The organism is Luteimonas sp. Soil_C_16, assembly GCF_057657295.1.
Map to the genome: position 1 here is coordinate 112,487 of NZ_JBDGIS010000003.1, position 56,972 is coordinate 169,458.

General features: G+C 67.1%; 48 protein-coding genes and 3 tRNA genes (2 of these 51 running past the window's edge). 30 read left to right on the forward strand and 21 right to left on the reverse strand.

Annotation, left to right across the window (positions count from 1 at the left end; genetic code table 11):
- The 19 genes from nuoF to asnB all read left to right on the forward strand — a co-directional run.
- Positions 1-380, forward strand: the end of a protein-coding gene (gene nuoF, locus AC3A5T_RS06895; protein WP_465073739.1) for an NADH-quinone oxidoreductase subunit NuoF. 988 nt of this gene lie to the left of the window's left edge; only the last 380 of its 1,368 coding nucleotides appear in the window; its start codon lies off the left edge, out of view; the stop codon is at positions 378-380.
- Positions 377-2,620, forward strand: a complete 2,244-nt coding sequence (gene nuoG, locus AC3A5T_RS06900) for an NADH-quinone oxidoreductase subunit NuoG (RefSeq protein ID WP_487627949.1) — start codon at positions 377-379, stop codon at positions 2,618-2,620. Before nuoF ends, nuoG begins: the two co-directional genes overlap by 4 nt.
- Positions 2,617-3,717 carry an NADH-quinone oxidoreductase subunit NuoH gene (nuoH, locus tag AC3A5T_RS06905; protein WP_332078692.1) on the forward strand — a complete coding sequence of 367 codons (1,101 nt, stop codon included), beginning with the start codon at positions 2,617-2,619 and terminating at the stop codon, positions 3,715-3,717. Before nuoG ends, nuoH begins: the two co-directional genes overlap by 4 nt.
- Positions 3,717-4,205, forward strand: coding sequence for an NADH-quinone oxidoreductase subunit NuoI (gene nuoI / locus AC3A5T_RS06910; protein WP_487627950.1), 489 nt, complete (start codon positions 3,717-3,719; stop codon positions 4,203-4,205). Before nuoH ends, nuoI begins: the two co-directional genes overlap by 1 nt.
- Before the next feature lie 3 nt (positions 4,206-4,208).
- Positions 4,209-4,850: an NADH-quinone oxidoreductase subunit J gene (locus AC3A5T_RS06915; protein ID WP_487627951.1), complete on the forward strand. Its 642-nt coding sequence runs from the start codon at positions 4,209-4,211 to the stop codon at positions 4,848-4,850.
- Positions 4,847-5,173 (forward strand): NADH-quinone oxidoreductase subunit NuoK, encoded by a 327-nt coding sequence (gene nuoK / locus AC3A5T_RS06920; protein WP_055247260.1) that lies wholly within the window; start codon positions 4,847-4,849, stop codon positions 5,171-5,173. Before AC3A5T_RS06915 ends, nuoK begins: the two co-directional genes overlap by 4 nt.
- A 31-nt stretch (positions 5,174-5,204) precedes the next feature.
- On the forward strand, positions 5,205-7,349 hold the full coding sequence (nuoL, locus tag AC3A5T_RS06925; RefSeq protein WP_487627952.1) for an NADH-quinone oxidoreductase subunit L: 2,145 nt from the start codon (positions 5,205-5,207) through the stop codon (positions 7,347-7,349).
- Positions 7,350-7,362: 13 nt separating this feature from the next.
- Positions 7,363-8,877, forward strand: a complete 1,515-nt coding sequence (locus tag AC3A5T_RS06930) for an NADH-quinone oxidoreductase subunit M (RefSeq protein WP_487627953.1) — start codon at positions 7,363-7,365, stop codon at positions 8,875-8,877.
- Positions 8,878-8,893: 16 nt separating this feature from the next.
- Positions 8,894-10,357 (forward strand): NADH-quinone oxidoreductase subunit NuoN, encoded by a 1,464-nt coding sequence (gene nuoN / locus AC3A5T_RS06935; protein WP_487628190.1) that lies wholly within the window; start codon positions 8,894-8,896, stop codon positions 10,355-10,357.
- 121 nt (positions 10,358-10,478) lie between these two features.
- Positions 10,479-10,555, forward strand: a tRNA-Met gene (locus tag AC3A5T_RS06940).
- Positions 10,556-10,818: 263 nt separating this feature from the next.
- A complete protein-coding gene (locus AC3A5T_RS06945) occupies positions 10,819-11,415 on the forward strand; it encodes a ribosome maturation factor RimP (RefSeq protein ID WP_487627954.1) in 597 nt (198 codons plus the stop codon).
- Positions 11,416-11,423: 8 nt separating this feature from the next.
- Complete coding sequence (nusA, locus tag AC3A5T_RS06950) at positions 11,424-12,935, forward strand: transcription termination factor NusA (protein WP_332078698.1); 1,512 nt, start codon at positions 11,424-11,426, stop codon at positions 12,933-12,935.
- A 154-nt stretch (positions 12,936-13,089) separates the two neighbouring features.
- Positions 13,090-15,702, forward strand: coding sequence for a translation initiation factor IF-2 (gene infB / locus AC3A5T_RS06955; RefSeq protein WP_487627955.1), 2,613 nt, complete (start codon positions 13,090-13,092; stop codon positions 15,700-15,702).
- A gap of 126 nt (positions 15,703-15,828) precedes the next feature.
- Entirely contained in the window at positions 15,829-16,188 is a 360-nt protein-coding gene (rbfA, locus tag AC3A5T_RS06960; protein WP_232136869.1) for a 30S ribosome-binding factor RbfA, read from the forward strand.
- On the forward strand, positions 16,163-17,209 hold the full coding sequence (truB, locus tag AC3A5T_RS06965) for a tRNA pseudouridine(55) synthase TruB (protein WP_487627956.1): 1,047 nt from the start codon (positions 16,163-16,165) through the stop codon (positions 17,207-17,209). Before rbfA ends, truB begins: the two co-directional genes overlap by 26 nt.
- 154 nt (positions 17,210-17,363) lie before the next feature.
- Positions 17,364-17,630 carry a 30S ribosomal protein S15 gene (gene rpsO / locus AC3A5T_RS06970; protein WP_332078701.1) on the forward strand — a complete coding sequence of 89 codons (267 nt, stop codon included), beginning with the start codon at positions 17,364-17,366 and terminating at the stop codon, positions 17,628-17,630.
- Positions 17,631-17,750: 120 nt separating this feature from the next.
- Complete coding sequence (gene pnp / locus AC3A5T_RS06975; RefSeq protein ID WP_487627957.1) at positions 17,751-19,859, forward strand: polyribonucleotide nucleotidyltransferase; 2,109 nt, start codon at positions 17,751-17,753, stop codon at positions 19,857-19,859.
- A 315-nt stretch (positions 19,860-20,174) separates the two neighbouring features.
- A complete protein-coding gene (gene dctA, locus AC3A5T_RS06980; RefSeq protein WP_487627958.1) occupies positions 20,175-21,584 on the forward strand; it encodes a C4-dicarboxylate transporter DctA in 1,410 nt (469 codons plus the stop codon).
- A gap of 312 nt (positions 21,585-21,896) precedes the next feature.
- The gene (gene asnB, locus AC3A5T_RS06985; protein WP_487627959.1) at positions 21,897-23,606 is read left to right on the forward strand and encodes an asparagine synthase B; all 1,710 of its coding nucleotides are present in this window, start codon (positions 21,897-21,899) and stop codon (positions 23,604-23,606) included.
- Between the two features lie 50 nt (positions 23,607-23,656).
- On the opposite strand, the gene AC3A5T_RS06990 is transcribed toward asnB, so the two are convergent.
- Positions 23,657-24,205, reverse strand: a complete 549-nt coding sequence (locus AC3A5T_RS06990) for a cytochrome b (protein WP_487627960.1) — start codon at positions 24,203-24,205, stop codon at positions 23,657-23,659.
- Positions 24,206-24,393: 188 nt separating this feature from the next.
- Here AC3A5T_RS06990 and fabV point away from each other — a divergent pair, with 188 nt between their 5' ends.
- Positions 24,394-25,605 carry an enoyl-ACP reductase FabV gene (fabV, locus tag AC3A5T_RS06995; protein ID WP_487627961.1) on the forward strand — a complete coding sequence of 404 codons (1,212 nt, stop codon included), beginning with the start codon at positions 24,394-24,396 and terminating at the stop codon, positions 25,603-25,605.
- A gap of 8 nt (positions 25,606-25,613) precedes the next feature.
- Positions 25,614-25,871 carry a hypothetical protein gene (locus AC3A5T_RS07000; RefSeq protein ID WP_487627962.1) on the forward strand — a complete coding sequence of 86 codons (258 nt, stop codon included), beginning with the start codon at positions 25,614-25,616 and terminating at the stop codon, positions 25,869-25,871.
- A 688-nt stretch (positions 25,872-26,559) separates the two neighbouring features.
- On the opposite strand, the gene AC3A5T_RS07005 is transcribed toward AC3A5T_RS07000, so the two are convergent.
- The 3 genes from AC3A5T_RS07005 to AC3A5T_RS07015 form a co-directional block, all read right to left on the reverse strand.
- Positions 26,560-26,886: a DUF6966 domain-containing protein gene (locus AC3A5T_RS07005; RefSeq protein ID WP_487627963.1), complete on the reverse strand. Its 327-nt coding sequence runs from the start codon at positions 26,884-26,886 to the stop codon at positions 26,560-26,562.
- Between the two features lie 49 nt (positions 26,887-26,935).
- On the reverse strand, positions 26,936-29,518 hold the full coding sequence (locus AC3A5T_RS07010; protein WP_487627964.1) for a penicillin acylase family protein: 2,583 nt from the start codon (positions 29,516-29,518) through the stop codon (positions 26,936-26,938).
- 85 nt (positions 29,519-29,603) lie between these two features.
- Complete coding sequence (locus AC3A5T_RS07015) at positions 29,604-30,962, reverse strand: Hsp70 family protein (protein WP_487627965.1); 1,359 nt, start codon at positions 30,960-30,962, stop codon at positions 29,604-29,606.
- Between the two features lie 188 nt (positions 30,963-31,150).
- Between AC3A5T_RS07015 and bfr the strand changes: the two genes are divergently transcribed.
- Positions 31,151-31,648: a bacterioferritin gene (gene bfr / locus AC3A5T_RS07020; RefSeq protein ID WP_487627966.1), complete on the forward strand. Its 498-nt coding sequence runs from the start codon at positions 31,151-31,153 to the stop codon at positions 31,646-31,648.
- Between the two features lie 263 nt (positions 31,649-31,911).
- On the opposite strand, the gene AC3A5T_RS07025 is transcribed toward bfr, so the two are convergent.
- Positions 31,912-32,571: a thiopurine S-methyltransferase gene (locus tag AC3A5T_RS07025; RefSeq protein WP_487627967.1), complete on the reverse strand. Its 660-nt coding sequence runs from the start codon at positions 32,569-32,571 to the stop codon at positions 31,912-31,914.
- Between the two features lie 85 nt (positions 32,572-32,656).
- Positions 32,657-34,900 (reverse strand): DNA topoisomerase IV subunit A, encoded by a 2,244-nt coding sequence (gene parC / locus AC3A5T_RS07030; protein ID WP_487627968.1) that lies wholly within the window; start codon positions 34,898-34,900, stop codon positions 32,657-32,659.
- Positions 34,901-35,106: 206 nt separating this feature from the next.
- On the opposite strand from parC, the gene AC3A5T_RS07035 reads away from it, so the two are divergent.
- Positions 35,107-35,319, forward strand: coding sequence for a hypothetical protein (locus tag AC3A5T_RS07035; RefSeq protein WP_487627969.1), 213 nt, complete (start codon positions 35,107-35,109; stop codon positions 35,317-35,319).
- A 167-nt stretch (positions 35,320-35,486) separates the two neighbouring features.
- On the opposite strand, the gene AC3A5T_RS07040 is transcribed toward AC3A5T_RS07035, so the two are convergent.
- The 3 genes from AC3A5T_RS07040 to AC3A5T_RS07050 form a co-directional block, all read right to left on the reverse strand.
- Positions 35,487-35,573: transfer RNA gene (locus AC3A5T_RS07040), tRNA-Leu, on the reverse strand.
- An 81-nt stretch (positions 35,574-35,654) separates the two neighbouring features.
- On the reverse strand, positions 35,655-36,077 hold the full coding sequence (locus AC3A5T_RS07045; RefSeq protein ID WP_487627970.1) for a CopD family protein: 423 nt from the start codon (positions 36,075-36,077) through the stop codon (positions 35,655-35,657).
- 177 nt (positions 36,078-36,254) lie between these two features.
- Positions 36,255-36,341: transfer RNA gene (locus AC3A5T_RS07050), tRNA-Leu, on the reverse strand.
- A 112-nt stretch (positions 36,342-36,453) separates the two neighbouring features.
- On the opposite strand from AC3A5T_RS07050, the gene rnr reads away from it, so the two are divergent.
- The 3 genes from rnr (at position 36,454) to AC3A5T_RS07065 (ending at position 40,134) form a co-directional block, all read left to right on the forward strand.
- Positions 36,454-38,919: a ribonuclease R gene (gene rnr, locus AC3A5T_RS07055; RefSeq protein ID WP_487627971.1), complete on the forward strand. Its 2,466-nt coding sequence runs from the start codon at positions 36,454-36,456 to the stop codon at positions 38,917-38,919.
- Positions 38,920-39,026: 107 nt separating this feature from the next.
- A complete protein-coding gene (rlmB, locus tag AC3A5T_RS07060) occupies positions 39,027-39,791 on the forward strand; it encodes a 23S rRNA (guanosine(2251)-2'-O)-methyltransferase RlmB (RefSeq protein ID WP_332076776.1) in 765 nt (254 codons plus the stop codon).
- A gap of 67 nt (positions 39,792-39,858) precedes the next feature.
- A complete protein-coding gene (locus AC3A5T_RS07065; protein ID WP_487627972.1) occupies positions 39,859-40,134 on the forward strand; it encodes a CBU_0592 family membrane protein in 276 nt (91 codons plus the stop codon).
- A gap of 282 nt (positions 40,135-40,416) precedes the next feature.
- Here the strand turns inward: AC3A5T_RS07065 and AC3A5T_RS07070 are convergent, their stop codons facing one another.
- Complete coding sequence (locus AC3A5T_RS07070; protein ID WP_487627973.1) at positions 40,417-40,785, reverse strand: hypothetical protein; 369 nt, start codon at positions 40,783-40,785, stop codon at positions 40,417-40,419.
- Between the two features lie 387 nt (positions 40,786-41,172).
- On the opposite strand from AC3A5T_RS07070, the gene sugE reads away from it, so the two are divergent.
- Positions 41,173-41,487 carry a quaternary ammonium compound efflux SMR transporter SugE gene (gene sugE / locus AC3A5T_RS07075; protein WP_487627974.1) on the forward strand — a complete coding sequence of 105 codons (315 nt, stop codon included), beginning with the start codon at positions 41,173-41,175 and terminating at the stop codon, positions 41,485-41,487.
- A gap of 210 nt (positions 41,488-41,697) precedes the next feature.
- On the forward strand, positions 41,698-42,828 hold the full coding sequence (locus AC3A5T_RS07080; protein WP_487627975.1) for a metallophosphoesterase: 1,131 nt from the start codon (positions 41,698-41,700) through the stop codon (positions 42,826-42,828).
- Positions 42,829-42,841: 13 nt separating this feature from the next.
- On the opposite strand, the gene rnt is transcribed toward AC3A5T_RS07080, so the two are convergent.
- The 7 genes from rnt to pstS (AC3A5T_RS07115) all read right to left on the reverse strand — a co-directional run bounded on the left by rnt (position 42,842) and on the right by pstS (AC3A5T_RS07115) (position 50,417).
- Positions 42,842-43,516 carry a ribonuclease T gene (gene rnt, locus AC3A5T_RS07085; protein WP_487627976.1) on the reverse strand — a complete coding sequence of 225 codons (675 nt, stop codon included), beginning with the start codon at positions 43,514-43,516 and terminating at the stop codon, positions 42,842-42,844.
- Positions 43,517-43,798: 282 nt separating this feature from the next.
- A complete protein-coding gene (gene phoU / locus AC3A5T_RS07090) occupies positions 43,799-44,503 on the reverse strand; it encodes a phosphate signaling complex protein PhoU (protein WP_332076782.1) in 705 nt (234 codons plus the stop codon).
- A gap of 112 nt (positions 44,504-44,615) precedes the next feature.
- On the reverse strand, positions 44,616-45,470 hold the full coding sequence (pstB, locus tag AC3A5T_RS07095) for a phosphate ABC transporter ATP-binding protein PstB (RefSeq protein ID WP_487627977.1): 855 nt from the start codon (positions 45,468-45,470) through the stop codon (positions 44,616-44,618).
- Positions 45,463-46,353 carry a phosphate ABC transporter permease PstA gene (gene pstA / locus AC3A5T_RS07100; RefSeq protein WP_332076783.1) on the reverse strand — a complete coding sequence of 297 codons (891 nt, stop codon included), beginning with the start codon at positions 46,351-46,353 and terminating at the stop codon, positions 45,463-45,465. Before pstA ends, pstB begins: the two co-directional genes overlap by 8 nt.
- Positions 46,353-47,327 (reverse strand): phosphate ABC transporter permease subunit PstC, encoded by a 975-nt coding sequence (pstC, locus tag AC3A5T_RS07105; protein WP_332076784.1) that lies wholly within the window; start codon positions 47,325-47,327, stop codon positions 46,353-46,355. Before pstC ends, pstA begins: the two co-directional genes overlap by 1 nt.
- A 167-nt stretch (positions 47,328-47,494) precedes the next feature.
- Entirely contained in the window at positions 47,495-48,589 is a 1,095-nt protein-coding gene (gene pstS, locus AC3A5T_RS07110) for a phosphate ABC transporter substrate-binding protein PstS (RefSeq protein ID WP_332076785.1), read from the reverse strand.
- Positions 48,590-49,382: 793 nt separating this feature from the next.
- Complete coding sequence (gene pstS, locus AC3A5T_RS07115; protein ID WP_332076786.1) at positions 49,383-50,417, reverse strand: phosphate ABC transporter substrate-binding protein PstS; 1,035 nt, start codon at positions 50,415-50,417, stop codon at positions 49,383-49,385.
- A 291-nt stretch (positions 50,418-50,708) separates the two neighbouring features.
- Between pstS (AC3A5T_RS07115) and AC3A5T_RS07120 the strand changes: the two genes are divergently transcribed.
- Complete coding sequence (locus tag AC3A5T_RS07120; protein ID WP_332076788.1) at positions 50,709-52,013, forward strand: porin; 1,305 nt, start codon at positions 50,709-50,711, stop codon at positions 52,011-52,013.
- 280 nt (positions 52,014-52,293) lie between these two features.
- Here the strand turns inward: AC3A5T_RS07120 and AC3A5T_RS07125 are convergent, their stop codons facing one another.
- Complete coding sequence (locus AC3A5T_RS07125) at positions 52,294-53,526, reverse strand: dipeptidase (protein WP_487627978.1); 1,233 nt, start codon at positions 53,524-53,526, stop codon at positions 52,294-52,296.
- A gap of 260 nt (positions 53,527-53,786) precedes the next feature.
- Between AC3A5T_RS07125 and AC3A5T_RS07130 the strand changes: the two genes are divergently transcribed.
- The gene (locus AC3A5T_RS07130) at positions 53,787-55,373 is read left to right on the forward strand and encodes a M28 family metallopeptidase (protein WP_487628191.1); all 1,587 of its coding nucleotides are present in this window, start codon (positions 53,787-53,789) and stop codon (positions 55,371-55,373) included.
- A 155-nt stretch (positions 55,374-55,528) separates the two neighbouring features.
- Here the strand turns inward: AC3A5T_RS07130 and nth are convergent, their stop codons facing one another.
- The 3 genes in view from nth to AC3A5T_RS07145 are tightly spaced (at most 14 nt apart) and all read right to left on the reverse strand, a layout consistent with a single transcriptional unit that may run on beyond the window.
- On the reverse strand, positions 55,529-56,221 hold the full coding sequence (gene nth, locus AC3A5T_RS07135; protein ID WP_487627979.1) for an endonuclease III: 693 nt from the start codon (positions 56,219-56,221) through the stop codon (positions 55,529-55,531).
- The gene (locus tag AC3A5T_RS07140; protein ID WP_332076791.1) at positions 56,218-56,610 is read right to left on the reverse strand and encodes a hypothetical protein; all 393 of its coding nucleotides are present in this window, start codon (positions 56,608-56,610) and stop codon (positions 56,218-56,220) included. Before AC3A5T_RS07140 ends, nth begins: the two co-directional genes overlap by 4 nt.
- A 14-nt stretch (positions 56,611-56,624) precedes the next feature.
- A protein-coding gene (locus AC3A5T_RS07145) for an enoyl-CoA hydratase-related protein (RefSeq protein WP_487627980.1) crosses the window boundary here: on the reverse strand, positions 56,625-56,972 show its 3' portion. The gene runs 435 nt beyond the window's last position; only the last 348 of its 783 coding nucleotides appear in the window; its start codon lies beyond the right edge, outside the window; the stop codon is at positions 56,625-56,627.

Below are 56,972 nucleotides of genomic sequence, written 5' to 3' on the forward strand. Positions count from 1 at the left end.
CCGGCCTCGGCTCGGGCGCGGTCATCGTCATGGACGACACGACTTGCATGGTGCGCGCGTGCCGACGCATCGCGCGCTTCTACTACAAGGAGAGCTGCGGCCAGTGCACGCCGTGCCGCGAAGGCACCGGCTGGATGTACCGCATGCTGTGCCGCATCGCCGACCACACGGCGACGGTCGAAGACCTGCAGATGCTGCGGGCCGCGGCCGGCCAGATCGAGGGACACACCATCTGCGCGTTCGGTGAAGCGGCCGCATGGCCGGTGCAGGGCTTCCTGCGCCATTTCTGGGACGAATTCGAGTACGCGATCGTGAACAAGCGCTTCCTCGTCGACGACCAGCGCAACGGCACCGTGGTGCCCAAGGCGGTCGCCGCATGAGCGCGCAACCCGTGAATCCGAACCTGCCGCCCGACCACGTCACCGTCTTCATCGACGGCGTCGAACTGGCCGCGCCCAAGGGCTCGATGATCATCCATGCCGCCGACAAGGCCGGCATTCCGATCCCGCGTTTCTGCTATCACGACAAGCTCGAGATCGCCGCGAACTGCCGCATGTGCCTGGTCGACACCGAAGTCGGCGGCCGCGGTGCGCCCAAGCCGTCCCCGGCCTGCGCCACGCCGGTGATGGACGGCCTGAAGGTCTTCACGCGCAACGAGAAGGCGCTCAAAGCCCAGCGCAACGTGATGGAGTTCCTGCTGATCAACCATCCGCTCGACTGCCCGATCTGCGATCAGGGCGGCGAGTGCGAACTGCAGGATCTGTCGCTCGGTTACGGCCGTTCGGTGAGCCGCTTCGCCGAGCGCAAGCGCGTCGTCGCCGACGAGGACCTCGGTCCGCTGGTCGCGACCGAGATGACCCGCTGCATCCAGTGCACGCGCTGCGTGCGCTTCACCGCCGAGATCGCCGGCACCTACGAGCTGGGTGGCATGCAGCGCGGCGAGAACCTGCAGATCGGCACCTACGACGGCAAGCCGCTGACGACCGAACTCTCGGGCAACGTCATCGACGTGTGCCCGGTCGGCGCGCTGACCAACAAGGTGTTCCGTTTCCGTGCGCGTCCTTGGGAACTGATCGCGCGCGAATCGCTCGGCGGTCACGACGCGCTGGGCAGCAACCTGTTCCATCACCTGCGCCGCGGCGACGTGATGCGCACCGTGCCGCGCGACAACGAAGCGGTCAACGAGTGCTGGATCTCCGATCGCGACCGTTACTCGCACCAGGGCCTGACGGCCGATGACCGCGCGGTGCATCCGCTGGTCAAGGACGGGGGCGAGTGGCGCGAGGCCTCGTGGGACGAGGCGCTCGAGCGCGCGATGACGATCCTGCGTGAGAACGCGGCCGACGAGCTCGGCGTGCTGGTGCATCCGTCGACCTCTAACGAGGAAGGCGCGCTGCTGGCACGTCTGGCCGAGGCCCTGGGCACCGGCAACCTCGATCACCGCATCGCCCAGCGTGACCTGTCCGATGGCGCCGTTGCGGAAGCCTTCGCGATGCCGGTCGCCGAACTCGAGCAGGCCGATGTCGTGCTGCTGGTCGGCAGCAATCTGCGCCATGAAGTGCCGCTGCTGCATCACCGCGTGCGCCAGGCGTGGAAGCGCGGCGCCAAGGTGTACGTGGTCAATCCGGTCGATTTCGAGTTCACCTTCGACATCGAGGACAAGGCCATCGTGGCGCCGTCGAAGATCGCCGAAACGCTGCAGGTTGCCGAACTCGGCGACGCACTGAGCGGCGCGAAGCATGCGGCGATCATCGTCGGTGCGCAGGCGGAAGCCAGCGCGCACGCGGCCGATATCCGCAAGGCCGCGGCTGCGCTCGCCGTGGAGACCGGCGCGTCGCTGTGCCGCATTCCGCACGGCGCCAACGCGCTGGGTCTGTCGCGTGCCGGCGTGCTGCCGACCTCGCGCGATGCGAACGCGATGCTGGCCGAGCGCCGCGGCGCGTACGTCATCTACGGCATCGAGCCGGGTCTGGACTTCGCCGACCAGGCGCAGGCCTTGCAGGCACTGGGCGCGGCGCAGGTCGTGTCCTTCAGCCACTTTGCCTGCCAGTCAACGCGCAGCGTCGCCGACGTGATCCTGCCGATCGGCGCGCTCGCCGAAATCGACGCAACGCTGACCAATCTCGAAGGCCGCGACCAGCAGGCCACCTCGGCCGGCAAGCTGCCGGGCGACGCACGTGCCGGCTGGCGCGTGCTGCGCGCCCTCGGTGGCGCGCTCGAAGCGCCGGGCTTCGAGTTCACCGATCTCGCCGGTCTGCGTGCGGGCCTGCAGGGCAAGGCGGTCTCGGTGGCTGCATCCGCGGCGCCGGTCGTCGACGGTGACGGCTTCGAACTGGCCGTCAGCCAGGCGATCTACCGCGTCGACGGTCTGACCCGTCGCGCTGCCGCGCTGCAGTCGCATCCGTTGACCGTCGGCCCGCGCATCGTGCTGCATCCCGACGACGCGGCCGCAAGCCAGGTCGCCGACGGCGGCATGGCCAAGGTTTCGAATGCGGTCGGCACCGCGACGCTGCAGGTGGCGATCGACGATCGCGTCGCACCGGGCGCGGCGTGGGTGGAATCGGGCTATGGCGCCACGGCGGCGCTGTCGGCCGGCAAGGTCAAGGTGGTGGCGGCATGAGTGCGACCCAAACCGGCGTGACCAACACCGCATCGCTGCTGGGCGATCTGTCGGCGCCGCTGTACGACTGGCTGATGTCGCTGGGCGCGATCGGGCTGATCCTGTGGATCGTGCTCAAGATCCTGTTGATCGCGATGCCGGTGATCATCGCCGTCGCGTTCTACGTGGTCTGGGAGCGCAAGCTGCTGGGCTGGATGCATCAGCGCCATGGTCCGATGTACGTGGGCATGGGCATCTTCCAGGCCTTCGCCGACGTCTTCAAACTGCTGTTCAAGGAAGTCATCCAGCCGACCAACGCGCAGCGCGTGCTGTTCGTGCTGGCGCCGCTGATCACGCTCGCGCCGGCGTTCGCGGCCTGGGCCGTGGTGCCGTTCGATGCGCAGCTGGTGCTGTCGAACGCCAACGCCGGTCTGCTGTATCTGCTGGCGATGACGAGCTTGGGCATCTACGGCATCATCCTCGCCGGCTGGGCCTCCAACTCGAAGTACGCGTTCCTCGGTGCGATGCGCGCCTCGGCGCAGATGATCAGCTACGAGATCGCGATGGGCTTCGCGCTCGTCGGCGTGATGGTCGGCGCGGGCAGCTTGAACCTGTCCGAGATCGTCATGGCGCAAGCCGGCGGCAAGGGCCTGTTCGACTGGTTCTGGCTGCCGATGCTGCCGCTGTTCGTCATCTACTTCATCTCCGGCGTGGCCGAGACCAACCGCGCGCCGTTCGATGTCGTCGAAGGCGAGTCGGAAATCGTCGCCGGTCACATGGTCGAGTATTCGGGGTCGGCGTTCGCGCTGTTCTTCCTCGCCGAATACGCGAACATGATCCTGATCAGCTTCCTGGTCGCGATCTTCTTCCTCGGCGGCTGGCTGTCCCCGTTCCAGGGCCTGGGCATTCCGCTGCTGTCGGTCGACGGCTGGTGGTGGCTGTTCGCGAAGGTGTTCTTCTTCGCCAGCTGCTTCATCTGGTTCCGCGCCTCGTTCCCGCGCTACCGCTACGACCAGATCATGCGGCTGGGCTGGAAGGTCTTCATTCCGATCAGCATCGGCTGGATCGTGGTCACCGCGCTGATGGCGTACTTCGGAATCTTCGAGGCAGGGCAGTAATGGCCAAGTTCGTTGCATGGTTCAAGGGCCTGTTGCTGCTCGAGTTGCTCGGCGGCATGGCACTGACCTTCCGGTATCTGTTCCGCGACAAGTACACGCTGATGTACCCGATGGAGAAGACCCCGCAGTCGCCGCGTTTCCGCGGGCTGCACGCGCTGCGTCGGTATCCCAACGGCGAGGAGCGCTGCATCGCGTGCAAGCTGTGCGAGGCCGTCTGCCCCGCGCTGGCGATCACGATCGATTCCGAGCAGCGCGAGGACGGCACCCGCCGCACCACGCGCTACGACATCGATCTGTTCAAGTGCATCTACTGCGGCTTCTGCGAGGAATCGTGCCCGGTGGACTCGATCGTCGAGACCCATCTGCACGAGTACCACTTCGAGAACCGCGGCGAGAACATCGTGACCAAGCCGCAGCTGCTGGCGATCGGCGACCGTCTCGAGAGCGAGATCGCAGAACGTCGCGCCGCCGACTCCGCGTACAGGTAAGTCATGAATTTCGACCTGATTGCATTCCTCGTCTTCGCCGCGATCACCGTGATGTCCGCGGTGGCGGTGATCAGTGCCCGCAACCCGGTGCACGCGGCGCTGTTCCTGGTGCTGACGTTCTTCTCCACCGCCTGCACCTGGCTGCTGGTCGGCGCCGAGTTCCTCGGCCTCGCGCTGGTGCTGGTCTACGTCGGCGCGGTGATGGTGCTGTTCCTGTTCGTGGTGATGATGCTCGACGTGGACGTCGCGCCGATGCGCGAAGGCTACGTGCGCTATCTGCCGGTCGGCCTGATCGTCGCGGTGGTGATGCTGGTCGAGATCGTCACCCTGATCGGCGTGCGCGCGAAGATGGCGCCGTTCGCCGTCGATGCGGTCGACGAGGCGGGCGTGTCGAACACGGTGTGGATCGCACGCCGGCTGTTCACCGACTTCCTGCTGCCGTTCGAAGTCGCCGCGGTCATCCTGACCGTCGCGGTCATCGCCGCGGTGATGCTCACCCTGCGCCGCCGTCCCGGCACCAAACACCAGAACCCGGGCGAGCAGGCCCGCGTGCGGGCGTCGGATCGCATGCGCGTGGTCAAGATGGACGCGGTGCGTCCGGTCGTCGAGCCCACACCGGGCCAAGGCGAGGGAGAAGCGAAATGACCGAGCTGTTCGGAACCGGCCTCGCGCTGGGCCATTACCTCTCGCTGGGCGCGGTGCTGTTCTGCATCTCCGTCGCCGGCATCTTCCTCAACCGGAAGAACGTGATCATCCTGCTGATGTCGATCGAGCTGATGCTGCTCGCGGTCAACATCAACTTCATCGCGTTCTCGCGCGAGTTCGGCGACGCGGCCGGGCAGATCTTCGTGTTCTTCATTCTCACCGTGGCTGCGGCCGAGGCCGCGATCGGTCTCGCGATCCTGGTCACGCTGTTCCGCAACCGGCGCACGATCAATGTCGCCGAACTCGACACGTTGAAGGGCTGATCCGGGCATGGAGAACGCTGTTTCCGAGATCATGATTTCCCAGACCACGCTGGTCGCGATCGTGCTCGCGCCGCTGCTGGGCTCGATCATCGCGGGCCTGTTCGGCCGCCAGGTCGGCCGCACCGGTGCGCACACGGTGACCATCGCCGGCGTCGCGATCAGCTGCGCGCTGTCGATCTACACGCTGTGGCAGCTGATGCAGGGCGCGCCGACCTTCAACGAGAACGTCTACACGTTCTTCGAGGTCGGCAACTATTCCGCGCACGTCGGCTTCCTGATCGACAACCTCACCGCGATGATGATGGTCGTGGTGACCTTCGTGTCGCTGCTGGTGCACGTCTACACCATCGGCTACATGTCCGAGGATCCGGGCTACCAGCGCTTCTTCAGCTATATCTCGCTGTTCACCTTCTCGATGCTGATGCTGGTGATGGGCAACAACTTCCTGCAGCTGTTCTTCGGCTGGGAAGCGGTGGGCCTGGTGTCGTACCTGCTGATCGGGTTCTGGTTCAAGAAGCCGACCGCGGTGTTCGCCAACATGAAGGCGTTCCTGGTCAACCGCGTCGGCGACTTCGGCTTCCTGCTCGGTATCGCCGGCGTGCTGTACTGGTTCGGCAGCCTGGATTACGCGACCGTTTTCGCTGCGGCTGACACCACGATCGGCGGCGGCCAGACGATCGAAGTGATCACCGGTTTCGAGTGGTCGGTCGCGACTCTGGTCTGCATCTGTCTCTTCATCGGCGCGATGGGCAAATCGGCCCAGGTGCCGTTGCACGTGTGGCTGCCCGACTCGATGGAAGGCCCGACCCCGATCTCGGCGCTGATCCACGCCGCGACCATGGTCACCGCCGGCATCTTCATGGTGGCGCGCATGTCGCCGCTGTTCGAGCTGTCGGAAACCGCGCTGCAGTTCATCCTCTTCATCGGTGCGACCACGGCCTTCTTCACCGGCCTGATCGGCATCGTGCAGAACGACATCAAGCGCGTCGTCGCGTATTCGACGCTGTCGCAGCTGGGCTACATGACCGTCGCGCTCGGCGTGTCGGCGTACTCGGCCGCGGTGTTCCACCTGATGACGCATGCATTCTTCAAGGCGCTGCTGTTCCTGGCGGCGGGCTCGGTGATCATCGGCATGCACCACGAGCAGGACATGCGCAAGATGGGCGGCCTGCGCAAGTACATGCCGATCACGTTCTGGACCAGCGTCATCGGCACGCTGGCCCTGGTGGGCACGCCGTTCTTCAGCGGCTTCTACTCCAAGGACACGATCATCGAGGCGGCCAAGCACGCCAGCGACGGTGGCGGCTGGGTGTTCCAGTACGCGTACTGGTCGGTGCTGCTGGGTGCGTTCGTGACCTCGTTCTACAGCTTCCGCCTGCTGTACATGACGTACTTCGGCAAGGAGCGTTTCCGCGACGCGCATGCGTCCGACGCCCACGCCACGCACGACGCGCACGGGCACGAAACGCATCACGAGCCGCTGCACGACGACGGCCACGGCCATGCGGTCGCCGCGACCGGTCACGCCGACCACGCGCACGACGACCATGGTCACCACGGTCCGCACGAGCCGCACGAGTCGCCGTGGGTGGTGACGCTGCCGCTGATCCTGCTGGCCATCCCGTCGATCCTGATCGGTTACTTCACCGCGGGTCCGATGCTGTTCGGCACCGACTGGACCGGCCATCACGAGGTGCGCGGGTTCTTCGACGGCGTGATCCACGTGCTGGCGTCGAACGACGTGCTGGCCGCGCTGAAGGAAGAGCTGTGGCACGGCCCCGCTGGGTTCGCGCTGCACGGCTTCATGGCGCCGGCGTTCTGGCTGGTCGTCGCGGGCTTCGTGCTGGCGACCGTCATGTACTGGTGGAAGCCCGAGCTGGCGGCGAAGGCCGCGCACGTGTTCCGCCTGCCCATCCGCGTGCTCGAGAACAAGTACGGCATGGACGACCTGTGGATCGGCGGTTTCGCCGGTGGCGGTGTCGGGCTGGGCAAGCTGTCGCGGGTGTTCGACACCAAGGTGATCGACGGCGTCTTCGTCAACGGTCCGGCGCGCGTCGTCGGCCTGGTCTCGGGCGTCGTCCGCCGGCTGCAGTCCGGCGCTCTCTACCACTACGCATTCGCGATGATCGTCGGCCTGATCGTGCTTCTGGCCATCCTCATCAAGTACTGGCGCTGACGGAATACGATACGTGTCGAACTGGCCTCTTCTCAGTCTCCTGATCTGGCTGCCGATCCTCGGCGGTGCGTGCGTGCTCGCTCTGGGCGAACGCCGCCCCGACGCGGCGCGCTGGGTATCGCTGGCGTTCGCGCTGCTCGTCTTCGTTCTCAGCATTCCGCTGTTCACCGGCTTCGACTACGCCAACGCGGGTCTGCAGTTCCTCGAGCGGCGCGAGTGGATCCCGTCGCTCGACATCGAGTACCACCTCGGCGCCGACGGCATCTCGGTCGCGCTGATCATCCTGACCACGCTGACCACCGCGCTGGTGCTGATCGGCGCCTGGGGCTCGGTGACCAAGCGTGTCTCGCAGTACTTCGCGGCGATGCTGATCCTCGAAGGCATGATGGTCGGCGTGTTCGCAGCCGTGGACGCGATGCTGTTCTACGTGTTCTTCGAAGCCATGCTGATCCCGATGTTCATCATCATCGGTGTCTGGGGCGGCGCGAACCGCGTGTACGCGTCGGTGAAGTTCTTCCTGTACACGTTCCTCGGCTCGGTCTTCATGCTGGTCGCGCTGATCTACCTGTACCTCCAGGCCGGCAGCTGGCAGCTGCCCGATCTGTACGCACTGCGCCTGTCGTCGACGGAGCAGATGTGGATCTTCTTCGCGTTCCTCGCCGCGTTCGCGGTGAAGGTGCCGATGTTCCCGGTGCACACCTGGTTGCCGGACGCGCACGTCGAGGCGCCGACCGGCGGCTCGGTGATCCTGGCGGCGATCATGCTGAAGATCGGCGGCTACGGCTTCCTGCGCTTCAACCTGCCGATCACGCCGGACGCCGGCCACGAATGGGCGTGGCTCGTCATCGGCCTGTCGCTGATCGCGATCGTCTACGTGGGTCTGGTGGCGCTGGTCCAGCAGGACATGAAGAAGCTGGTCGCGTATTCGTCCGTGTCGCACATGGGCTTCGTGACGCTGGGTGTGTTCATCGCGTTCGCGCTGATGCGCGACGTGCAGGGTGGCTCGGACGCCGCGCGTCTCGGCCTGCAGGGCGCGATGGTGCAGATGGTCTCGCACGGCTTCATCTCCGGCGCGATGTTCTCCTGCATCGGCATCCTCTACGACCGCATGCACACCCGGAACATCAAGGATTACGGCGGCGTCGCCAACGTGATGCCGTGGTTCGCCGCGTTCTACGTGCTGTTCGCGATGGCCAACTCCGGCCTGCCGGGCACTTCGGGCTTCGTCGGCGAGTTCATGGTCATCCTGGCCGCGTTCCAGAGCCATCCGCTGATCGCGTTCTTCGCGGCGATGACGCTGATCATCGGTGCGGCCTACACCCTGTGGCTGGTCAAGCGCGTGCTCTACGGCGAAGTGTCGAATGCGCACGTCGCGGCGCTCAAGGACATCAACGCCCGCGAAGCGCTGGTGCTCGGCGTGTTCGCGGCCGGCACGCTGCTGATCGGCGTGTATCCCAAGCCGCTGACCGACCTGATGGAGCCGTCCATCGCGCAACTGGCGAACCTGATCGCCGCAAGCAAGCTTTAAGGACACCGTTGCGATGATTTCTGCCCCGATGACGCCTCCCATCCGCACGCTGGCCGAGCTGGGCCCGATCGTGCCCGAGCTCGTGATCGTGCTGGGTGCGTTCGCCCTGCTGATGCTCGACCTGTTCATCGACCCGCGCCGCCGGATCATCACCCACGTGCTGGCCGTCGCGACGATGCTCGCCGCCGCCGCGCTGATCGTGTTCGGCGTCGGTGGCCACGGCAGCATCCTCGCCGACATGTTCGTGCGTGATGGCGGCGCCGACGTGCTCAAGGTCGCCGGTCTCGTGGTCGGCGCCGCGGCGCTGGGCTACGCCTGGACATGGCTGCGCGAGCGCGATCTGTACCAGGGCGAGATCCCGGTGCTGTTCCTGTTCACCACCGCCGGCATGATGCTGCTGGTGTCGGCCAACAACCTGACGATGGTCTACGTCGGTCTGGAGCTGCTGGCGCTGTGTTCCTACGCGCTGGTCGCCTGCGACCGCGACAGCAAGCTCGCGTCCGAAGCGGCGATGAAGTACTTCGTTCTCGGTGCACTGGCGTCGGGCATGCTGCTGTTCGGCATGTCGCTAATCTACGGCGCCACCGGCACGCTGTCGCTGCCCGCGATCAACGACGCGATCGGCGACCTGTCGGGCGACGGCCGCGTGCTGATGCTGACTGGGATGGTGTTCCTGATCGTCGGTATCGCGTTCAAGTTCGGCGCCGCGCCGTTCCACATGTGGCTGCCCGACACCTACCACGGTGCGCCGACGCCGATCGTGGCCTTCATCAGCTCGGTGCCGAAGATCGCCGCGTTCGGCATGGCCTGGCGCCTGCTCGACACCGCGCTCGGCCCGATGCACGACCAGGCGCAGATCCTGCTGTCGATCCTCGCCGCGCTGTCGCTGGTGGTCGGCAACCTGTTCGCGCTGGCGCAGACCAATCTCAAGCGCATGCTCGCTTACTCGACGATCTCGCACGTCGGCTTCCTGTTCCTCGGCCTCGCCGGTGGCGGGGAAGTGGGCTATGCCTCGGCGATGTTCTACGTCGTCAGCTACGCGGTGATGTCGGCGGCCGCGTTCGGCGCGATCGTCATGCTGTCGCGCAACGGGTTCGAAGCCGATCGCATCGACGACTACAAGGGCCTGAACCAGCGCAGCCCGTGGATGGCCGGCCTCGTGCTGTGCGTCATGGCCTCGCTCGCCGGCGTGCCGCCGTTCCTCGGCTTCTGGGCCAAGCTCGCCGTGCTGCAGGGCGCCCTGCAGGGCGATCTGCTGTGGCTGGCCATCGTCGGCATCGTGTTCGCCGTCATCGGCGCGTTCTATTACCTGCGCGTGATCAAGGTGATGTACTTCGACGCCCCCGAGGCCGCGCCGATGGCCCAGCGTCCCGGCACGCCGATGCGCGTGGTGTTCGCGCTGAACGTGCTGGCGCTGCTGGTGGTCGTACCGTTCTTCAGTCCGCTGATGGCGTGGTGCCAGCAGGCATTCGCCGCCTGAGTCTGTTAAGATGCGCGCCCGGTCGTTGCGAACGCAGCGATCGGGGGGAAGTTCGAGGGACGCGGAATCGTTCGAAACTTCTTGCACTATCGAAGAGAAATCTTCATAATTCCGCTTCTGATGCGGGGTGGAGCAGTCTGGCAGCTCGTCGGGCTCATAACCCGAAGGTCGCAGGTTCAAATCCTGCCCCCGCTACCACATTCAACGCAGTAAAGAAGGCGCACCTCCGGGTGCATCCGACGCGAAGAATCTGGGCTTTGCCGAAGCAACTGCTTCGCTTCGGCGCCGACATCCAGTGGTATCGGACAAGGGGCCCATCGGGCCCTTTGTCGTTTTCCGCGATCGGAAAACCGCAGGCGCCCGGGGCAACGCGGTGCGCTTCACGACAGCGACGATCGTGCGATACCGGATACGCAACGGACGAGGGATCAGTGGCGGACAAAGCGACACAACTGACGCAATTGCTGGCACCGACGGTCGAGGCCCTCGGGCTCGAACTGCTGGGCATCGAATACCTGACGGCGCCGGGTGGCGCGCTCGTGCGCATCTACATCGACGTGCCGGCCAGCGCCGAAGTCGGCCAGGCCGATCCGGAAGGCGAGGGCGGCCAGGGCGTGACGATCGAACACTGTGAGGCGGTCAGCCGCGAAGTGTCGGCGCAGCTCGACGTCGAGGATCCGATCAGCGGCAACTACACCCTCGAGGTGTCGTCGCCCGGTATCGACCGTCCGCTGTTCAACGTCGCGCAGTTCGCGCAGTTCCAGGGCGAGACCGCGAAGGTCGGCCTGAAGCTGCCGCAGGACGGGCGCCGCCGCCTGACCGGTCGCATCACCGCGGTCGAAGGCGACACCGTGACGTTCGATGTCGACGGCAACACGTTCACCGTGCAGGCCGACAACATCGAGAAGGCCCGCGTGGTGCCCGACTGGGCCGCGCTGGGCCTCGCCGCGTCGAAGGACAAGAAGGACAACGGCCGCGCCACCGGCGCGACCCGCAAGGCCAACCACACACCACGTGACAACAAGCGGTCGGCGGATCCGTCGACCGGTGCGGAGTGAATGAAAAGATGAGCAAGGAACTGTTGCTGGTCGTCGACGCGGTCGCGAGCGAGAAGGGCGTCCCGGAATCCGTGATTCTCGAGGCCATCGAAGCCGCGCTGGCGACTGCCGCCAAGAAGCGCTACATGGACCAGGACGTGCTGACGCGCGTCGCGATCGATTCGAAGGACGGCAGCTACGAGACCTTCCGCCGCTGGGAAGTGGTGGCCGACGACGTCGTCATGGAGTCGCCGGACCGCCAGCTGCGTCTGATGGACGCGATCGAAGAAGCCGAAGGCGTCGAGGTCGGCGACTACATCGAAGAGCAGATCGAGAACGTCGACTTCGGCCGCATCGCCGCCCAGGCCGCCAAGCAGGTCATCGTGCAGCGCGTGCGCGAAGCCGAGCGCCAGCAGGTCGTCGATGCGTGGAAGGATCGCGTGGGCGAGCTGGTCACCGGCGTGGTCAAGCGCGTCGAACGCGGCAACGTCTACGTCGATCTCGGCGGCAATGCCGAAGCGCTGATTCCCAAGGACAAGGCGATTCCGCGCGACGTCGTGCGCGCCGGCGATCGCGTGCGCGGTTTCCTGTTCGACGTGCGCAGCGAGCCCCGCGGCCCGCAGCTGTTCATCAGCCGCGCCGCGCCGGAATTCATGATGGAGCTGTTCAAGCTCGAGGTGCCGGAAGTCGGCCAGGGTCTGGTCGAGATCAAGGCCTGTGCACGTGATCCGGGCGACCGCGCCAAGATCGCCGTGCTGGCCTACGACACCCGCACCGATCCCATCGGCGCCTGCATCGGCATGCGCGGTTCGCGCGTGCAGGCGGTGTCGAACGAGTTGAACGGCGAGCGCGTCGACATCGTGCTGTGGTCGGACAACCCGGCGCAGTTCGTCATCAACGCGATGGCCCCGGCCGAAGTGCAGTCGATCGTCGTCGACGAAGACAAGCACTCGATGGATCTGGCGGTCGCCGAGGACAAGCTCGCCCAGGCGATCGGCAAGGGCGGCCAGAATGTGCGCCTCGCCAGCCGCCTGTCGGGCTGGCAGCTCAATGTGATGACCCAGGACCAGGTCACCGCGAAGTCGGACGCCGAGCAGGCATCGGCGCGCGCCCTGTTCCAGGAGAAGCTGGAAGTCGACGAGGAAATCGCCGGCATCCTGGTCGCCGAGGGGTTCAGCACGGTCGAGGAGATCGCCTACGTGCCGGTCGGCGAGCTGCTGGCGGTGGAAGGCTTCGACGAGGACATCGTCGAGGAACTGCGCGGCCGTGCGCGCGACTCGCTGCTCAACGACGCGCTCGCGGTCGAAGAGGGCGTGGACGAGAATGCGCCGGCGGACGATCTGCTCGCGCTCGAAGGCATGGACGAGGCGACGGCGTATGCGCTGGCCGCCAACGGCATCCGCACCAGCGAGGACCTGTCGGACCTGGGCGCGGACGAAGTGGTCGAGTTCGGCATCGAGGACCTCGACGAGGCCCGCGCCGCCGCGCTGATCCTCGCCGCCCGTGCCGAAGAGATCGCGCGCCTGGAAAGGGAAGGCTGACGGGTCGCGCCGCGCCGGTGCCCAGTACCGGCGCAGAACGCGGCCGCCAGCCACGGATGACGATCCAGTTCGGAACGAATCCCATGCAGCGGTAGAATGACAAATCCACTGCGCCCCGCACTTCGCGGCGGCGCGCAAGGAACCGGAATCACGAATGTCGCAACAAACCACCATCCGCAAGCTGGCCGCACTGGTGAACACGCCGGTCGAGAAACTGCTTGAACAGCTGTCCGAAGCGGGCATGCCGTTCAGCGATCCCGACCAGAGCGTGACCAGTGCCGAGAAGCTCAAGCTGCTCGGTTTCCTCAAGCGCGCGCACGGCAAGGGTGAAGACCCGGCCGAGGAAGCCGCTGCGCCGAAGAAGATCACGCTCAGCCGCAGCCGCAAGCAGGAACTGACGGTCGGTGGCGGCAAGAACCGCCAGACGGTCGACGTCGTCGTGCGCAAGAAGGTCACGCTGAGCCCGAACGCGGGTGGTGCGGTCGATCCGGACGCCGAGCGCGCCGAGATCCTGCGCAAGCTCGAAGAGTCGCGCGCGAAGAACCTGTCCGAGCAGCAGCGCCTGGCCGAGGACGACAAGCGTCGCGCCGACGAAGCCGAAGCGCGCAAGCGCGAAGCGGAAGCCGAGGCCGAGCGTCTGCGCCAGGTCGCAGCCGCCGCTGCCGCCGTGCCGCCGGAAGACGCCGCCGAAGCGACGCGTCGCCCGCCGGCTGCGCACGGTCACGGCCACAAGCCGCCGGCGCCGCCGCGCGCCGACGACCGCAACGCGCCCGCCGGTGCCAAGCACAAGGGCAACCGCGGTTCGCACGCGATGGTCAGTGGCGTCGAGGACGACGACAAGACCGCGCGCTTCGCCGGCCAGTTGCACCTCAGCGCCTCCGATCGCGCCCGTCGCAGCACCAGCAACACGCGTGGCAAGCCGCAGCGTGGCGGTCCGCAGCGTCGTGGCAGTGCCCCGTCGCGCAGCGGCGGTGGCCCGCACGGCTTCGAGCGCCCGACCGCGCCGATGCAGCGCGAAGTGGCGATCGGCGATGCGATCACCGTGGCCGATCTCGCGCAGAAGCTCGCGATGAAGGGCGGCGACGTGGTCAAGGCGCTGTTCAAGATGGGCGTCATGGCGACCATCACCCAGTCGATCGACCACGACACCGCGGCGCTGGCCGTCGAAGAACTCGGCCACATTCCGGTGCGCGCCGATGCCGACGACGCCGAGAGCGAGCTGATCGCACACGTGGGCGAAGCGCAGGGCGACCAGGTCGCGCGTCCGCCGGTCGTCACGATCATGGGTCACGTCGATCACGGCAAGACCTCGCTGCTCGATTACATCCGTCGTACCAAGATCGCCTCGGGCGAAGCGGGTGGCATCACCCAGCACATCGGCGCGTACCACGTTGAAACCGACAAGGGCGTCATCAGCTTCCTCGACACCCCGGGCCACGCGGCGTTCACGTCGATGCGTGCGCGCGGCGCCAAGCTCACCGACATCGTGATCCTGGTGGTCGCGGCCGACGACGGCGTCATGCCGCAGACGGTCGAGGCGATCAAGCACGCGAAGGCGGCGAAGGTGCCGCTGATCGTGGCGATCAACAAGATCGACAAGTCGGGCGCGGATCCGTCGCGGGTCAAGAACGAACTGCTCGAGCACGAGATCGTGGCCGAGGACTTCGGCGGCGACACGCAGATGGTGGAGCTGTCGGCCAAGACCGGCGACGGCGTCGACGATCTGCTCGATGCGATCTCGCTGCAGTCCGAAATCCTCGAACTGCGCGCCGTGGCCGAAGGCCGCGCGAGCGGTACGGTCATCGAATCCTCGCTCGACAAGGGCCGCGGCCCGGTCGCGACGGTGCTGGTGCAGAACGGCCTGCTGTCGCGTGGCGATTACCTCGTCTGCGGCGTGCAGTACGGCCGCGTGCGTGCGCTGTTCGACGAAACCGGCAACCAGGTGCCGACGGCCGGTCCGTCGATCCCGGTGCAGGTGCTGGGTCTGTCGGGCGTGCCGGATGCGGGCGACGATTTCGTCGTCGTCGCCGACGAGCGTCTGGCCAAGGACGTGGCCTCGCAGCGCGACACCAAGCGCCGCGAAACGCGCCTGGTGCAGGCTGCGGGCAACCGCATGGAAGACATCATGGCGCAGATGGGCCAGGCCGAGCAGCAGCTGTCGCTCAACCTGGTCATCAAGGCGGACGTGCAGGGTTCGGTCGAAGCGCTCAAGCAGTCGCTGGTCGCGCTGTCCAACGAACAGATCCGCATCAACGTCATCGTGTCCGGCGTCGGCGGCATCACCGAATCGGACGCCAACTCGGCGGCCGCGGCGAAGGCCACGATCATCGGCTTCAACGTCCGTGCCGACGCATCGGCGCGCAAGGTGATCGAGAACAGCGCGCTGGATCTGCGCTACTTCTCGGTGATCTACGACGTGATCGACCAGGTCAAGCAGGTCGCCTCGGGCATCCTGGGCATGGAGATCCGCGAAGAGATCATCGGTACCGCCGAAGTGCGCGACGTGTTCCGCAGCTCCAAGTTCGGTGCGGTCGCCGGCTCGATGGTCATCGAGGGTGTGGTCAAGCGCAACAAGCCGATCCGCGTGCTGCGCGACAACACGGTCATCTTCGAGGGCGAGCTGGAATCGCTGCGCCGCTTCAAGGAGAACGTCGACGAAGTGCGCAACGGCACCGAGTGCGGCATCGGCGTCAAGGCCTACAACGACGTCAAGCCGGGCGACCAGATCGAGTGCTTCGAGCGCATCGAGGTCCAGCGCACCCTGTAAGGGCGCGCCGGATGCAATGCCGGCGGCCGGGCTCCGTACATGCGGACCCGGCCGTCGTCGTCTCAGGCGGTTCCGTCCGCCGTCTTCCAGACTTTCTTCCGTCCCATCGCAACAGGTGTTCCATCCGTGCCCACGAAATCCTTCCACCGTACCGACCGCGTCTCCGCCCAGCTCCGTCGCGAGCTCGGAACGCTCGTGCGCGAGGCAGTGTCCGAACACGGCTTGCCGTCGGTCAGCGTGTCCGACGTCGAGGTCACCCGCGACATGGCCCACGCCAAGGTCTTCGTGACCGCGCTGCAGTCCGAGCGCGCCGACGAGGCGATGAAGGGCCTCAAGGCCGTCGCGCACGAGATCCGCTTCCGCCTCGCGCGCGCGGTGAAGCTGCGCCACGTGCCGGAATTGCATTTCCACTACGACGATTCGGTCGATCGCGGCGAGCGCATCGACAATCTGCTGCGCGATGTCGGCGAACCTTCCGCCGACTGACGCCGGCGCCCCGCCTGCGACGTCGCCGCGCCCACGCGGCAAGCGTCGGCAGCAGGACCGTCCGCGCACCCAGTTCCGCAAGCTCGACGGCATCCTGCTGCTCGACAAGCCGCGCGGCATGAGTTCCAACCAGGCGCTGCAGCGCGTGCGGCACCTGTTCCGCGCCGAGAAGGGCGGCCATACCGGCAGCCTCGATCCCCTGGCGACCGGCCTGCTGCCGGTCTGCTTCGGCGAGGCGACCAAGATCGCCGGCGGCCTGCTCGGCGCACGCAAGGCCTACACCACCGTCGCCCGGCTCGGGCAGGTCACCGACACCGACGATGCCGACGGCGAAGTCCTGCGCGAGCGCTCGGTGCCGTCGCTGACCATCGAAACCCTCGATGCCGCGCTCGGCCAGCTGGTGGGTCGCATCCAGCAGCGCCCGCCGATCTACTCCGCGCTCAAGCGCGGCGGCGAGCCGCTGTACGCCAAGGCGCGTCGCGGCGAGACGGTCGAGGTCGACGTGCGCCCGGTCGACGTGCACGCCTTCGAACTCCAGTCGGCGGCCGATCTGCTCGACGGCGTGCTCGAACCCGACGGCATGCCGCAGCTGCGTCTGCACGTCGAATGCGGCTCGGGCACCTACGTGCGCAGTCTGGTCCGCGATCTGGGCGAGCTGCTGGGCTGTGGCGCGCACGTGGCCGAGCTGCGCCGGCTCTGGGTCGATCCGTTCCGCGATCCGCGCATGTGGACGCTGGAGGACCTGCAGGCGCTGGCCACGCGCGGCGAATCGCAGCTCGAAGCCTGTCTGCTGGAGATCGAGGCCGGCATGCTGGCGTGGCCGAAAGTCCACGTCGACGCGCGCCAGGCTGCGCGCCTGCAGAACGGCCAGGACGTGCCGGTCGCGCATGCACCGGTGGGCGAGGTGGCCATCATCGGGCCGACCGGTCGCGCCGAAGGTCTGGGGCAGATGGCCGACGATGGCCGCCTGAAACCGCAACGCATGTTCCGCCGCGCAGACGCGAACGACACCGGGGCCTGAATGGCCGCCTTGTCCGGCTGTCCGCCCGGCGGTACAATTTCGCCGCCTTTTTCAAGGCACACTGCAGCATCCATCCATAGGCGGTCCGGGCGGTACGCGACGGTCATACGACCGGTCGCTGTCTTCTGCGGGACCCGCGTCCAGAGAACATGAAATGACCAGCACCATCGACAACGGCAAGATCATCGAAGAACACAAGCGCGGCGACAACGACACCGGTTCCCCGGAAGTCCAGGTCGCTCTGCTGACTGCACGCATCGTGCACCTGACCGAGCACTTCAAGACGCACAAGAAGGATCACCACAGCCGCCGCGGCCTGCTGATGATGGTCAACCGTCGTCGCAGCCTGCTCGACTATCTGCACCGCAAGGATGCAGGTCGTTACAAGGCCCTGATCGAGAAGCTCGGTCTGCGTCGCTAAGACTGGTACCCACCGCGGCGCAGAAATGCGCCGCGGTTCTTTTTAGGGCGTGGGCAGCGTCCGCCCGCCGGGGCATGGGTCCCGGACGGTTCATCGCAAGAGACATCAAGGAATTCCAACGTGGCAAAAGTGACAAAGAGCTTCCAGTACGGCAACCAGACGGTGACGCTCGAGACCGGCGAGATTGCGCGCCAGGCCGGCGGCGCCGTGATGGTGTCCTGCGATGGCACCCAGGTGCTGGTCGCCGCGGTCGCCAACAAGACCGCGCGCGAAGGCCAGGATTTCTTCCCGCTGACCGTCGACTACCAAGAGAAGTTCTACGCCGGCGGCCGCATTCCGGGTGGCTTCTTCAAGCGTGAAGGTCGCGCCACGGAGAAGGAGACGCTGATCTCGCGTCTGATCGACCGTCCGATCCGTCCGCTGTTCCCCGATGGCTTCCGCAACGAAGTCCAGATCATCGCCACCGTGATGTCGATGAACCCGGACGTCGACGGCGACATCCTCGCGCTGATCGGCGCCTCGGCTGCGCTTTCGCTCTCGGGCGCGCCGTTCGACGGCCCGATCGGTGCCGCCAAGGTTGGTTACAAGGACGGCCAGTACCTGCTGAACCCGACCGTGTCGGAGCTGAAGGATTCGGACCTCGAACTCGTCGTCGCCGGTACCGCGAACGCCGTGCTGATGGTCGAGTCGGAAGCGAAGGAACTCTCGGAAGACGTGATGCTCGGCGCCGTGATGTTCGGCCACCAGCAGATGCAGGTCGCCATCGCCACGATCAACGAGCTCGTCGCCGAAGCCGGCAAGCCGAAGTGGGAATGGTCGGCGCCGGCCGCCAACGAGGGCCTGATCTCGACCCTGCGTACCGCGATCGGCGAGCAGCTCGCCAGCGCGTTCCAGGTGCGCGACAAGCTCGAGCGCAAGGACGCGATCTCCAAGGTCAAGAAGGCGATCCTCGAGGCCGTGCAGCCGCACGCCGAAGCCAACGCCTGGTCGAACAGCGAGCTGTCGAAGGAATTCGGCGAGCAGGAATACCAGACGATGCGCGACTCGGTCCTCAAGACCAAGGTCCGTATCGACGGTCGTGCGCTCGACACCGTGCGTCCGATCGCGTCGAAGGTCAGCATCCTCCCGCGCGTGCACGGCTCCTCGCTGTTCACCCGTGGCGAGACGCAGGCGATCGTCGCCGTGACCCTCGGCACCGCGCGCGATGGCCAGATCATCGATGCCGTCGCCGGCGAGTACAAAGAGCACTTCCTGTTCCATTACAACTTCCCCCCGTATTCGGTGGGCGAAGCCGGCCGCATGATGGGTCCGAAGCGTCGCGAGATCGGCCACGGCCGTCTGGCCAAGCGCGGCGTGCTCGCCGTGATGCCGACGATGGAGGAATTCCCGTACACCATCCGCGTCGTGTCGGAGATCACCGAGTCGAACGGTTCCTCGTCGATGGCGTCGGTCTGCGGTTCGTCGCTGGCGCTGATGGACGCGGGCGTGCCGATCAAGGCACCGGTCGCCGGCATCGCGATGGGCCTGGTCAAGGAAGGCGACGACTACGTCGTGCTGTCGGACATCCTGGGTGACGAAGATCACCTCGGCGACATGGACTTCAAGGTCGCCGGCACCACGAACGGCATCTCGGCGCTGCAGATGGACATCAAGATCCAGGGCATCACCGAAGAGATCATGAAGGTCGCACTGGCCCAGGCGAAGCAGGGCCGTCTGCACATCCTCCAGGAGATGAGCAGCGCGCTGACCACGGCACGTACCGAACTCAGCGAGTTCGCGCCGCGCCTGATCACGATCAAGATCCATCCCGACAAGATCCGCGAAGTCATCGGCAAGGGCGGTTCGGTCATCCAGGGCATCACCAAGGAAACCGGCACCCAGATCGACATCCAGGACGACGGCACGATCACGATCGCCTCGGTCGACGCCGCTGCCGGTCGCGCCGCGAAGGAACGCATCGAGCAGATCACGTCGGACGTCGAGCCGGGCCGCATCTACGAGGGCAAGGTCGTCAAGCTGATGGACTTCGGTGCATTCGTGACGATCTCCCCCGGCAAGGACGGCCTGGTCCACGTGTCGCAGATCTCCAACGAGCGTGTCGAGAAGGTCGGCGACGTGCTCAAGGAAGGCGACGTGGTCAAGGTCAAGGTGCTGGAAGTCGACAAGCAGGGCCGCATCCGCCTGTCGATGAAGGCCGTCGCCGAAGGCGAAGGCACGCCGGCCGAGTAATCGCCAGCGTTGCATGCAAGTTGAAAACGGGCCGCGCAAGCGGCCCGTTTTCGTTGGGGAATCCGGTCGGTGTCGACCACGCGCCTCGCGCTCGCATCGAAGCCGGGCCGCGCACGTCGGATGCGGTTTCCACCTCCGCCGACCTCTCGATGCAGGTGCGACGGATGCATTTTTCGATTGCTGCTCAAACAGCCGCAATCCCTGCAAATCCCCGCAAAAGAACGCCCTTCGACGGCGTTCCCGTACGAAACTGACTGCGCCACCTAGTCCCATGGTGTGAGTTTGCAATCGTTGTTCATCTGGCAGGCTTGCGGCATGCAGACCGATACCTCGACCCAGACCGCTGTCAAAGCCCCGACCCCCGGGCCCGCGCCGAAGCGCAAGAAGTTGTGGCACCACCTGTACTTCTGGGTACTGGTGGGCATCGCCGCGGGCATTGTCATCGGCCTCGCCGCGCCGCAGGTCGGCGCGCAGATGAAATGGCTGGCCGATCTCTTCATCAAGCTGGTCAAGGTCGTCATCGCGCCGACCATCTTCGCGACCGTCGCGGTGGGCATCGCCGGACTCGGCAACCTCGCCAAGGCCGGCGGCCTGGCGCTCAAGACCGTCATCTACTTCAACGTCACCACCGTCTTCGCGCTGGGCATCGGCCTGGTCGTCATCAATCTGCTGGGCCCGGGCCGCATGCTCGGCCTCGACATCGCCACCTTCGACGCGTCCGCTGCCGACGGCACGCTGCAGAGCGCGGGCGCCGCGGCGGGCGAGGGCATCACCGGCTTCCTGCTGCATCTGGTGCCCAGCTCGTTCATGGGCGCGTTCGTCGAGGGCCAGCTGATCCAGGTGCTGGTGATGGCGATCCTCGTCGCCTGCGCGATCACGATGCTCGGCGAACGCGGCAAGCCGGCGGTCGCCGCGCTCGATACCATCGCCCAGGTGATGTTCGGCGTCATCAAGATCGTCATGTGGTTCGCGCCGCTGGGCGCGATGGGCGGCATGGCCTTCACCATCGGCGAGTACGGCAGCGCGATCCTCGGCTCGCTCGGCTACTTCATGGTCAGCTTCTGGATGACCTGCCTGCTGTTCCTGTTCCTGGTGCTCGGGCCGATCTGCTGGTGGTCGGGCTTCAGCATCTTCAAGTACATCCGCATGATCCGCGACGAGCTGCTGATCGTGCTCGGCACCTCGTCGTCGGAAACGGTGCTGCCGCGCATGCTGAGCAAGCTCGAGGCCGCCGGCGTGCCGAAGTCGGTCGTCGGTCTGACGATTCCCACCGGTTATTCCTTCAACCTCGACGGCACCGCGATCTACATGACGATGGGCGCGATCTTCATCGCCCAGGCCTTCGGCATCGAAGTGCCCCTGGGCACGCAGATCGCGCTGCTGGTCTTCATGCTGATCTCGTCGAACGGTGCGGCCGGTGTGTCGGGCGCGGGCCTGGTGACGCTGGCGGCGTCGCTGGCGGCGTTCGAGAGCGTGATTCCACTCGCGGGTATCGCGCTGATCGTCGGCATCGACCGTTTCATGTCGGAGGGCCGTGCGCTGACCAACCTCACCGGCAACGGCATCGGCACGCTGGTGATCGCGCGCTGGACCGGCCAGCTCGATCGCGAGCGTCTGCAGGAGGTGCTCGACAATCCCTCGCTGGTCGATCCCGACCGCCTGCTGGCGGAGAAGAACGCGGCCGCCGCTGCGCAGCCGCCGATCGACGCCCTCCCGGCCAAGTGAAGTCGATGGCCGCGTTTCGATGCGGCCCGCGTTGAACGATCAGGTGCAGCCGTTGCGCACGCAACGGTTGCACCGCTTCCGCAGAGCCTTTAGGTTGCACCCCATGCCCCGCATCGCCGCCAACAATCGCAACCGCAACGCTCTGCGCACGAATAATCGTGCGCGGCCGATGCGGGTGTGGGAGCTGGCGCAGCAGTAACGCAAGACGCGCAGGCACCGGAACACGAACCCGCATCGGCCGCGATGCGGGTTTTTTTGTGTCCGCATCCGGCTCCACCGACATCGCAATCCACGACATCCAGGAGCTCCACCATGTGTTCGATCTTCGGCATCTTCGGCCTGCAACCCGGCGACGACGCAACCGCGCTGCGCCGGCAGGCGCTCGAGTGTTCGCAGCGCCAGCGTCACCGCGGCCCCGACTGGAGCGGCGTGCACGTCGACGATCGCGCGATCCTCGTGCACGAACGCCTCGCCATCGTCGATCCGGCGGGTGGCTCGCAGCCGCTGCTGTCCGAGGACGGCGCGCTGGTGCTCGCGGTCAACGGCGAGATCTACAACCACCAGACGCTGAAGACCGAACTGCGCGTGCCGTACGCGTTCCAGACCGCGTCCGATTGCGAAGTGGTCAGCGCGCTGTACCGGGAGCACGAGGCCGACGGCAGCGGTCCGTCCGTGTTCCTCGAGCGGCTCAACGGCATCTTCGCGTTCGCATTGTGGGACCGCGACAGCGGCCGCGCGATCATCGCCCGCGATCCGATCGGCGTGGTGCCGCTGTACTGGGGTCACGACCGCGAAGGCCGCCTGCGCGTGGCGTCGGAAATGAAGGCGCTGGCCGATACCTGCGCCGATGTCGCGCAATTCCCGCCCGGCCACTGGTACGACAGCGCGACCGGCGTGCTCATGCAGTACTACAAGCGACCGTGGCGCGACTTCGATGCGGTGGAAGGCGTGGACGTCTCGCTGGACGATGTGCGCGAAGCGTTCGAGGCCGCCGTGCATCGTCAGCTGATGACCGATGTGCCCTACGGCGTGCTGCTGTCGGGTGGTCTGGATTCCTCGCTGGTCGCCGCCGTGGCCGCACGCTACGCACGGCATCGCGTCGAGGATGGCGACCGCAGCGAAGCCTGGTGGCCGCGCCTGCACTCGTTCGCGATCGGTCTCAAGGGCTCGCCCGATCTCGCCGCGGCGGCGATCGCCGCCGAGTCGCTGGGCACCGTGCATCACGGCTTCGAATACACGTTCGAGGAAGGCCTCGACGCGATTCCCGACGTGATCCGCCACGTCGAGACCTTCGACGTGACCACGATCCGCGCGTCGACGCCGATGTTCCTGCTCGCCCGCCGGATCAAGGCGATGGGCGTGAAGATGGTGCTGTCGGGCGAGGGCAGCGACGAGATCTTCGGCGGCTATCTGTACTTCCACAAGGCGCCGGACGCGCGGCAGTTCCACGAGGAACTGGTGCGCAAGCTCGACGCGCTGCACAACTACGACTGCCTGCGCGCGAACAAGTCGATGATGGCCTGGGGTGTGGAACCGCGCGTGCCGTTCCTCGACCGCGCGTTCCTCGATGTGGCAATGCGCTTCGACGCCGCGCACAAGATGATCCTTCGCGGCAGCGACGGGTATCAGCGCATGGAGAAGGGCGTGCTGCGCGCCGCGTTCGACGGCCATCTGCCCGACGAGATCCTGTGGCGCCAGAAGGAGCAGTTCAGCGACGGCGTCGGTTACGGCTGGATCGACGGCCTCAAGGCGCATGCCGAGGCGCAGGTCAGCGATCGCGAACTCGCGGCCGCGGCGAGCCGCTTCCCGTACAACCCGCCGCAGACGAAGGAGGCGTACTTCTACCGGAGCGTGTTCGAACGCGTGTTTCCGTCACCGGCGGCGGCCGCCACCGTGCCGGGCGGCAAGTCGATCGCCTGTTCGTCGCCTGCGGCGATCGAGTGGGATGCTGCGTTCGCGAATGCCGCCGATCCATCGGGGCGTGCGGTGGCCGGCGTGCATAACGCGGCGGTGGCGGCCTGAGTATTGCCCCCGCCTCCGCGATGCGGGGGCTGGGGCAGATTCCTGCGGGCTCAGAGCTTGCCGGCCATCCGCGCCAGCGTCGTATCGCGCCAGAAGAAGTGATGCAGCGCGACCATTGCGATATGGCCGGCGACCACCGCCAGCAGCGTCCAGGCGATGACGCCGTGCGACAGATTCGCCGGCGCCATCAGCCAGTCGAGTTTTTCGCCGGTGGCGGGCAACAGGCGAATGCCCCACGGCGCGAAGCCGCGGCCGCTGCCGTATTCGCGCAGCAGCGCGACGGTTGGCACGTAGAACATCAATGCATAGAGCAGGGCATGGCCTGCGAGCGCGAGACGGCCGACCCCTGTCGCCGGATGCGGCGGACGATTGCGCCATTGCGACAGGCCCCAGGCGCCGCGCAGCAGGATCGCCAGCATCAGCAGCGTGCCGACCGGCTTGTGGCTGCCGACGAGGAAGGCGGTGAGCGGATGGCGACCGAGCAGCAGCTTCACGCCCATGCCGGTGAACTGCCACGCGAACAGCGCGCCCATGCCCCAGTGCAGCACCCGCGTGACCAGGCCGTAGCGCAGCGGTGAATCGGTCCAGCGAGACGGCATGGGTGCATCCGGTGCGAAGTCAGGTGCACAGTTCAGCCGCGCGCCCGCGTGCTGTCAATCGCGCGCGCGAAGTCGCGTGCAGGATTCGCGCGCGCGACCGTGCCGCTTCACCATCGACCCCCGTACGGGACCGCGGCGACCCCAGCCCGTAAACTGGGCGCCACGTTTCCAGACACACGGGCGACACAGTGATCATCCATCCCAAGGTCCGCGGCTTCATCTGCACCACCACGCACCCGACCGGCTGCGACCACAACGTGCGCGACCAGATCGCGGCCACGCGCGCGCGCGGTGTGCGCGACGACGGTCCGAAGAAGGTACTGGTGATCGGCGCATCCAGCGGCTACGGCCTCGCCGCGCGCATCAGCGCGGCGTTCGGTTTCGGCGCCGACACGCTCGGTGTGTTCTTCGAAAAGCCCGGCACCGACAAGAAGCCCGGCACGGCCGGCTGGTACAACTCGGCCGCGTTCGATCGCTACGCCAAGGAGGCCGGCCTCTACAGCCGTTCGATCAACGGCGATGCCTTCTCCGATGCCGCGCGTGCACAGGCGATCGATCTGATCAGGAACGAGATGGGCGGCCAGGTCGATCTGGTCGTCTATTCGCTGGCCTCGCCGGTGCGCAAGCTGCCCGACACCGGCGAAGTGAAGCGCTCCGCGCTCAAGCCGATCGGCGAGGCCTACACCTCGACCGCGATCGACACCAACAAGGACCAGATCATCGAGGCGTCGATCGAGCCTGCAACCGAGCAGGAAATCGCCGACACCGTGACCGTGATGGGCGGTCAGGACTGGCAGCTGTGGATCGACGCACTGCGCGAAGCCGGCGTGCTGGCCGATGGCGCGAAGACGGTCGCCTTCAGCTACATCGGCACCGAGATCACTTGGCCGATCTACTGGCACGGTGCGCTGGGCAAGGCGAAGGCCGATCTCGACGCGACCGCGCGTCGCCTCGATGCACAGCTCGCCGAAACCGGCGGCAGCGCGAACGTCGCGGTGCTCAAGTCGGTCGTCACGCAGGCCAGCGCCGCGATTCCGGTGCTGCCGCTGTACATCGCCATCGCCTTCAAGGTCATGAAGGAAAAGGGTCTGCACGAAGGCACGCTCGACCAGCTCGACCGCCTGTTCCGCGAGCGCATGTACCGCGCCGACGGCGCGCCGGCCGAACTCGACGACGAAGCGCGCCTGCGTCTGGACGACTGGGAGCTGCGCGACGACGTGCAGGCGCAGTGCAAGGCGCTGTGGCCGCAGATCACGACGGAGAACCTGTTTGCGTTGACGGATTACGCGGGCTACAAGCACGAGTTCCTCAAGCTGTTCGGTTTCGAGCGCAGCGATGTGGATTACGACGCCGAGGTGGATCCGGTGGCGGAGTTCGATGTGATCGAATTGCGGGACTGATCGCAACCGTGCTCTCGGAAAAGCCCCGCTCATGCGGGGCTTTTTTTGTGGGTCTGCGCTATCGCGACGAAACAGGGTGTGTGTGTCGGCAATCCATTGGATGCGCTGTTACCGGGGGGCATGCGCTGGAGATTGTTGGCTTCGCTCGTGCTTTCGTCTTTGCCGTCGCCGTCGCCGTCGCCGTTGCCGTTGCCGTTGCCGTTGCCATTGCCATTGCCATTGCCGTTGCCATTGCTGTTGCTGTTGCCTTTAGCTTTGGTTTTTGATTTGAATCGAGCCGTAAAGAGAGCCGAGCACCGGAGCCTGGCGTGGCCGAAGAGCAGCCCATGTCTGAGCGCAGCGAGTTTGGGCTGCGTGCCGCGTCAGGCGAGGAGCACAGGGGACCGACGCGGCTTCATCGCGTCGGCTCGCGTCCGGCGAAGGGACCTTTTGGTTCCTTTTGGGTCCGTCCAAAAGGGACTCGCACGCGCAGCGGGCGAAAGCCCTGCAATTGCGTTTCGCTTTCCAGCCTTGGCACTGGATCTCGATGCGCCACCAGACGAAGTGCTCGCAAGGCGAAGATCAAGTACAGGGCTTCCGCGCTGTCGCGCGGCTTACTTTTGTCTTGGCAAAAGTAAGCAAAACCGTCTTCGCCGGACGCGATCCGCCGCGATACAGCCGCGGCGGTCCCCTGCGCTTCTCGGTCGACGGGGCACGCAGCCCAAACTCGCTGCGCTCAGACACGGGCTGCTCTTCGACCCCGCCGCCCTGCGATGCTCGGCTCGCTTTACGGCTCGATCCAGATCAAAAGCCTCGAGCCAAAGCCAAAGCCGAAGCCAGAGCTAAGGCCAAAGCCAAGGCCAAAGCCAGAACCAGAACCAGAGCCAGAGCCAAAGTTCGGGTCAAAGCTCGTGCAACACACAGCCAGCAATCGATTCACATCAATTGCGAAGCTGCGCCCGCTGGAGCAATGCGTCAGACGTCGATGCGCCGGAGTTCGAGAGCGGCGTCGTACACAGCGCCGCTGGCCGCATCCAACGCTTCCATGCCACGAACGACCTGTCCGTTCCGCCACGGCGCGTAATCGTTGAAGCTGCCCATGCCACCGAAGACATGCATCACCGACCCGGACAGCGCGTTGAGTGCCTCCTGATCCAGCGCGCTGTTCGCGAGCAGGTCGGCGCGGGACAGGCAGGACTCGAAATGAAGTGTCCACGGGCAGTCCGCGTCGAGACGCAGCAGTGCGACGAGGGCTCGCAGATGGCGTTGCAATGACGCGAGTTGTGCGCGGCGGTCCGGCATGAGGAGGCGGGTCAGGATCGAAAGAAAATCGATGCGGCATCAACGCGCTTCAGCGCGACGCTGCTGCGGGTACGAGCCGTAACGTATGTGCCGTCGTCTGCGGCAGGAACGGAGAGGGACGTCCTTGCGCCCAGTCGTCGTGACCCGCGCCCCAGTAGGGCGACAGGGGATGTCCGCTCTGGCCACCGGGCATGTGGGTGATGCCGTCGGCCTCGTGTCCGGGTGCGACGACCATGCGTTGCGACGCGCCGAAGGCCGGGCCCTGTACACGCGGCATGGTGCCGTCGCCGGGTAGCGGCTCGGCAGGCATGCACAGTGCGCGCTTGCCGAGTAGCGGAATCGCCGACGCGAGCGGGTGGCAGATCGCGGTGGTGTTGCGTTCGCCCCAAGTGCGTTCGGCGAGTGGGCCGTCTCCGGCGACGCTGTCGCGCACGTCGCGGGCCGCGTCTTCGAACAATGCTTGCCAGCCGTTGTCGACCGGCGTGCAGACGCCGCGCTGGGTATCCGGTGTGCAGGCGAAGCGGCGCGGCAACAGATGCGCCGGACGCTGTTCGATAAGCGGCCAGACCACGCCTTCGAAATTCGGCGGATCGGGCGTTTCGAATGCATCGCCCAGCGCGGCGCGTGCGGGTGCCGCGAGGCCGTCGGCGAGGCGTGCGTGGACGGCGAGGCGCCATGCGCGGATCAGGCGATAGCCGACGGAGTCGACGCCGGCATGACCGCTCCAGTCGCGCGAGGCATCGGCCAGCGCGCGCAGCGCGCTGTCTCCGGCCGCTTCGTTCGCGATCGCGCCCAGCAACGCGTGCCAGCGCGACAGCAGCAGGGCGCGATCGTCGAGCTGGATCGCGAGCAGGTCACGTTCGGCGAACTGCGTGCGTGCATCGAGACCTTCGCGGATCTGCCAGGCGCGCATGCCGAGCGCGGCGCCGCCATCGCCGATGCGGGCGAAATCTTCGCCATCGACGACGCGACTGTTCGCGGTCCACAGGCGATCGGTATCGGGCGAGCGCAGCAGCGGCGAGGCGCCGGTCGCGATGGACCACGGCGCGCAACGGTTCGCGTCGGTCGCGATCTCGGCTGTCAGCGGCACGGAGACGGTGCGGCCATCGCAGCCGGCGTCGCGCATCGGAATCGGGCCGAGCAGACGCCAGGCGATGCGGCCGGCGCGCTCGCCGATCACCAGGTTCTGCGTCGGTGTGGCGGTGCGATCGGCGATGGCCAGCGCATCGTCGAGATCGCGCGCGTGGGCGAAGTCGGCGAGACCGAAATTCAACGCGCCGGGCTGATGCGCGGTCCAGCGAAGTGCGAGCGCGCTGCCGTCCGCGTCGCGGTGCACCAGCGGGCCCCAGTCGCTGTCTTCGACGACCAGCGTGACCGCCTCGCCGCCGGCCACGTCGATACGCTCCTCATGGCGCACGACCGGCGTGCAGCCCGCAGGCGCGCCGTCGGTGCAGGGCACCACGCGCTGCCAGTCGAGGTAATCGCCGTAGCTGTTGGTGAAGCCCCAGGCGACGTGCGTGTTGCTGCCGACGATGACCGCGGGCAGACCCGGCAGGGTGAAGCCGGTGACGTCGACCTGCCCACCCGGCGCACGTGGATCGGGATAGCGCAGCCGTGCGCGGAACCAGATGTTCGGCGCCCGCAGGCCCAGATGCATGTCGTCGGCAACGAGGGCGCGGCCGTCGGCCGTCAATGCACCCGACACGGCGAAGTTGTTGCTGCCCCGACCAAGATCGGCCGCCATGGGCGGCCCACCTTGGCCTCTCTCCCGCGCCGCGGGAGAGAGGGGGACCGTTTGTGAAACAAACGGTGGAGTGAGGGCTAGCGGAGATGCCGGGTGTGAGGCCTCGTCCTGCGCAGACCTGACGGATGCGAACGGCGATCCATCACCACGCGCGTCATCGCTCTCCAAAACATCCAGCGTCCGCAGATCCACGACGTCCGCGCCCGGCAACACCGCATCGCCCCGTGCGGGCCCGAACAGCGGCGCATCCCAGCGGCTGCCGTCATGTGCGAACAGATCGAACAGCGCCGGCGGCAGCGCAGGCCGCAAGCGGTGCATCGCCAGTTCGCGCGCGTTGGTCGCGTCCTGCAGATCGAAATACATCGCGAAGCCGGTCAGCGCGGAATCCGCCGGCGTCCAAGGCTGCGGCGTCTGCCGCAGCAGCAGGTAGGCCCACGGTCGCGCACCCAGTGACGCGAGTCCGGCATTGGCGCCGTCGGCGTATGCCCGCAGTTGCGGCATGCGATCGCCGGCGACTGCAGGGAGGTTCTCTTCCACCCGCGCGCGCATGCGATGCACACGGTTGCGACGATCGGTTTCGAGCGCGCGTTCGCCGAACAGCGCCGACAGTTCGCCCGACGGCACGCGGCGCATCAGGTCCATCTCGAAGTACCGCTCCTGCGCATGCACGAACCCGAGCGCGCGCATCGCGTCGGTTTCGTTGGCGGCGGTGATCGTGACCATGCCGGCGGCATCGCGTTCGATGGTCGCGGGCGCCGCGAGCCCGGGCAGCGGCTGGTCGCCGTCGAGCGCCGGCAGGCTCACGCGCAGCGACAGCCAGATGAAGAGGCCGGCCGCGACCAGCAGCACGACGAGCGCGAGCACCGCCCGCAGGATCCATTTGCGCATGCACGAGTCCCCGGCCGCGGCAGATGCGGCGCGGTCCGATTATTCCACGGGCATGTTGCGGGCCGACGCCGGCCCGGCGCTTGGCTCAGTTGCGGGCGTGCTCGGCCAGGCCGGACACCACGCCCAGTGACGGATCGCCGCGCACGATGCGGGCATCCGGAAAGCGCGCGTGCGCGGCCGCCTGCACGTAGGGCGCGCCGGACATGCCGCCGGTCAGGAACAGGCTGTCGGGCGGCGCGTCGAGATCGCCGCGCACGTCGTCGAGCAGCGCGCCGATGGTGTCGAGGAACCGCGCGCTGGCAGCTTCCAGCGCCGCGCGCGTCGCATCCACGCGCAGGCCGGGTTCGATGTAATCCAGCGCGTGGCCGGCTTCGTCGTGACCGCTCAGCCGCACCTTCATGCCTTCGACGCCGCGGTACAGGCGCGTGGTGCCACCGTCATGCTGCAGAGCCTGCAGACGTGGGCCGAACGGCGCATCGACGTGGCCGAAGTCGCGCTTGTGGAAGTCGCGCTGCCGCGGCATGTCCTGCACCGTCGCCGCCTCGACGAAGTGGTGCACCGGAATGCGGCTGGCGCCCTTGCCGAACAGCGGCATGACCTGGGCCATGCTCAGCGCGAGGTCCACATCGGTACCGCCGTTGGCGACGCCCCAGGCGCGGTGCACGCGTGGCGCGCCGTCGCCGCCGACTTCCGCCAGCGCGATGTCGGTCGTGCCGCCGCCGATGTCGACGACCAGCGTGGTGTGCCGCTGCGGACTTTCGGCGTGGTAATGCAACGCGGCCGCCGCGGGTTCTTCGAGGAATTCGATCGAATCGAAGCCGGCCTGGGCCGCGGCATCGCGCAGCAGCGCCAGCGCCTGCTCGCCGCCGGCCTCGCCGAGCGAACTGCGGAAACGCACCGGCCGGCCCAGCGTCGCTGCGCGCACGGTCGTGCCGAGCTGCTGGCTTGCGGTCAGGCGGATGTGTTCGAGGATGTGCGCAGCGATGCCGGTGATCGTCTCCTTGGCGCGCGGATGCAGGTTGAAGCCGAGCATGGATTTCGGCGACTGCACCAGGTTGCCGCTGCCTTCGAGCAGGTAGCTCTCGATCGCCGCCTCGCCGAACACCGCGTGCTGCAGATCGGCGGCCGAGGATTCCGCGTCGCGCATGCGCGCCTCCAGCCACTGCCGACGCACGATACGGATCGCGTCGCGGCGCAGCTGCGCCGCCGGGCGCGGCGCACCGCCGGCGCGGGTCTGGTCGCTGCGCAGGCCGCGTATCAACGATTCCACCTCGGCCTCCATCGCCCCGTCGAGCTCGAAGGCGTCGAGATCGGGCAGGGTGGTCGGGAAGAACACCGCGGTGCGGAACTGCGGCTGTCCGTCGAACTGGATGTGCACCAGCCGGTCGCCGATGCGCGCAGCGGCGGCGGAGTAGCTGGTACCGAAGTCGATGCCGATCTTCATGGGGGAGGCGACAGGCGGAAGGCGCGGGAGTCTACGCCGATGCGCGTCACGCCGCGCGCAACGGCCTGTGCGGTCTGCGCAACGCCGGCGCGGCGCGCCTGAGAATGCGAAATGCATCCATTCCCATCCGATCATGCTTCACGGCGGCCCGGCATACTGCGCGCATTCCACGTGTTGCGAGCGCTGCCATGAAAGGACATCCCGAAGTCGTCGATTACCTGAAATTCCTGCTCCGCGGCGAGCTGGCGGCGCGCGACCAGTACTTCCTGCATTCGCGCCGTTACGAGGACCTGGGCCTGCACCAGCTCTACGCGCGCATCAACCACGAGATGGAAGAGGAAACCCAGCACGCCGACGCGCTGCTCAAGCGCATCCTGTTCCTGGAAGGCGTGCCGGACATGCGCCCCGACGCATTCGAGCCGGGCGTTACCGTCGAGGAGATGCTGCGCAAGGATCTCGACCTCGAATACCTCGTGCGCGACAACCTCGCCAAGGGCATCGTGTTGTGCGAGCAGCACAACGATTTCGTCAGTCGCGAAGTGCTGGTGACCCAGCTCGCCGATACCGAGGAAGACCACACCTACTGGCTGGAGAAGCAGCTGCGCCTGATCGGCATGATCGGCCTGGAGCGCTACCAGCAGAGCCGCATGGGCGCAGCGGAAGGCACGCACGCCGGCGTGGGTTGAGGTTAGCGCGGCGGGTTCGCCGCGTTTTTGGATTCTGGAAACGCCTGCGCGTGTCGTGGGCGTTTCTGTTTTTTGCGGATGAGAAGCAGCTGTTCGATCGATTCGAATCAGGCGTTTGCCCTCACCTCAACCCCTCTCCCAGGGGGAGAGGGGCTCGAATCTCGCGAGCGTCTGCTTTGAAGCCCCTTTCTCCTTGGGAGAGGGGTTGGGGTGAGGGCAGACGCCGAAGAAAACTCCGAACCGCACGCCGCCCCCAACCTGCATCACCCCCGCCGCACCATCCGGTACACAACCGTCGTCAACGCAGCCACCCCATCCGCAACGAACCCCGGCTCGTCCGCCAGAATGTCGCGCCGTTCGATCGCATCGATCCGCCAGTCGCGATCGAACAGCGCATGCACTTCGTCGGCCGCGACCGCGAACGGCGGCCCGGCTTTCTCCGCCTGCGGATACTCCAGCGTGACCAGCAGCCCGCGACATCCCGTCGGCAAGCGATGCCATGCCGTGGCCGTATAGGTGCGGCGCAGCGCGGGCGGCAGCGCGATCAGCGCCGCGCGGTCGTAGACGGCAGCACAGTCCGCGAGCACGGCGGCGTCCAGCGCGAACGCATCGCCGACGATCAGTTCGTAGGCACCTGCGGTGAAATGCACGCCGGCATCCGTTTCGTGGATGGCAGGTGCGAGTCCGCGCTCCTCGAAGAACTGGCGCACCGCCAGCTCCGACAGCTCGACACCGAGCACGCGATGGCTGCGCTCGGCAAGCCACACCATGTCGAGCGACTTGCCGCACAGCGGTACGAAGACGCGGGTATCCGGTGCGAGATCGAGCGCGGGCCAGTGCTTCAAGAGCAGTGGCAGCGGGGCGTTGCGGTGGAAGCCGATGCGGTTGTCGGACCAGCGTTCGTGCCAGAACTCGGGGTGCATGACGGCTCCAGGATTCGAACAGCGTCGCGATCGTGACGATCAGGCGCGCGCGGCGAAGGATCGCCGCGACGCACCTGTGGCGACATCATTCGACGTCGAGCCCCTCGACCTTCTGCCAACCGCGCGGCAACAGCCCGCCACGCGACGCGCGGGCGCCGATGTAGGCGTCGAGCTCCTTGAACGACAGCGTCATCGTGCGCGCACCCGAGCGCACCAGCAGCGAACTGCCCGGCGCGACGACGGCGAGCGCGACCACCTGCTCCGTGCCGCGCTTGGCCTTCGGGATCTCGATGATCTTGTTGCCTTTGCCCTTGTCGAGTTCCGGCAGCTCGGCGACCGGGAACACCAGCAGATGGCCGGCGCTGGTCACCACGACCAGACGGTCGGCGTCGACGGCGCGCACGGCGGCCGGCTGCAGCACCGTCGAACCCGGCGACAGCGACAGCATCGCCTTGCCCGCCTTCTGCCGGCCGGTGAGGTTCTCGAAGCGGGTCACGAAGCCGTAGCCGTGCGAAGACGCGACGACGAAGCGCGCATCGGTTTCGCCCGCCACGACCGCCTGGAACGACGCGCCCGCAGCCGGCGAGAAACGGCCGGTCAGCGGCTCGCCGTTGCCCCGCGCGCTGGGGAGCGAATGCGCGACCGTGGAATAGCTGCGGCCGGTCGAGTCGAGGAACGCGACCTGCTGCGTGGTGCGACCACGCGCGAACGCGAGCAGGCTGTCACCGTCGCGATAGTTCATGCCGGCCGGGTCCACGTCGTGACCCTTGGCCGCGCGCACCCAGCCCTTCTCGCTGACGACGATCGTCACCGGCTCGCTCGGCACCAGATCGCTTTCGTCGAGCGCCTGCGCGGCGCCGCGTGCGACCAGCGGCGAACGACGCGCATCGCCGTACTTCTTCGCATCGGCCTGCAGCTCGTCCTTGATCAACTTCTTCAGCTTGGTCTTGCTGTCGAGCGTGGACATCAGGCGATCGCGCTCGCTTTCCAGCTCGGCCTGTTCGCCGCGGATCTTCATCTCCTCCAGGCGCGCGAGCTGGCGCAGACGCGTTTCGAGGATGTAGTCGACCTGCTCGTCGCTGAGTTCGAACCGCGCCTGCAGCACGGCGCGCGGCTCGTCCTCGGTGCGGATGATGTGGATCACTTCGTCGAGATTGAGGAACGCGACCAGCAAGCCATCGAGCAGGTGGAGGCGACGCTCGACCTTGTCGAGGCGATGGGTCAGGCGCCGGGTCACGGTGGTGGCGCGGAACTGCAGCCATTCCGACAGCAGCATCTTCAGGTTCTTGACCTGCGGACGGCCGTCGAGCCCGATGACATTGAGATTGACGCGGTAGCTCTTCTCCAGATCGGTGGTCGCGAACAGATGGCCCATCAGCTGTTCGGCGTCGACGCGGTTGGAGCGCGGAATCAGCACCACGCGCACCGGGTTGGCGTGATCGGATTCGTCGCGGATGTCTTCCAGCCACGGCAGCTTCTTGGCGCGCATCTGGGCGGCGATCTGCTCGATCACCTTGCTCGGGCTGACCTGGTGCGGCAGCGCGGTGATGACGATATGGGTGTGTTCCTTCTCGAACGTCGCACGCGCGCGCACGCTGCCGTGGCCGGTCTCGTACATCTGCAGCAGGTCGGCCGAAGGCGTGATGATTTCGGCGCTGGTCGGATAGTCCGGGCCGCGCACGTGTTCACACAGGTCGCGCACGGTCGCATCGGGATCGTCGAGCAGGCGCAGACAGGCGCTGACGATCTCGTTGACGTTGTGCGGCGGCACGTCGGTGGCCATGCCGACCGCGATGCCGGTGGTGCCGTTGAGCAGCAGATGCGGCAGGCGCGCCGGCAGCCACGAGGGCTCCTGCATCGTGCCGTCGAAGTTGTCGGTCCAGTCGACGGTGCCGTGGCCGAGTTCGGCCAGCAGCATCTCCGCGATCGGCGTCATCTTCGATTCGGTGTAACGCATCGCCGCGAAGGATTTCGGGTCGTCGCTGGAACCGAAGTTGCCCTGGCCGTCGATCAGCGGATAGCGGTACGAGAACGGCTGCGCCATCAGCACCAGCGCCTCGTAGCACGCGCTGTCGCCATGCGGATGGTATTTGCCGATCACGTCGCCGACGGTGCGCGCGGATTTCTTCGGCTTCGCCGCCGCGCCCAGGCCCAGTTCGCTCATGGCGTAGATGATGCGGCGCTGCACCGGCTTGAGGCCGTCGCCGATGAACGGCAGCGCGCGGTCGAGCACCACGTACATCGAGTAGTCGAGGTAGGCGCGCTCGGCGAACTCGCGCAGCGGCAGCTGCTCGAAGCCATGGAAGGGGGTGCGGACGGACTCGGTCATCGGGACAGCATCTACGGCGGAACCGGGATTTTAGCGGCTGGTGGTCGCAGGTGCTGTGTTGCGATCTGTCGTGGGCCCAAGGGCGGCGATGCGGCCGCGTCGGACTTTCGCATCGCCGGGCCTCGCTGGGCTGGACGCCCGCGGCATCACGCGCGTCCGCGCACCGGCTGCGCACACTGGGCGCCATTTCCCGCGGAGCGACGACGATGACCCAGGCACACACGCCCGACACCACACGTGGCCCACTGGAAAAAGAACGGGCGCCCGATGGCCCGAAGACGCCGGGCGAATCGTCCGAGAAGCGCGACCAGGACCAGCGCAACGATCCGGAATCGATGCCGGGTGCACTCGAAGGCAACCCGACCCGGCGCAGCGGCGACGGCACGCCGGACGACCCCGACAACCGCAAGCGCGACTGAGGCTGCACTCGCTGCGCCTGCAGCGTGCGCGGTTCGGACGCGCCGTCGCGCAGGAAACCGGGCGATGCCGGCACGACAGTCCGTCAGTTCGACGCAGTAGACGACAGGCACAAAAAAACCCGCGATTGCGGGTTTGATGTTCACGGCTGGTAAGGCTGTGATGACCTTGGTGCCCGGGAGAGGACTCGAACCTCCACGGAGTTGCCCCCGCTAGCACCTGAAGCTAGTGCGTCTACCAATTCCGCCACCCGGGCAGGTCAGGTCGACAATTCTGGGGCGCAGCCCGTCGGCTGTCAATGCGATGCAGGCCGAAGTCGACACCGCAGCCGCGCGCGTCAGACCGGTTTTGTCAGCGCCAGCAGCACGATGGTCAGGCCCGTCACGAAGACCAGCGGCGCGGAGAACCGCAACAGGGCAGGCGGCGTCGGCGGCGGTTCGACGCGCGCCATCTGGTGCAGCGTGCGGCTCAGCCAGCCGTGCAGGACCACCAGCGCGCACACGAGCGCCAGTTTGATCCGCAGCCAGGACATCACCAGCCAGCCGGCCTGCAGCGCGATCGTCAGGCCCGCGGCCAGTGTCGCCAGCATCGCGGCCGAGGTGACCCAGCGGTTCCAGGTACGCAGGTTCGCGAGCAGCGAGCGCCCGCCGGGCGAGACCAGCACGTCGTGGAGGGCGACCGCGATGCCGCTGCCGACCATGCCGGTGAGCCACGTCGCCGCGGCCATGAAGTGGAGCAGCTTGAGCGTCGGGTAGTCCACACAACGCTCCGGAAGACGGGCCCGGCCATCGCGGCGGGCGGCAGACGCGTAGCGTAGCCGGTCGCGGGGATCTGGCGGCGCACGCGCGAACGCGGGCGGGGCTGCAGGAATCGACGGGCACAAAAAAACCCGCGATTGCGGGTTTGATGTTCACGGCTGGTAAGGCTGTGATGACCTTGGTGCCCGGGAGAGGACTCGAACCTCCACGGAGTTGCCCCCGCTAGCACCTGAAGCTAGTGCGTCTACCAATTCCGCCACCCGGGCAGGTCAGGGCGCGTATGTTGTCGATGCCCCCGGCGCTTGTCAACGGGATTCTGAAACAACGTCCGCGACGCTTCGACGCCGGCCTCGCGGGCGAGCCTGTACCATCGCGGCAATGGCTAAACCTCCCAGCAAGCGCGGCAGCAGCCGCGGAACGCCCGGGCCCGCGTCACAGGGGGCCGGCAAGCGCGGCACCTCCGGTCCGGCCCGCCCCACATCGCCCAGCAACCGCAAGGATGCCTTGCCGCCGTGGATGCCCGATCCGGGCCTGCAGCGCGCCCTGCGCACCGGCGGCCCGACCAGACCGGCGTCGCCGGACCGTCCGCCTGCCGCGCGCGGCGGCCGCTTCGAAGACCCGCATGCGAACCGCGAGGCGGCGCGCTACGCCAATCCGATCGCGAGTCGCGAGGCGATCCTGCAGCTGCTCGTCGATGCCGACGGCCCGATGACGCTCGACGAGCTCGCGCTCAAGCTCGCGCTCACCGAACCTGATCGCGCCGATGCCCTCGGCAAGCGCGTGGCGGCAATGCTGCGCGAAGGCCAGTTGCTGCAGAACCGTCGCGGCGGTCTGGTGCCGGCCAAGCGCATGGACCTGATCCCGGGCACGGTGATCGCCAATCCGGAAGGTTTCGGTTTCCTGCGGCCGGATTCGGGCGCCGGCGAAGACCTGTTCCTGCCGCCGACCGAGATGCGCAAGGTCATGCACGGCGATCGCGTGCTCGCCAGCCTGACCAATGTCGACGCGCGCGGCCGCCGCGCCGGCGTCGTCGTCGAAGTGCTCGAACGCCGCACGACGCGCCTGATGGGTCGCTTCTCGGTCGAGCACGGCATCAGCTACGTGGTGCCCGACGATCGCCGCATCCAGCGCAACATCCAGATCCCGGTGGACGCCCGCCAGGACGCGCAGCACGGCCAGCTGGTGGTCTGCGAGATCACCGCGCCGGGCGATTCTCACCGTCCGCCGATCGGCCGCGTGCTGACCGTGCTGGGCGATGTGCTCAAGCCGTCGCTGGTGGTCGAAGCCGCGATCCACGGCCACAACCTGCCGCACGAGTTCTCGCAGGATGTGCTCGACGAAGCCGCCGCGGTGCCGGTGGACGTGGAAGAACGCATGGTCGGCGGCCGCGTCGATCTGCGCACGCTCCCCCTTGTGACGATCGACGGTGAGGACGCCAAAGATTTCGACGACGCGGTGTACTGCGAACCCAACCGCGACGGTTTCCGCCTCGTGGTCGCGATCGCCGACGTGTCGAACTACGTGCGGCCCGGCACGCCGCTCGACGACGAAGCCCAGTTGCGCGCGACCAGCGTGTATTTCCCCGGTTTCGTCGTGCCGATGCTGCCCGAGACGCTGTCCAACGGCATCTGCTCGCTGAAGCCGAAGGTCGACCGCATGTGCTTCGTCTGCGACATGCAGGTGCTGCGCGACGGCACGGTGTCGGAATCGAAGTTCTACGAAGCGGTGATGCATTCACACGCGCGCCTGACCTATACCCAGGTGTGGAAGGCGGTCGGCGAACTCGACGAGGACACGCGCGCCGCGATCAAGCCGGTGCTGCCGCAGGTCGAACGCCTGCACCAGCTCTACGCCGTGCTGGCCAAGGCGCGCGCCAAGCGTGGCGCGATCGAATTCGAATCGTCCGAAGTGCGGTTCGTGCTCGACAACACCGGCGAAGTCACCCAGGCCGGCATGCTCCAGCGCAACGATGCGCACAAGCTGATCGAGGAATGCATGATCGCGGCGAACGTGGAGGCCGCGCGCTTCCTGCTCGAAGCCGGCATTCCCGCGCCGTACCGCGTGCACGACAAGCCGCCGGAGGCGAAGTACGCCGACCTGCTGGAGTTCCTCAAAGAGTTCTCGCTGCGTCTGCCGCCGTGGTCGAAGGTACAGCCCAAGGATTTCACCGTCCTGCTGAAGAAGATCCGCGAGCGCCCCGACGCGACCCTTCTCGAATCGGTGCTGCTGCGCAGCCAGAGCCAGGCCGTCTACACGCCCGAGAACATCGGCCATTTCGGCCTGGCGCTGGCGTCGTATGCGCATTTCACCTCGCCGATCCGCCGTTATCCCGATCTGCTGGTGCACCGTGCGATCAAGCACGTGCTGTCGGGGCAGCCGCTGGCGAAGTTCATGTACACGCCGCGGCTGATGGAGAGCCTGTCGCTGCAATGTTCGGAACGCTCGCGACGCGCGGACGAAGCCGAACGCGAAGTCGACGAGCGCTATCGCGCCGCGTGGATGGAGCAACACGTCGGCGGCCAGTTCGACGGTGTCATCAGCGGCGTGACCAGCTTCGGCCTGTTCGTCGAACTGGACCAGTCCAAGGTCAATGGTCTGGTCCACGTGACCCAGTTGCCGAACGACTTCTACAGCTTCGATCCGATCCGCCGGATGCTCAACGGCCAGCGCGCCGGGCGGCAGTATCGCCTCGGCGACCGGGTGCGGATCATCGTGCTCAAGGCCAGTCTGGAAGACCGCAAGATCGACTTCCGTCTGGTCGATCCGGATTCGAAGGTGCAGGGCGGTCCAAAGCCGCCGCCGCCACGCGGCAAGCCGGCCAAGCGCGAGAAGCAGCCGTACTGATCGGGCCGTTTCGCTAGAATGGCCTGTGTTCGCGGGGCCGGCGCGCAGGTGTCGGCCCCGTCGATGTTTCCAGGCTCCCGTATGTCCTTCTTCGAATTCCCAGCACCATGACCAACAAGCAGAACCAGTGGATCGTCGGCATCAATGCCGTGGCCGCGGCCGTCGAACACGACGCCGACAACGTGCGCGAGGTGCTGCTGGAAGCGGGCGCGAAGAATCCGCGCATCGTCGAGATCGAATCGGCCGCGCGCCGCCGTGACATCGACGTGCGCCGGGTCAACCAGCAGGCGCTCGACGGCGTCGCCGGTGGCCTGCGCCACCAGGGCGCGGTCGCGCGCTACGCCGCGGCGAAGACCTGGGACGAGAACGAACTCGAAGGCCTGGTCGAGGCCGCCGAAGGCAAGGCGTTGCTGCTGGTGCTCGACGGCGTGCAGGATCCGCACAACCTCGGCGCCTGTCTGCGCAGCGCGGCGGCGGCGGGTGTCACTGCAGTGGTGATTCCCAAGGACAAGGCCGTGCAGGTCAACGCAACCGTGCGCAAGACGTCGGCCGGCGCGGCGGACAGCATTCCGGTGGTCCGCGTGACCAATCTCTCGCGCACGCTGCGCGATCTGCAGAAGCTGGGCGTGTGGATCTACGGCCTGGCCGGCGAAGCCACCGCGACGCTGTATGCGACCGATCTGCGCGGCAACGTCGCGTTGGTACTGGGCGGCGAAGCCGACGGCCTGCGTCGCCTGACCCGCGAGCATTGCGACGGTCTGGTGACGATTCCGATGCCGGGCGGCGACGCGCTGGGCGGCGTCGAGAGCCTCAACGTTTCGGTCGCCGCCGGTGTGACCCTGTTCGAGGCCGTGCGCCAGCGCCTGGCGTGAATCCGCGGCTTGCCGCGGCCGGGTGATCGGCGGAAGATGCGCCGAACCTCGTCTCGTGGAGTACGCGATGGATCTGCAATGGCACCAGTGGTGCGGCATCGTCGGTGCGTTTCTCGTCGTGCTCGCGTACTTCCTGCTGCAGGTCACCCGGTTCTCCGGCGCGGGCCTGCCGTATCTGCTGCTGAACCTGTTCGGTGCCATTGGTATGGCGGTGTCGCTGTATGGCGCTTTCAGCATGCCGGTGTTGATCATGCAGTTGGCGTGGATCGCGATCAGCCTGTTCGGAATCATACGGACGTTGGGTGCGCGGGGACGGATGCGCTCTGGCGTTTCGTCGAGGTAAATCGTCCCTTCGATGGGCGCTGCGGCGTGGCGTGTCTGCGTTCCTCTGGACACGCGCGCTGAAGTGCAGGGCTTTCGCCCGCTGCGCGTGCGAGTCCCTTTTGGATGGACCCAAAAGGAACCAAAAGGTCCCTTCGCCGGACGCGAGCCGGCACGGCTACGCCGAGCCGGTTCCCTCCGCTCCTCGCCTGACGCGGCACGCAGCCCAAACTCGCTGCGCTCAGACATGGGCTGCTCTTCGGCCACGCCAGGCTCCGGTGCTCGGCTCGCTCTACGGCTCGATTCAGATCAAAAGCCGAAGCCGAAGCAGAAGCTGAAACAGAGCGAAAGCCTTTAACGTCGAGCCAAGCCGAGCCGAAGCGAAGAAGGTGAGGCCAAGTGATACGCCGTCACGCAGGGTGGTCAGCAGGCGAGCAAACACCTTGCATTTCAGAGGTCGCGTGTTGCGGTCACGCGCGGCTGAGCTTCCGTAGAAGCGCGCCGTCGCGCAGAAGCGCATCCAAGAAAAGCCGATCTCGTCATGCCCGTGAAGGCGGGCATCCATGGATGATGCTGCTCGCTTTGGTTGTTGCGGCTGCTGCTCCTTTTCTGCCCGCTCTTGCTGTTGCTGTTGCTCTTGATCTCGAATCGAGCCGTAAAGCGAGCCGAGCATCGCAGGGCGGCGGGGTCGGAGAGCAGCCCATGTCTGAGCGCAGCGAGTTTGGGCTGCGTGCCCCGTCGTCCGAGAAGCGCAGGGAACCGGCACGGCGTAGCCGTGTCGGATCGCGTCCGGCGAAGACGGTTTTGCTTACTTTTGCCAAGACAAAAGTAAGCCGCGCAACAGCGCGGAAGCTTTGCACTTCCTAGAGCACCCACTGCGCAAGTCCGGCGAAAGCCGGCAGGCTCTCCCGTCGAAAGCGCCACACACCGCGGGTTACACCCCGGTAATCCGAGCCCCTAACCCACCAGCGATAATCACTCCACACCAGGAAGGGGGGACGACCCCGCCACTCCATTCCACATCCGGGGACGGCCCCATCGCAACGATGGAGGCATTCCCATGTCCTGGATCATTCTCGTGCTCGCCGGCCTGTTCGAAATCGGCTGGGCGATCGGACTGAAATACACCGAAGGTTTCACGAAGCTCTGGCCCACGGTCGGCACCGTCGCCGCGATGGCGATCAGCGTCGGTCTGCTGGGCATCGCAATGCGCGATCTGCCGGTCGGCACGGCCTATGCGATCTGGGTCGGGATCGGTGCGGTCGGCACGGTGACTCTCGGCATGGTGCTGATGGGCGATGCCGCGAGTCCGGGGCGGCTGGTCAGTCTCGGCCTGATCATCGCCGGCATCATCGGACTGAAGCTCGCGAGCTGAGTCTGCAGCGCGCGCGTTGCGAGCGCGGCGCGCAGTGCGCATGGAGGGCGCATGCGCGTGCTCGCTTCCACGCTGGCGCGCATCATTCCCCGACGAATCTGGACGCCGGTTCAGGAGAGCGCTGGCGCGCGCACTGCGCATCGCCGACCATGGCCGACCCCACGTCGGTCCGTCGCGTACGGACCGCTTCTCACTGTCCCGGGAAAGCCTGTGCTGAGTGTCGTCGCGATCGTGCTTGCGTCCTATCTGGTCCTGCGTGTGGTGTTTCCGTTGCGTCTGCCGTGGCCGGTGCGCGCGGGACTCGCGGTGCTGGTCTACGGGCTGGCCCTGCACCATCGCATCGTCGCGCGTTTCGCCGGCAGCATGGCGTCGCCGGAGCTGCCGAAGCTGGTCATCGCCGCGCTCGGCACGGGCTTCATCGCGCTGTTGCTGACGGCGTTGTTCGTGTTGCTGCTCGACGTGGTGACGCTGATGCTCTGGGCGCTGCGTCGGCGCGGCGCGCTCGCGACGTTGCGTGGCCCGTGGCTGCGGCCGGGGGCGGCGGTACTGGCGTTGCTGCTGTCGGCCTACGGCACGTGGCAGGCGATGGTGGTGCCGCAGGTGCGGCAGATCGAGGTGCCGATCGCAGGCCTGCCGCAGGCCTTCGACGGCTATCGTGTGCTGCAGCTGACCGACATCCACGCCAGCCGACTGCTGACCGGCGACTGGGTCGCCGGCGTGGTCGTCGCCTCCAATGCGCAGCAGGCGGACCTGATCGTGATCACCGGCGATCTCGTCGACGGCAGCGTGACCGCGCGTGCGAATGACGTGCGCCCGCTCGCGGATCTGCGTGCGCCGGACGGCGTCATCGCGATCACCGGCAATCACGAGTATTACGGCGCGTACCGGGACTGGATGGACGCGTTCCGCGCGATGGGCATGGCGGTGCTGGAGAACGCGCACGTCCGTGTCGAACGCGACGGCGCGGCGCTGACGATCGCCGGCGTCACCGATCCCGTCGCCGCGCGCTATGGGCAGGTGCTGCCGGACATCGATGCCGCGATCGCCGGCGCCGATCCGCAGGCGCCAATCGTGTTGCTCGACCATCGCCCGGTCGAAGCCCGCGAGAACGCGAAGCGTGGCGTCGTGCTGCAGCTCTCGGGACACACGCACGGCGGCCACATCGTCGGCATGGACCGGCTGGTGGCGCGCGCGAACGGCGGCTTCGTGTCCGGTCTGTATCCGGTCGACGGCATGCAGCTCTACGTCAGCAACGGCGCCGGTCTATGGCCCGGCTTCGCGACGCGGATCGGCGTGCCGTCCGAGATCACGGTGCTCACCCTGCGCCGCGCGGAGGGCTGAGCGGCGTGCGGACTCAGTCTGCGGCCGCAGCCGGCGCCGCCGTCTTCGGCCATGCGTTGGCGATCCGGCAGAACAGCTGCGCAGTCAGCGTGGTGTCGTAGAGCGCGGAATGCGCCTGCGCCTGGTCCCATTGCAGGCCCGCCGCCTGCACTGCGCGCGCGAGCACCGTCTGCCCGTAGGCGACGCCGGCGAGCGTCACGGTGTCGAACACGCTGAAGGGATGGAACGGGTTGCGCTTGTGCTGCGTACGCGCGACGGCGGCGTTGATGAAGCCCAGATCGAAATGCGCGTTGTGCCCGACCAGGATCGCGCGCTGGCACTCGTGGTGACGCACCGCATTGCGCACGTGGTTGAAGATGTGGTCCAGCGCATCGCGCTCGGGCTTCGCGAACCGGAACGGATGGTGGATGTCGATGCCGGTGACTTCCAGCGACTGCGGATCGATGTGCGTACCGTCCGCTGGCTCGACGTGCGCGTGCACCGGCGCACCGGGCACGAGGTTGCCGTCCTCGTCGATGTTCAGCGGGATGGCGGCGATTTCCAGCAGCGCATGACGCCGCGATTCGAAACCGCCGGTTTCGACGTCGACGACCACCGGCAGAAAGCCGCGGAACCGGCGGGACATGGGGAGATGGGGCGACGCGGCATCGTCGGTCGATGCGGAGGCGGGTACTGCGGCTTCACTCATGCGTGCAAGCCTAGCAGAGCCGGATGATCGGGCCGGGTGCATGGGGCCCGACGCGTTGCTGAAGATTCGTTTCCAGCGCAGTGGCACGCGACCGTGCGCGGCAGAAGCTCGCCTGCTGCAGGTCGTTCTTGTGGGTTGAACAGCGCTGGAAACGCGGCGAAGCGTGAGGCGACTTCGGAGACGGGCGGTCATGGGGGCGTCCGCCCACCCCAAACCCCACGCCGCGCCCCGGCCCGACCGGCGCCGTCCGCATCGCGGACGGCACGCATCAACGCATCGAGATCAGCTCACCGTATTGGTGAAATCCCGCTTGTCTCGCGGCGGCAGGGGCTCGTCGCCCTTGACCATGAACCAGATGTTCTCGGCAATGTTGGTCGCGTGGTCGCCGATGCGTTCGATGTTCTTGGCCATGAACAGCAGGTGCGTGCAGGGCGTGATCGCGCGCGGGTCTTCCATCATGTACGTCAGCAGCTCGCGGAACAGGCCGGTGTAGACGGTGTCGATCTCCGCGTCCTGCGCCCGCACGCGCTGCGCCGCCGCCGGATCGCTGTCGCGGAACGCGACGAGGACTTCGCGCATCTGCCGCACCGCGAGTTCGCCGAGCACCGTCAGGCCGCGCGTGTAGGGCAGCGGCGGCGCGAGGTTCAGCGCGGTCGAGCGCTTGGCGACGTTCGCGGCGTAGTCGCCCACGCGTTCGATGTCGGCGGCAATGCGCAGGGCGGAGAGAATCTCGCGCAGGTCGCGTGCCATCGGGCCACGCAGCGCCAGCTTCATGACGTCCTGGCTGACCTCGTGCTCCAGCGCGTCGATCGCCTCGTCGTTGGCGATGATGCGCTCGGCGGCCTTGTCGTCGCGGCGTTCCACGACGTCCAGCGCCGATTCCAGCTGCGCGGCGGCCATCTCGCCCATGCGCAGGATCTCGTTGGTCAGACGGCTGCGCTCTTCGTCATAGCTCTTGACGATGTGGTCGTTCAGTTGGTTGGGCATGGTGGGGAACCTGGAAGAGTGGCGACGATGTGCGAGTGGAGCTTGGGTCAACTGCGAACCGGCAGATTGCGCCCGTCCGGCCACGCGGCAATGCCGCGCAAGCCGGCCTGCGTCAGCCGAAGCGACCGGTGATGTAGTCCTCGGTCTGCTGCTTCGCGGGATTGGAGAAGATCGTCTCGGTGGTGTCGTGTTCGATCAGATCGCCCAGATACATGAAGGCGGTGAAGTCGGAGACGCGCGCCGCCTGCTGCATGTTGTGGGTCACGATGACGATCGTGTAGTCGACCTTGAGTTCCTCGACCAGCTGCTCGATGCGGCTGGTGGAGATCGGATCGAGCGCCGACGTCGGTTCGTCGAGCAGCAGCACGTCCGGGCGCAGGGCGACGGCGCGTGCGATGCACAGGCGCTGCTGCTGGCCGCCGGACAGGCCCAGTGCGTTCTGGTTGAGCTTGTCCTTGACCTCGGTCCACAGCGCGGCCTGGGTCAGCGCCTGCTCGACGCGGACGTTGAGCTCGGCCTTCGACAGCTTCTCGTGGTGGCGGATCGCGTAGGCGACGTTCTCGAAGATCGTCATCGGGAACGGCACCGGCTTCTGGAACACCATGCCGACCTTCGAACGCAGACGGTTCATCGGGTATTTCGGCGCGAGGATGTTCTCGCCGTCGAGCAGCAGTTCGCCGCTGGCGGTCATCTTCGGATACAGCGCGTAGATGCGGTTGAAGATGCGCAGCAGCGTCGACTTGCCGCAGCCCGACGGACCGATCAGCGCGGTCACGCGCTTTTCGGGAATCTCCAGCTCGATGTTCTTGAGCGCATGGAAATCGCCGTAGTGGAAGTTCAGCCCGCGCGCGGCGATCTTGACCGGCGTCGGCGCCAGTTGCGTGCGCGCGTGCGTCGCGAGCTGGATGCGCTGCGACGGAGCGGTGTGGAGGTCGTTCATGGACGGGTCCAGGCTGAGATTAGTCATGGGTGATCTTGTTGCGCAGCAAAATGGCGCGGGCGCCCAGGCTGACCAGCAACACGAAACAGGTGAGCACCAGCGCGCCGGCCCAGGCCAGCTGCTGCCAGGACTCGTAGGGGCTGCCGGCGTACTGGTACATCACCACCGGCACGCTCGCCATCGGCTGCATGATGTTGTTGTTCCAGTACTGGTTGCCGAACGCGGTGAACAGCAACGGTGCGGTTTCGCCGGAGATGCGCGCCAGCGCGAGCAGCACACCGGTGACGATGCCGGCCGATGCGCTGCGATAGAGCACCTGCACCACGACCTTCCACTGCGGCACGCCGAGCGACAGCGCGGCTTCGCGCATCTGCGTAGGCACCAGCTGCAGCATTTCGTCGGTCGTGCGCACGACCACCGGCAACACGATGAAGGCCAGGGCGATCGAGCCGGCCAGCGCCGAGAAACGGCCGCCTGTGGTCATCACGAACGCGGTGTAGACGAACAGGCCCAGCACGATCGACGGCGCCGACAGCAGGATGTCGTTGATGAACCGCACGACGATGCCGGCCTTGCGGGCGCGGCCGAACTCGGAGAGCCACGTGCCGGCGGCAACGCCGAGCGGCGTGCCGATCGCGATCGCCAGGCCGCACATCACCGCGCTGCCGAAGAAGGCGTTGAGCAGACCGCCCTCGACCATCGGCGGCGGGGTCATCTGGGTGAACAGTGCGGGGTTGATGCCGCCGGCGGCCTTGGACACCAGCGTCCACAGGATCCAGCCGAGGAAGAACAGGCCGAATGCGGCCGTCAGGCAGCCCATGAAGACCGCGATGCCGTTCTGCAGGCGACGGCGCGCGTACAGGCGGTCGGCAACCTGGCGCTCGCGTTCGGTGACGGTGGCGACGGCCATTACTTGCCCTCCTTGCGGGCCAGCTGCATCAGCATCAGGCGGGCGATGGCCAGCACGACGAAGGTCACGATGAAGAGCACGAAACCGAGCAGCAGCAGCGCCGAACGGTAGGTCTCGGTGGCTTCACCGAAGTCGTTCGCGATCAGCGCGGCGATGGTGGTGCCGGGCTCGAGCAGCGACGGGGTCAGGCGCACCGAATTGCCGATCACGAATGCGACGGCCATCGTCTCGCCGAGTGCACGGCCGAGGCCGAGAAACACGCCGCCGATCACCGCCGAGCGCGTGTAGGGCAGCACGATGTCCCAGCTGACTTCCCACTTCGTCGCGCCGAGCGCGTAGGCCGATTCCTTCAGGCGCGTGGGCACCGTCAGGAACACTTCGCGCATGACCGCTGAAATGAAGGGAATGACCATGATCGCGAGCACGAAACCGGCGGTCAGCGTGCCGATGCCCAGCGGCGGACCGCGGAACAGCGCGCCCAGATACGGCACCTCGCCGAGCGTGTCGTTGAGCCACGGCGTGATGTAGGTGGTCATCACCGGCACGAGCACGAACAGGCCCCACATGCCGTAGATGATCGAGGGAATGCCCGCGAGCAGTTCGATCGCGGTGCCGACCGGCCCGCGCAGCCAGCGCGGCGCGACCTCGGTCAGGAAGAAGGCGATGCCGAAACTCACCGGCACGGCGATGATCATCGCGATCAGCGCGGTGACGATGGTGCCGACGATCGGCGCGAGTGCGCCGTAGCGGTTCTCGACCGGATTCCAGTCGGCGGTGGTGAAGAACGACAGGCCCTGCGAGGAGAGGGCATCGCGACCGCCCCAGAGCATCGACAACGCGGCGCCGGCGAGCGCCAGCATCACGAAGACGACGGTGGCGGTCAGGACGATCTTGAACAGACGGTCGGCACGCGCATCGCGGATGTCGCGTTTGCTCGGAGCAGGTGGCGCGGCGTGAAGGGTGGCGGCGTTCATGGGGAGTCCGGAGGAGGAGAGCCGCGGAGCGGTGTGGATCCGTTGATCCAGCGAACGCCGGAATCCGATGACCGTGTGCGTGGGAGCGCGATCACGTCACTGGATCCCGGCCTGCGCCGGGATGACGATCCGTGGCCGCGCCCGCATGCGCGGGCGCGGACGGAACTTCACTTGAACTCGGCTGCCCAGTAGGCCTCGATCTGCTGCACCAGCTCGGCCGGCAGCGGCACGTAGTGCAACTCGCTGGCCTGCGCCTGGCCCGACTCGAACGCCCACTTGAAGAAGTCGCGGGCGGCCTGGCTGCGGGCGGCGTCCTTCGGCTGCTTGTGCATCAGCATGAAGTTGGTCGCCGTGATCGGCCACGCGTCCGGACCGGGCGCATTGGTGATGACCAGATTGAAGTCCTGCGCGCTCGCCCAGTCGGCGGTTGCGGCCGCGGCGGCGAAGCTTTCCTCGCTCGGCTGCACCCAGTTGCCGGCCGCGTTCTGCAGCGAGGCATAGGGCATGTTGTTCTGCAGCGCGTAGGCCAGCTCGACGTAGCCGATCGAGCCCTTGATCTGCTGCACGTACGAGGCGACGCCTTCGTTGCCCTTGCCACCCACGCCCGACGGCCACTGCACCGAGGTGCCTTCGCCGACGGTCGACTTCCACGACTCGCTGACCTTCGACAGGTAGTTGGAGAAGTTGAACGTGGTGCCCGAGCCGTCCGAGCGGTGGACGATGCTGATCTTGCCGGCTGGCAGGGTCACACCGGGGTTGAGCGCGGCGATCGCCGGGTCGTTCCAGGTGGCGACCTTGCCCAGGAAGATGTCCGCCAGCAGCGAACCGGTCAGCTTCAGCTGGCCCGGCTGCAGGCCGTCGACGTTGATCACCGGCACCACGCCGCCGATCGCCGACGGGAACTGGCCCAGGCCCGAGGCCTGCAGCTCGGCGCTGTCGAGCGGCTTGTCGGACGAACCGAAGTCCACCGTGCCCGCCTTGATCTGCGCGATGCCGCCGCCCGAACCGATCGACTGGTAATTGACCTTGTTGCCGGTAGCGGCGTTGTAGTCGGCCGACCACTTCGACACCAGCGGGAAGATGAACGATGCACCGGCGCCCGAGATCTCGGCAGCGACGCGGTCGCCGGCCGGCTGTGCGGCGCCCGGAGCGCCTTCGGCGGCCTGACCGGCCGGCGCGTCCGCGCTGTTGCCACCACAGGCGGCGAGGAAGATGAGCGAGGACAGCGCGAGGGCACCGATCCGGATCGTCTGACGGGACATGCGTGGCTCCAATTGAGTGCGGCAACGCATGGCGTCGCCTCGGTCCGCACATGAAATGATGTTTTTGTTACAGCCGTATGACGCGTGCCATCTGGATGAATGACAGCTGCACCGGGCGGGCGGAATGCGATGGGGTTCCGGGATGTCGCTGGATGGACATCGCGGGCTCACGGGGGTTTGACGGTGAGGGCGAGTGATCCGCGAGCCTCAGGGAGATGGGAATCGCGGCGGTTCGAAGATCGCAGACGAACAGCACCTCTCCCTTCGGGAGAGAGCCTGCCCCGGACTTGATCGGGGGTCGCTGCGCGAAGCGCAGCGGGTGAGGGCTGGGGGTGATGCGCTGAACGTTGACTCGGACGCCAGCCTTCAATTGAAGCCGTCTCATCATTTCAGCTGCGCCAAGTCCGGTCCAAAGAGATCAGGAACTGCGCGAGCGTCGGCCCTCACCCCAACCCCTCTCCCCGGGGGAGAGGGGCTTTATCCGCGCGCGCCGAGCTATGCGCGAGTAGGTACCTCTCCCTCCAGGGAGCCTGCCCCGGACTGGATCCGGGGTCGACGCGCATCGCGCGTCGGGTGAGGGTCGATGTCTCGCGCGCCGGGTAGGGAAGCGCGAAGTGGCTGGCACGGAAGCACCCCCTCCGCGCTTTCCCGCAAGCGCACCTTCGACCAAACCCCGTCCCGCCAGAAATCAAAAAAAAACGGGCCCGAAGGCCCGCGGAGGAAAATGGGGAGAGAGATCTGTTCTGGCATCACGTCCGGCCGGCGCATCGCTGGACGCGCCGGCCGGGCTGGATCAGTAGCGGGCGTTCTCGGCCCAGTAGCGCTCGATCTGCTGCACCAGCGGCGCGGGCAGCGGGACGTAGCCCAGGGCGCGCGCCTGCTCGCCGCCATTGGCGTAGACCCAGCGGAAGAACTCCTGGGCGTTCTTGGCGCTGGCGCGGTTGCGCGGCTGGCGGTGCATCAGGATGAAGTTGGTCGCGGTGATCGGCCAGGAGTTCTCGCCCGGTGCGTTCGTCATCACCAGGAAGAAGTCGCGGCTTGCACCCCAGTTGGCGCTGGCGGCGGCGGCCGAGAAGGTCTCTTCGCTCGGATTGACGAAGTTGCCGGCCGCGTTCTTCAGACGCGAATAGGCGAGGCGGTTCTGCAGCGCGTACGACAGCTCGACGTAGCCGATGCCGCCCTTGATCTGCTTCACGTAGGCGGCGACGCCTTCGTTGCCCTTGCCGCCGATGCCGACCGGCCACTTGACCGTCGTGCCTTCGCCGACGCCGTTCTTCCAGTCCGGGCTGACCTTGGACAGGTAGTTGACGAAGTTGAAGGTGGTGCCCGAACCGTCCGAGCGGTGGACCACGGTGATGCGCGCGTCGGGCAGGGTGATGCCGCCGTTGAGCGCAGCGATCGCCGGGTCGTTCCAGCGGGTGATCTTGCCCAGGAAGATGTTCGCCAGCGTGTCGCCGTCGAGCTTCATCGCGCCTGCGGCCACGCCTTCAACGTTGACGATCGGCACCACGCCGCCGATGACCGACGGGAACTGCACTAGGCCGGACTTGGCCAGGTCTTCCGGCGGCAGCGGGGCGTCGGAAGAGCCGAAGTCCACGGTGCCGGCCTTGATCTGGGCGATGCCGCCGCCCGAACCGATCGACTGGTAGTTGATCTGCTTGCTGGTGGCGGTGCGGTAGTCGGCCGACCAGCGGGTCATGGCCGGATAGACGAACGATGCGCCTGCGCCGGTCACGTCGTTGGCCATGGCGGGAGCGGCGAACGTGGTCGCCAGCAGCGTGGTCGACAGCGCGACAGCCGCGACCCGGTTCTTGAGCAGTGCGTACATGGGGTTCCCTGGAGTGTTGGACGGCCTGTGTCGCCGCAAGGCGTATTCAACGCAGCGCGCATGACATTTCCGCGACAGGTCGATGACCGCCCGATGACGTGTGCCGGCGCGCATCGCCGCAGGCCGCGGGCGGGCTGTCACCGGACTGTCATGCGGATGCCATCGCAGTGTCAGCAAACCTGCGCAGGCTGCGCACCTGTCGCTAACGGGCGTTTAACGCCACGACGGTCGGAGCCGGCGTGGCCTGCGCGCGGCGGGCGATCCAATCCTCACTCTCTTCGGGAATCCACCATGCGTCATTCCATCCTGGCCGCGTCCGTCGCACTCGCTGTCGCGTCCGTCTCGTTCTCCGCAGCCGCCCAGAGCCAGAACCGGGACTCCGAAGTCGCCGCGCTGCGCGCGCAGCTGGCCGAAATGCAGGCCAAGATCGACGCGCTCGAAGTCCGCACCGATGCGCAGTCCGACATCAACATCGGCACGCAGGAGAGCCTGGACAAGATGGCGACCACGATGCCGGTCGTCGACACCAAGGGTGGCCTGAAGGTCACCTCGGCCGACAAGAAGTTCGAGTTCTCCGCCGGCGGCCGCATCCACTTCGATGCCTACGCCTTCGACCGCGACCAGGCCGCGACCACCGGCACCACCGAGTTCCGCCGCGCGCGCATCACGCTGCAGGGCAAGGCCTACGGCTGGGATTACAAGTTCGAACAGGACTTCGCGGCCGGCAGCGGCCTCGACGGCTTCCGCGACGTCTACATCGCCAAGTCGGCGCTGGGCGGCAAGTTCACCATCGGTCACTTCAAGCCCTACCGCTCGATGGAAGAGCTGACCAGCTCCAACGAGATCCTGATGATGGAGCGTCCGTTCTCCAGCGCCACGGGCCTGTTCAACGGCCGCCAGTTCCAGCAGGGCGTGGGCTACATGCGCGCCGACGGCAACTACACCGCCGGCCTGTCGGTGTTCAACCTGCGCAGCGCCTCGGGCAGCCGCAACGAAGGCGTCGGCGCAGCCGGCCGCTTCACGTTCGCGCCGATCAACACCGAAGACAGCACGCTGCACTTCGGCGGCTGGGCCAGCCAGGAGAACGTGAACCAGGGCTCGGCCGACCTGACCTTCGCCGCCAACTACGCCGGCCGCCGCGGCCCGGCGCAGACCATCGCCACGACCACCGCGCTCAGCCGCAACCAGGTCACCGCGGTCGGCGTCGAAGCCGCCGGTTCGTTCGGCCCGCTGTTCTTCCAGGCCGAATACGCCAACGCCACCTACGGCCGTCCGCTCGGCGCCGACCAGGATGTCGCCACGTGGTACGTGCAGGGCAGCTGGCTGCTCAACGGCGGCCACAAGGCCTACAAGCCGGCCAACGGCATCTTCGCGTCGCCCAAGGTGGCCGACAAGGGGCTGTGGGAACTCACCGCGCGCTACGATACGGTCGAGAACAAGGACATCCGCAACATGGATGTCAGCAGCTGGATCGTCGGCATGAACTACTACGTCAATCCGAACCTGCGCTTCATGTTCAACTACACCAAGGGCGACAACACCTTCACCGGCGACGAGACCGGCCAGTACGCGCTGCGTACCCAGTTCTCGTTCTGATCGAAGCGACACGTTCCACCGGAAGGCCCACAGCGCAAGCTGCGGGCCTTTCCTTTTGTCCGGACATCATGCCGGTCACGCTCGTCTTCGGTGCACCTCTCCCTTCGGGAGAGGTCGATGCGCCTCGCGCATCGGGTGAGGGCAGAGCTTTGCTGGACGATTCCAGAGCGTTGTCGTCCGTCCCTGGATGACCCGCAGTTCGGATGTCGAAAGCTTCGCGGCGTTCTCTTTCGGCATCTTCTGCCGGAGGGAAAACGCGTGTCATGAAGTCCTCAAGCACTCACCGCGTTGCCGATGCATCCGCCTCGGCCACCGCCTGTGCCTCCCGGATCACGCGCAGCAGGTTCCCGCTCCACATCGCCTCGATCTGTTCTTCGGTGTAGCCGGCCTCGAGCAGCCGCGCGGTGATCTTCGGCAGGTCCGAGACGTCTTCCAGACCGACCACGCCGCCGCCCCCGTCCCAATCCGCGCCGAAGCCGACGTGCTCGGGCCCGGCGACCTCGATGATGTGCAGGATGTGGGCGAAATAATCGTCCAGCGTGGCTTTCTTCAAGCCGTGCTTGGCGTCGAGCTCGCCGCGCAGGCGATCGAACTGAGCGTAGTTGGCTTCACTCAGATTCGCGCGGCCGCCGAAGCGCTCGTACAGCGCACGCAGATCGCTCTGGTAGGCGGGCGTGGCGCCGGTGTCGATCAGATAGCTGCCCAGCGAGTTCACCAGGATCACGCCGCCGTGCTCGGCCAAGGTGCGGATGCGCGCATCGTCGATGTTGCGCGGATGTTCGTGGATCGCGTCGGCGCCGGTGTGGCTGAGGATGATCGGCGCCTTCGACAATGCGATCAGCTGGTCGAACACCGCGTCCGACGCGTGCGACTGATCGAGCACGATGCCCAGCCGGTTGGCTTCGGCCACGAGCGCGCGGCCCTTGTCGCTGAGCCCGTTCCATTCCGGCGGCGTGCTCGCCGAATCGGCGAAATCGTTGTTCGAGGTGTGCACAAGGCCCAGCACGCGCACGCCGAGCCGGTGATACAGCGCGAGCAATGAAGGATCGGCGCTGAGCGGCGACGCGTTCTCGATGCTGATGTAGACCACGCGCTTGCCGGCATCGCGGATGCGCGGCGCGTCGTCGGCGGTGAGCGCGAGTTCGAAGGTGTCGGGATGCGCGGCCAGCAGTTCGCGGATTTCGACCAGCCGCACCAGGCCCGCATCGCGCGCCGCGCGATCGTCCTCGGGCGTTCGCCCGCGCTGGCCGGTGTAGATCACCCACAGGCCACCGTCGAGCCCGCCTTCGATCATCTTCGGCAGATCGACCTGGCTGGCGGTCGGCGGCGTGTCGTTGCGCTGCAGGATGTCCCAGCCGTCGCGGCCGAAGAAACTCGGCGTGTCGAGATGGCTGTCGAGGGTGAGGATGCGTTCGTGCAGGGCGCGGGCTTCGGCGGAGACGGCGTCGTCGGCGAGCGCGGGCGCGCAGGCGAGCGACAGGGCGAGGGCGAGACCGGACAGCAGTGGTTTCATGCGGGCGCGTCGGTGATGGGTTCACCCCGATGGTCGCATCCTGCGCCACCGCGATGCATGCGGCGACAGGCCGGGGCCGCACGGTCAAGTGCCGTCGTGCACCGCGCCCGCGGCGCGGGCAGCGCGTAGCATGGGCGGCCGCGCCGCGACAGGCGGCGTCGCTACGGGCCCGTCGTGCATCGCGGGTCCTCGTTCCGATTATCCCGGGGAGTTCCGTGAGCAAGCCGCAATCCAACTGTATCCGCCTGCTGCAGGCGACCATGGCCGCCGTCGCCCTTCTGCCGTGTCTGGCCTTCGCGCAGACGGTCGAACCGGTCGATCTCGATGTCGTCGCGCAGATCCGCCACGAGGCCTTCAATCGCTCGCAGGTCGCGGCCAATCTCAAGGAGCTGACCGAGACCATCGGTCCGCGCCTGACCAATTCGCCGGCCTACGTGCGCTCCAGCGAATGGGCGCGGAACAAGCTGAGCGGCTACGGCCTGACCAACGTGCACGACGAGGTCTACGACGCCGCCTTCGGCCGCGGCTGGGAGTTCCGCGCATCGCGCGTCGAGCTGCTGACCCCCCGTGAGCTGCCGATCCACGCGCTGCCCAAGGCGTGGACGCCCGGCACCAATGGGCCGGTCGAAGGCGAGCTGGTGCGCGCGACGTTCAAGACCGTCGAAGACATCGAGAAACAGCGCGGCAAGCTCGCCGGCAAGATCGTGTTGCTCGACGAGGCGCGCGCCTACAAGCCGGCCGACAAGCCCGACTTCCGCCGCCACACCGAGGAAGATCTCGGCGAGCTGCAGACGTTCCCGGTGCCGCAGGACCGCGATCCCGATGCGCAGAACAAGCGCCTCGACGAGTACCGCAAGCGCCAGGCACTGGTGCGCGCGCTCAACACCTTCTTCGCCGAGGAAGGCGTGCTGGCGACGCTGTCGATCAGTTCCTGGGACAACGGCATCGTGCGCGTGATGGGCGGCGGCGGCCGCAAGGCCGGCGATCCCGAGGGCGTGCCCGATCTCGTCGTCGCGGCCGAGCACTACAACCAGCTGGTGCGCGCGGTCGAGACCAAGCAGGCACCGCGCCTGCGCGTCGACGTGCAGGCCCGTTTCACCAGCGATACGGATCTGCCGGCGACCAACACCTTCGCCGAATTGCGCGGCACGTCGAAGGCCAACGAGAGCGTGATCATCGGCGCACATCTCGACTCCTGGCACACCGGCACCGGCGCAGCCGACAACGGTGCGGGCGTGGTCGTGATGATGGAAGCCATGCGCATCCTCAAGGCGATCGACGCGCGGCCGAAGCGCACGATCCGCATCGCGCTGTGGGGCGGCGAAGAGCAGGGCCTGCACGGCTCGGCCGGCTATGTCGCGAAGTATCTGGCCGACTGGCCGGCGCCGACCGATCCCGAGCAGATCGCACTGCCGCGCGCGTTCCAGCGCGGCACCGGCCCGCTGCAGCGCCGCGCCGGCTTCGACCGCTTCTCGACCTACTTCAACTTCGACAACGGGACCGGCCGCATCCGCGGCATCTACGCGCAGGAAAACCACGCTGCGGTGCCCGTGTTCCGCGCGTGGCTCGAGCCGTTCGCCGATCTTGGCGCGACGGTCGTGACGACCCGCAACACCGGCAGCACCGACCACATCTCGTTCGATCGCGTCGGCCTGCCGGGCTTCCAGTTCGTGCAGGACCCGGCCGACTACTTCAGCCATGTCCATCACACGCATCTCGACACCTACGATCACGTCGTGCCGGATGACCTGAAGCAGGCCGCGGCGATCATCGCCTCGTTCGCGTACCACGCGGCGATGCGCGACGAGCGCTTGCCGCGCAAGCCGTTTACCGAGCGGGACGAGTGAAGCGGACAGGGCTGCTGTGTGCCAGCCGCTGGCACATCAGCTGAGAAGAGAACAGCCGTCGTCCCAGCGGAAGCTGGGACCCATTTTGCGTTCAGCATGCGATCAAGATGGGCCCCAGCTTTCGCTGGAGCGACGAGACGAGAAAGGGCGCGAAATCAGCCCGCCGATCCCACCGTCTTGTCCTTGAACCGGCACAGATCCCGCACCACGCACTTCGGGCAATCCGGCTTGCGCGCCTTGCAGGTATAGCGCCCGTGCAGGATCAGCCAGTGGTGCGCGCCGAGCAGGAATTCCTCCGGAATCACGCGCATCAGCCGGTCCTCGACCGCGCGCACGTCCTTGCCCGGCGCGAGGCCCGTACGGTTCGACACGCGGAAGATATGCGTGTCGACCGCGATCGCCGGTTCGCCGAACACGGTGTTGAGCACGACGTTCGCGGTCTTGCGGCCGACGCCCGGCAGGGCTTCGAGCGCGGCGCGGTCGTGCGGCACCACGCCGCCGTGCTGCTCGACGAGGATGCGGCAGGCCGCGATCACATTCTTGGCCTTCGCGTTGAACAGGCCGATCGTCGAGATGTGGCGCTTGAGTGCGTCCTCGCCGAGATCGAGGATCGCCTGCGGCGTGTTCGCGACCGGATACAGCCGGCGCGTGGCCTTGTTGACGCCGACATCGGTCGCCTGCGCCGACAGGATCACCGCGATCAGCAGTTCGAACGGCGTGGTGTACTCGAGTTCGGTTGTGGGTTCGGGATCGATCTCGCGCAGCCGCGACAGGAATTCGTGAATCTCCGCGCGCGTCATCGTCGGGCCGCGCCGTTTCGGCGCAGCGGTCGGCGTCGGGACGCTCATGGCGTGCCGCCCGCCGCGCGCGCCTTGGCGCGGGCGAGGATCGCTGCGGCGTTCGACGGCAATGCAGGACGCGCTGGCGCGGCATCGGCAGCGGCCGGCGGCGGGGCGGGGACACGACGCGCGGCTTCGCGTTCCTCGGCGCGGCGGGCGAGCCGCGCGTTGCGTGCCTCGAAGCGCGCGCGCGCGTCCCACGCGGTGCGCAGACGCGCGCGCGTTGCGAGCAGCAACGCGCGTGCGTCGGCATCGAGTACCTCGGCGCAGGCGTCCGGCCAGGCGTCCATCAGGCCGGCATCGATCGCGGCATCGACGTCGTCCTCGCGCAGCAGCGCAACGAGACGTTCGAGTGTCGCGGGAGGCAGGGCGCTGGCGTCGGGCGGGCGGTGCGGCATGACGTGCGGGCGACTCAGCGGTTCTTGAACCCGGGCTTGCGGCGTTCGAGGAAGGCGCGCGTGCCTTCGCGCATGTCCTCGGTGGCGAACATCAGGCCGAATTGCGCCGCTTCGAACGCGAGCCCTTCACCGATCGCACTTTCGCCACCGGTGTTGATGCAGTCGAGCACGCCGCGCAGCGCGAGCGGGGCGGCGTTCGCCAGCTGTTCGGCCAGCGCCATCGTCTGCGTCTGCAGCTCGGCCGCCGGCGCGACGCGGTTGACGATGCCCAGCGCAAGCGCGCGTTCGGCGTTGACCGGCGCGCCGGTCAGGCACAGCTCCAGCGTGGCCGCGCGACCGGCCAGACGCAGCAGGCGCTGGGT

What these genes read in the sequence shown, in the direction of transcription:
- nuoG (WP_487627949.1), top strand. Translation starts at nt 377, where the DNA reads ATGAGCGCGCAACCCGTGAATCCGAACCTGCCGCCCGACCACGTCACC.
- nuoH (WP_332078692.1), top strand. Translation starts at nt 2,617, where the DNA reads ATGAGTGCGACCCAAACCGGCGTGACCAACACCGCATCGCTGCTGGGC.
- nuoI (WP_487627950.1), top strand. Translation starts at nt 3,717, where the DNA reads ATGGCCAAGTTCGTTGCATGGTTCAAGGGCCTGTTGCTGCTCGAGTTG.
- AC3A5T_RS06915 (WP_487627951.1), top strand. Translation starts at nt 4,209, where the DNA reads ATGAATTTCGACCTGATTGCATTCCTCGTCTTCGCCGCGATCACCGTG.
- nuoK (WP_055247260.1), top strand. Translation starts at nt 4,847, where the DNA reads ATGACCGAGCTGTTCGGAACCGGCCTCGCGCTGGGCCATTACCTCTCG.
- nuoL (WP_487627952.1), top strand. Translation starts at nt 5,205, where the DNA reads ATGATTTCCCAGACCACGCTGGTCGCGATCGTGCTCGCGCCGCTGCTG.
- nusA (WP_332078698.1), top strand. Translation starts at nt 11,424, where the DNA reads ATGAGCAAGGAACTGTTGCTGGTCGTCGACGCGGTCGCGAGCGAGAAG.
- infB (WP_487627955.1), top strand. Translation starts at nt 13,090, where the DNA reads ATGTCGCAACAAACCACCATCCGCAAGCTGGCCGCACTGGTGAACACG.
- truB (WP_487627956.1), top strand. Translation starts at nt 16,163, where the DNA reads ATGTCGGCGAACCTTCCGCCGACTGACGCCGGCGCCCCGCCTGCGACG.
- rpsO (WP_332078701.1), top strand. Translation starts at nt 17,364, where the DNA reads ATGACCAGCACCATCGACAACGGCAAGATCATCGAAGAACACAAGCGC.
- dctA (WP_487627958.1), top strand. Translation starts at nt 20,175, where the DNA reads ATGCAGACCGATACCTCGACCCAGACCGCTGTCAAAGCCCCGACCCCC.
- asnB (WP_487627959.1), top strand. Translation starts at nt 21,897, where the DNA reads ATGTGTTCGATCTTCGGCATCTTCGGCCTGCAACCCGGCGACGACGCA.
- AC3A5T_RS06990 (WP_487627960.1), bottom strand. Translation starts at nt 24,205, where the DNA reads ATGCCGTCTCGCTGGACCGATTCACCGCTGCGCTACGGCCTGGTCACG.
- AC3A5T_RS07005 (WP_487627963.1), bottom strand. Translation starts at nt 26,886, where the DNA reads ATGCCGGACCGCCGCGCACAACTCGCGTCATTGCAACGCCATCTGCGA.
- AC3A5T_RS07010 (WP_487627964.1), bottom strand. Translation starts at nt 29,518, where the DNA reads ATGCGCAAATGGATCCTGCGGGCGGTGCTCGCGCTCGTCGTGCTGCTG.
- AC3A5T_RS07015 (WP_487627965.1), bottom strand. Translation starts at nt 30,962, where the DNA reads ATGAAGATCGGCATCGACTTCGGTACCAGCTACTCCGCCGCCGCTGCG.
- bfr (WP_487627966.1), top strand. Translation starts at nt 31,151, where the DNA reads ATGAAAGGACATCCCGAAGTCGTCGATTACCTGAAATTCCTGCTCCGC.
- AC3A5T_RS07025 (WP_487627967.1), bottom strand. Translation starts at nt 32,571, where the DNA reads ATGCACCCCGAGTTCTGGCACGAACGCTGGTCCGACAACCGCATCGGC.
- parC (WP_487627968.1), bottom strand. Translation starts at nt 34,900, where the DNA reads ATGACCGAGTCCGTCCGCACCCCCTTCCATGGCTTCGAGCAGCTGCCG.
- AC3A5T_RS07035 (WP_487627969.1), top strand. Translation starts at nt 35,107, where the DNA reads ATGACCCAGGCACACACGCCCGACACCACACGTGGCCCACTGGAAAAA.
- rnr (WP_487627971.1), top strand. Translation starts at nt 36,454, where the DNA reads ATGGCTAAACCTCCCAGCAAGCGCGGCAGCAGCCGCGGAACGCCCGGG.
- rlmB (WP_332076776.1), top strand. Translation starts at nt 39,027, where the DNA reads ATGACCAACAAGCAGAACCAGTGGATCGTCGGCATCAATGCCGTGGCC.
- AC3A5T_RS07065 (WP_487627972.1), top strand. Translation starts at nt 39,859, where the DNA reads ATGGATCTGCAATGGCACCAGTGGTGCGGCATCGTCGGTGCGTTTCTC.
- AC3A5T_RS07070 (WP_487627973.1), bottom strand. Translation starts at nt 40,785, where the DNA reads ATGCTCGGCTCGCTTTACGGCTCGATTCGAGATCAAGAGCAACAGCAA.
- sugE (WP_487627974.1), top strand. Translation starts at nt 41,173, where the DNA reads ATGTCCTGGATCATTCTCGTGCTCGCCGGCCTGTTCGAAATCGGCTGG.
- rnt (WP_487627976.1), bottom strand. Translation starts at nt 43,516, where the DNA reads ATGAGTGAAGCCGCAGTACCCGCCTCCGCATCGACCGACGATGCCGCG.
- phoU (WP_332076782.1), bottom strand. Translation starts at nt 44,503, where the DNA reads ATGCCCAACCAACTGAACGACCACATCGTCAAGAGCTATGACGAAGAG.
- pstB (WP_487627977.1), bottom strand. Translation starts at nt 45,470, where the DNA reads ATGACTAATCTCAGCCTGGACCCGTCCATGAACGACCTCCACACCGCT.
- pstA (WP_332076783.1), bottom strand. Translation starts at nt 46,353, where the DNA reads ATGGCCGTCGCCACCGTCACCGAACGCGAGCGCCAGGTTGCCGACCGC.
- pstC (WP_332076784.1), bottom strand. Translation starts at nt 47,327, where the DNA reads ATGAACGCCGCCACCCTTCACGCCGCGCCACCTGCTCCGAGCAAACGC.
- pstS (WP_332076785.1), bottom strand. Translation starts at nt 48,589, where the DNA reads ATGTCCCGTCAGACGATCCGGATCGGTGCCCTCGCGCTGTCCTCGCTC.
- pstS (WP_332076786.1), bottom strand. Translation starts at nt 50,417, where the DNA reads ATGTACGCACTGCTCAAGAACCGGGTCGCGGCTGTCGCGCTGTCGACC.
- AC3A5T_RS07120 (WP_332076788.1), top strand. Translation starts at nt 50,709, where the DNA reads ATGCGTCATTCCATCCTGGCCGCGTCCGTCGCACTCGCTGTCGCGTCC.
- AC3A5T_RS07125 (WP_487627978.1), bottom strand. Translation starts at nt 53,526, where the DNA reads ATGAAACCACTGCTGTCCGGTCTCGCCCTCGCCCTGTCGCTCGCCTGC.
- AC3A5T_RS07130 (WP_487628191.1), top strand. Translation starts at nt 53,787, where the DNA reads ATGGCCGCCGTCGCCCTTCTGCCGTGTCTGGCCTTCGCGCAGACGGTC.
- nth (WP_487627979.1), bottom strand. Translation starts at nt 56,221, where the DNA reads ATGAGCGTCCCGACGCCGACCGCTGCGCCGAAACGGCGCGGCCCGACG.
- AC3A5T_RS07140 (WP_332076791.1), bottom strand. Translation starts at nt 56,610, where the DNA reads ATGCCGCACCGCCCGCCCGACGCCAGCGCCCTGCCTCCCGCGACACTC.